Annotated in this window: 66 protein-coding genes and 1 pseudogene (1 of these 67 running past the window's edge); 11 read left to right on the forward strand and 56 right to left on the reverse strand. The window is 36.9% G+C overall.

All coding sequences use genetic code 11. The features are described 5' to 3' along the window. Positions 1-134: 134 nt before the first annotated feature. From FZ940_RS08320 to FZ940_RS08345, 6 genes are all read right to left on the reverse strand, one after another. Positions 135-773, reverse strand: a complete 639-nt coding sequence (locus FZ940_RS08320) for an HAD family hydrolase (protein WP_148822219.1) — start codon at positions 771-773, stop codon at positions 135-137. A 74-nt stretch (positions 774-847) separates the two neighbouring features. After that, positions 848-1,867 carry an OmpA family protein gene (locus FZ940_RS08325; RefSeq protein WP_148822220.1) on the reverse strand — a complete coding sequence of 340 codons (1,020 nt, stop codon included), beginning with the start codon at positions 1,865-1,867 and terminating at the stop codon, positions 848-850. A gap of 153 nt (positions 1,868-2,020) precedes the next feature. Continuing rightward, positions 2,021-2,410: a 30S ribosomal protein S9 gene (gene rpsI / locus FZ940_RS08330; RefSeq protein ID WP_021084780.1), complete on the reverse strand. Its 390-nt coding sequence runs from the start codon at positions 2,408-2,410 to the stop codon at positions 2,021-2,023. Positions 2,411-2,412: 2 nt separating this feature from the next. Beyond that, entirely contained in the window at positions 2,413-2,841 is a 429-nt protein-coding gene (gene rplM / locus FZ940_RS08335) for a 50S ribosomal protein L13 (RefSeq protein ID WP_087581740.1), read from the reverse strand. Positions 2,842-2,921: 80 nt separating this feature from the next. Then, entirely contained in the window at positions 2,922-5,741 is a 2,820-nt protein-coding gene (locus FZ940_RS08340) for a RecB-like helicase (RefSeq protein WP_148822221.1), read from the reverse strand. Beyond that, positions 5,738-8,083 (reverse strand): PD-(D/E)XK nuclease family protein, encoded by a 2,346-nt coding sequence (locus tag FZ940_RS08345; RefSeq protein WP_148822222.1) that lies wholly within the window; start codon positions 8,081-8,083, stop codon positions 5,738-5,740. Before FZ940_RS08345 ends, FZ940_RS08340 begins: the two co-directional genes overlap by 4 nt. 150 nt (positions 8,084-8,233) lie before the next feature. On the opposite strand from FZ940_RS08345, the gene FZ940_RS08350 reads away from it, so the two are divergent. After that, the gene (locus FZ940_RS08350) at positions 8,234-8,821 is read left to right on the forward strand and encodes a flavin reductase (RefSeq protein ID WP_148822223.1); all 588 of its coding nucleotides are present in this window, start codon (positions 8,234-8,236) and stop codon (positions 8,819-8,821) included. A gap of 117 nt (positions 8,822-8,938) precedes the next feature. Here the strand turns inward: FZ940_RS08350 and FZ940_RS08355 are convergent, their stop codons facing one another. The 15 genes and pseudogenes from FZ940_RS08355 to FZ940_RS08420 all read right to left on the reverse strand — a co-directional run. After that, positions 8,939-9,409, reverse strand: coding sequence for a FixH family protein (locus FZ940_RS08355; protein ID WP_107858451.1), 471 nt, complete (start codon positions 9,407-9,409; stop codon positions 8,939-8,941). Continuing rightward, entirely contained in the window at positions 9,402-9,971 is a 570-nt protein-coding gene (locus FZ940_RS08360) for a hypothetical protein (RefSeq protein WP_107858450.1), read from the reverse strand. The genes FZ940_RS08355 and FZ940_RS08360 overlap by 8 nt, the downstream gene beginning before the upstream one ends. Positions 9,972-10,077: 106 nt before the next feature. Next, entirely contained in the window at positions 10,078-10,290 is a 213-nt protein-coding gene (locus FZ940_RS08365; protein WP_021090794.1) for a DUF4006 family protein, read from the reverse strand. Beyond that, positions 10,290-11,153 (reverse strand): cbb3-type cytochrome c oxidase N-terminal domain-containing protein, encoded by an 864-nt coding sequence (locus tag FZ940_RS08370; RefSeq protein WP_087578301.1) that lies wholly within the window; start codon positions 11,151-11,153, stop codon positions 10,290-10,292. The genes FZ940_RS08365 and FZ940_RS08370 overlap by 1 nt, the downstream gene beginning before the upstream one ends. Then, positions 11,141-11,350: a cytochrome c oxidase, cbb3-type, CcoQ subunit gene (locus FZ940_RS08375; protein ID WP_054196093.1), complete on the reverse strand. Its 210-nt coding sequence runs from the start codon at positions 11,348-11,350 to the stop codon at positions 11,141-11,143. Before FZ940_RS08375 ends, FZ940_RS08370 begins: the two co-directional genes overlap by 13 nt. 9 nt (positions 11,351-11,359) lie before the next feature. Then, complete coding sequence (gene ccoO / locus FZ940_RS08380; protein ID WP_107769777.1) at positions 11,360-12,025, reverse strand: cytochrome-c oxidase, cbb3-type subunit II; 666 nt, start codon at positions 12,023-12,025, stop codon at positions 11,360-11,362. Further along, positions 12,025-13,512, reverse strand: coding sequence for a cytochrome-c oxidase, cbb3-type subunit I (gene ccoN, locus FZ940_RS08385; RefSeq protein ID WP_148822224.1), 1,488 nt, complete (start codon positions 13,510-13,512; stop codon positions 12,025-12,027). Before ccoN ends, ccoO begins: the two co-directional genes overlap by 1 nt. A 92-nt stretch (positions 13,513-13,604) precedes the next feature. Then, positions 13,605-14,288, reverse strand: a complete 684-nt coding sequence (locus FZ940_RS08390) for a response regulator transcription factor (protein ID WP_021090989.1) — start codon at positions 14,286-14,288, stop codon at positions 13,605-13,607. An 80-nt stretch (positions 14,289-14,368) separates the two neighbouring features. Continuing rightward, positions 14,369-15,034 carry a sulfite exporter TauE/SafE family protein gene (locus FZ940_RS08395; RefSeq protein WP_262367629.1) on the reverse strand — a complete coding sequence of 222 codons (666 nt, stop codon included), beginning with the start codon at positions 15,032-15,034 and terminating at the stop codon, positions 14,369-14,371. A gap of 1 nt (position 15,035) precedes the next feature. Next, positions 15,036-16,154, reverse strand: coding sequence for a glutamine-hydrolyzing carbamoyl-phosphate synthase small subunit (carA, locus tag FZ940_RS08400; RefSeq protein ID WP_148822225.1), 1,119 nt, complete (start codon positions 16,152-16,154; stop codon positions 15,036-15,038). Further along, on the reverse strand, positions 16,154-16,705 hold the full coding sequence (locus FZ940_RS08405) for a DUF507 family protein (RefSeq protein WP_087578297.1): 552 nt from the start codon (positions 16,703-16,705) through the stop codon (positions 16,154-16,156). The genes carA and FZ940_RS08405 overlap by 1 nt, the downstream gene beginning before the upstream one ends. 49 nt (positions 16,706-16,754) lie before the next feature. Then, positions 16,755-17,195, reverse strand: coding sequence for an isoleucyl-tRNA synthetase (locus FZ940_RS08410; RefSeq protein WP_148822226.1), 441 nt, complete (start codon positions 17,193-17,195; stop codon positions 16,755-16,757). Between the two features lie 163 nt (positions 17,196-17,358). Then, a complete protein-coding gene (locus tag FZ940_RS09710; RefSeq protein ID WP_262367630.1) occupies positions 17,359-17,490 on the reverse strand; it encodes a hypothetical protein in 132 nt (43 codons plus the stop codon). Beyond that, complete coding sequence (locus FZ940_RS08415) at positions 17,483-18,286, reverse strand: DNA-methyltransferase (protein ID WP_262367631.1); 804 nt, start codon at positions 18,284-18,286, stop codon at positions 17,483-17,485. Before FZ940_RS08415 ends, FZ940_RS09710 begins: the two co-directional genes overlap by 8 nt. Further along, a pseudogene (locus tag FZ940_RS08420) lies at positions 18,279-18,620 on the reverse strand (DpnII family type II restriction endonuclease); the annotation flags it as partial. The gene FZ940_RS08415 and the pseudogene FZ940_RS08420, both read right to left, overlap by 8 nt. Between FZ940_RS08420 and FZ940_RS08425 the strand changes: the two are divergent. After that, complete coding sequence (locus tag FZ940_RS08425; protein WP_107811577.1) at positions 18,603-18,950, forward strand: DpnII family type II restriction endonuclease; 348 nt, start codon at positions 18,603-18,605, stop codon at positions 18,948-18,950. The pseudogene FZ940_RS08420 and the gene FZ940_RS08425 sit on opposite strands and share 18 nt — an antisense overlap. Here the strand turns inward: FZ940_RS08425 and FZ940_RS08430 are convergent. The 15 genes from FZ940_RS08430 to FZ940_RS08500 all read right to left on the reverse strand — a co-directional run bounded on the left by FZ940_RS08430 (position 18,906) and on the right by FZ940_RS08500 (position 33,495). Then, on the reverse strand, positions 18,906-19,097 hold the full coding sequence (locus FZ940_RS08430) for a DpnII family type II restriction endonuclease (RefSeq protein ID WP_107811576.1): 192 nt from the start codon (positions 19,095-19,097) through the stop codon (positions 18,906-18,908). The two genes, FZ940_RS08425 and FZ940_RS08430, sit on opposite strands and share 45 nt — an antisense overlap. Further along, positions 19,090-19,290 carry a DpnD/PcfM family protein gene (locus FZ940_RS08435; RefSeq protein WP_148822229.1) on the reverse strand — a complete coding sequence of 67 codons (201 nt, stop codon included), beginning with the start codon at positions 19,288-19,290 and terminating at the stop codon, positions 19,090-19,092. Before FZ940_RS08435 ends, FZ940_RS08430 begins: the two co-directional genes overlap by 8 nt. Next, positions 19,290-20,003, reverse strand: coding sequence for a type II restriction enzyme NmeDI-related protein (locus FZ940_RS08440; protein WP_107811575.1), 714 nt, complete (start codon positions 20,001-20,003; stop codon positions 19,290-19,292). Before FZ940_RS08440 ends, FZ940_RS08435 begins: the two co-directional genes overlap by 1 nt. Then, positions 20,000-23,260 carry a carbamoyl-phosphate synthase large subunit gene (gene carB, locus FZ940_RS08445; protein ID WP_148822230.1) on the reverse strand — a complete coding sequence of 1,087 codons (3,261 nt, stop codon included), beginning with the start codon at positions 23,258-23,260 and terminating at the stop codon, positions 20,000-20,002. The genes FZ940_RS08440 and carB overlap by 4 nt, the downstream gene beginning before the upstream one ends. Beyond that, positions 23,260-24,015 carry a rod shape-determining protein MreC gene (gene mreC, locus FZ940_RS08450; protein ID WP_148822231.1) on the reverse strand — a complete coding sequence of 252 codons (756 nt, stop codon included), beginning with the start codon at positions 24,013-24,015 and terminating at the stop codon, positions 23,260-23,262. Before mreC ends, carB begins: the two co-directional genes overlap by 1 nt. After that, entirely contained in the window at positions 24,005-25,042 is a 1,038-nt protein-coding gene (locus FZ940_RS08455) for a rod shape-determining protein (RefSeq protein WP_021090637.1), read from the reverse strand. Before FZ940_RS08455 ends, mreC begins: the two co-directional genes overlap by 11 nt. A 9-nt stretch (positions 25,043-25,051) precedes the next feature. After that, positions 25,052-26,284 carry an ATP-dependent Clp protease ATP-binding subunit ClpX gene (gene clpX / locus FZ940_RS08460; RefSeq protein ID WP_021090629.1) on the reverse strand — a complete coding sequence of 411 codons (1,233 nt, stop codon included), beginning with the start codon at positions 26,282-26,284 and terminating at the stop codon, positions 25,052-25,054. Then, a complete protein-coding gene (gene lpxA / locus FZ940_RS08465; protein WP_103592797.1) occupies positions 26,284-27,072 on the reverse strand; it encodes an acyl-ACP--UDP-N-acetylglucosamine O-acyltransferase in 789 nt (262 codons plus the stop codon). The genes clpX and lpxA overlap by 1 nt, the downstream gene beginning before the upstream one ends. 20 nt (positions 27,073-27,092) lie before the next feature. After that, positions 27,093-27,539, reverse strand: a complete 447-nt coding sequence (fabZ, locus tag FZ940_RS08470) for a 3-hydroxyacyl-ACP dehydratase FabZ (protein WP_021091063.1) — start codon at positions 27,537-27,539, stop codon at positions 27,093-27,095. A 150-nt stretch (positions 27,540-27,689) separates the two neighbouring features. Next, positions 27,690-28,763 carry an epoxyqueuosine reductase QueH gene (locus FZ940_RS08475; protein ID WP_148822232.1) on the reverse strand — a complete coding sequence of 358 codons (1,074 nt, stop codon included), beginning with the start codon at positions 28,761-28,763 and terminating at the stop codon, positions 27,690-27,692. Positions 28,764-28,791: 28 nt separating this feature from the next. After that, positions 28,792-29,541: an ATP-binding cassette domain-containing protein gene (locus tag FZ940_RS08480; protein ID WP_148822233.1), complete on the reverse strand. Its 750-nt coding sequence runs from the start codon at positions 29,539-29,541 to the stop codon at positions 28,792-28,794. Beyond that, positions 29,538-30,218, reverse strand: a complete 681-nt coding sequence (locus FZ940_RS08485) for an ATP-binding cassette domain-containing protein (protein WP_107698251.1) — start codon at positions 30,216-30,218, stop codon at positions 29,538-29,540. The genes FZ940_RS08480 and FZ940_RS08485 overlap by 4 nt, the downstream gene beginning before the upstream one ends. Then, positions 30,215-31,015: an ABC transporter permease gene (locus tag FZ940_RS08490; RefSeq protein WP_107698252.1), complete on the reverse strand. Its 801-nt coding sequence runs from the start codon at positions 31,013-31,015 to the stop codon at positions 30,215-30,217. Before FZ940_RS08490 ends, FZ940_RS08485 begins: the two co-directional genes overlap by 4 nt. After that, positions 31,012-31,935 (reverse strand): ABC transporter permease, encoded by a 924-nt coding sequence (locus tag FZ940_RS08495; protein WP_262367632.1) that lies wholly within the window; start codon positions 31,933-31,935, stop codon positions 31,012-31,014. Before FZ940_RS08495 ends, FZ940_RS08490 begins: the two co-directional genes overlap by 4 nt. Before the next feature lie 27 nt (positions 31,936-31,962). After that, complete coding sequence (locus FZ940_RS08500; protein ID WP_148822235.1) at positions 31,963-33,495, reverse strand: ABC transporter substrate-binding protein; 1,533 nt, start codon at positions 33,493-33,495, stop codon at positions 31,963-31,965. A 172-nt stretch (positions 33,496-33,667) separates the two neighbouring features. Between FZ940_RS08500 and FZ940_RS08505 the strand changes: the two genes are divergently transcribed. Then, positions 33,668-36,976 carry a DUF748 domain-containing protein gene (locus tag FZ940_RS08505; protein ID WP_148822236.1) on the forward strand — a complete coding sequence of 1,103 codons (3,309 nt, stop codon included), beginning with the start codon at positions 33,668-33,670 and terminating at the stop codon, positions 36,974-36,976. Here the strand turns inward: FZ940_RS08505 and FZ940_RS08510 are convergent. Continuing rightward, entirely contained in the window at positions 36,973-37,377 is a 405-nt protein-coding gene (locus FZ940_RS08510; protein ID WP_148822237.1) for a hypothetical protein, read from the reverse strand. The two genes, FZ940_RS08505 and FZ940_RS08510, sit on opposite strands and share 4 nt — an antisense overlap. Before the next feature lie 115 nt (positions 37,378-37,492). On the opposite strand from FZ940_RS08510, the gene FZ940_RS08515 reads away from it, so the two are divergent. The 8 genes from FZ940_RS08515 to FZ940_RS08550 all read left to right on the forward strand — a co-directional run bounded on the left by FZ940_RS08515 (position 37,493) and on the right by FZ940_RS08550 (position 42,805). Beyond that, the gene (locus tag FZ940_RS08515; RefSeq protein ID WP_085657868.1) at positions 37,493-37,696 is read left to right on the forward strand and encodes a tautomerase family protein; all 204 of its coding nucleotides are present in this window, start codon (positions 37,493-37,495) and stop codon (positions 37,694-37,696) included. Beyond that, positions 37,693-38,190: a thioredoxin-dependent thiol peroxidase gene (gene bcp, locus FZ940_RS08520; protein WP_107792837.1), complete on the forward strand. Its 498-nt coding sequence runs from the start codon at positions 37,693-37,695 to the stop codon at positions 38,188-38,190. Before FZ940_RS08515 ends, bcp begins: the two co-directional genes overlap by 4 nt. A gap of 9 nt (positions 38,191-38,199) precedes the next feature. Beyond that, positions 38,200-38,841, forward strand: a complete 642-nt coding sequence (locus FZ940_RS08525) for a thiol:disulfide interchange protein DsbA/DsbL (protein ID WP_148822238.1) — start codon at positions 38,200-38,202, stop codon at positions 38,839-38,841. Between the two features lie 105 nt (positions 38,842-38,946). Further along, positions 38,947-39,861 (forward strand): branched-chain amino acid transaminase, encoded by a 915-nt coding sequence (locus tag FZ940_RS08530; RefSeq protein ID WP_103579740.1) that lies wholly within the window; start codon positions 38,947-38,949, stop codon positions 39,859-39,861. A 17-nt stretch (positions 39,862-39,878) separates the two neighbouring features. Next, entirely contained in the window at positions 39,879-40,997 is a 1,119-nt protein-coding gene (locus FZ940_RS08535; RefSeq protein ID WP_103579741.1) for a prohibitin family protein, read from the forward strand. Positions 40,998-40,999: 2 nt separating this feature from the next. Continuing rightward, positions 41,000-41,734 carry a bifunctional phosphoribosyl-AMP cyclohydrolase/phosphoribosyl-ATP diphosphatase HisIE gene (hisIE, locus tag FZ940_RS08540; protein ID WP_148822239.1) on the forward strand — a complete coding sequence of 245 codons (735 nt, stop codon included), beginning with the start codon at positions 41,000-41,002 and terminating at the stop codon, positions 41,732-41,734. Continuing rightward, positions 41,724-42,254 carry a DUF2393 family protein gene (locus FZ940_RS08545; RefSeq protein ID WP_148822240.1) on the forward strand — a complete coding sequence of 177 codons (531 nt, stop codon included), beginning with the start codon at positions 41,724-41,726 and terminating at the stop codon, positions 42,252-42,254. The genes hisIE and FZ940_RS08545 overlap by 11 nt, the downstream gene beginning before the upstream one ends. Further along, positions 42,254-42,805 (forward strand): DUF2393 family protein, encoded by a 552-nt coding sequence (locus FZ940_RS08550; protein ID WP_021090969.1) that lies wholly within the window; start codon positions 42,254-42,256, stop codon positions 42,803-42,805. Before FZ940_RS08545 ends, FZ940_RS08550 begins: the two co-directional genes overlap by 1 nt. A gap of 122 nt (positions 42,806-42,927) precedes the next feature. Here FZ940_RS08550 and FZ940_RS08555 read toward each other — a convergent pair whose 3' ends face one another. From FZ940_RS08555 to FZ940_RS08645, 19 genes are all read right to left on the reverse strand, one after another. After that, positions 42,928-43,569 carry a DUF8095 domain-containing protein gene (locus tag FZ940_RS08555; protein WP_187422159.1) on the reverse strand — a complete coding sequence of 214 codons (642 nt, stop codon included), beginning with the start codon at positions 43,567-43,569 and terminating at the stop codon, positions 42,928-42,930. A gap of 17 nt (positions 43,570-43,586) precedes the next feature. Continuing rightward, positions 43,587-44,924, reverse strand: a complete 1,338-nt coding sequence (gene purF, locus FZ940_RS08560; RefSeq protein WP_148822242.1) for an amidophosphoribosyltransferase — start codon at positions 44,922-44,924, stop codon at positions 43,587-43,589. Positions 44,925-44,933: 9 nt separating this feature from the next. Beyond that, positions 44,934-45,242 (reverse strand): DUF2314 domain-containing protein, encoded by a 309-nt coding sequence (locus FZ940_RS08565; RefSeq protein WP_148822243.1) that lies wholly within the window; start codon positions 45,240-45,242, stop codon positions 44,934-44,936. After that, the gene (dapB, locus tag FZ940_RS08570; protein ID WP_087576538.1) at positions 45,235-46,005 is read right to left on the reverse strand and encodes a 4-hydroxy-tetrahydrodipicolinate reductase; all 771 of its coding nucleotides are present in this window, start codon (positions 46,003-46,005) and stop codon (positions 45,235-45,237) included. Before dapB ends, FZ940_RS08565 begins: the two co-directional genes overlap by 8 nt. 146 nt (positions 46,006-46,151) lie before the next feature. Beyond that, positions 46,152-47,090 carry an NAD(P)/FAD-dependent oxidoreductase gene (locus FZ940_RS08575; RefSeq protein ID WP_148822244.1) on the reverse strand — a complete coding sequence of 313 codons (939 nt, stop codon included), beginning with the start codon at positions 47,088-47,090 and terminating at the stop codon, positions 46,152-46,154. A 9-nt stretch (positions 47,091-47,099) separates the two neighbouring features. Next, positions 47,100-47,546, reverse strand: coding sequence for a hypothetical protein (locus tag FZ940_RS08580; protein WP_148822245.1), 447 nt, complete (start codon positions 47,544-47,546; stop codon positions 47,100-47,102). After that, positions 47,546-47,860, reverse strand: coding sequence for a thioredoxin (trxA, locus tag FZ940_RS08585; protein ID WP_012001054.1), 315 nt, complete (start codon positions 47,858-47,860; stop codon positions 47,546-47,548). Before trxA ends, FZ940_RS08580 begins: the two co-directional genes overlap by 1 nt. Before the next feature lie 72 nt (positions 47,861-47,932). Next, the gene (locus FZ940_RS08590) at positions 47,933-48,274 is read right to left on the reverse strand and encodes a YraN family protein (RefSeq protein ID WP_148822246.1); all 342 of its coding nucleotides are present in this window, start codon (positions 48,272-48,274) and stop codon (positions 47,933-47,935) included. 1 nt (position 48,275) lies between these two features. Further along, complete coding sequence (locus tag FZ940_RS08595; RefSeq protein WP_148822247.1) at positions 48,276-49,538, reverse strand: homoserine dehydrogenase; 1,263 nt, start codon at positions 49,536-49,538, stop codon at positions 48,276-48,278. Then, on the reverse strand, positions 49,535-50,743 hold the full coding sequence (locus FZ940_RS08600; protein ID WP_107792849.1) for an LL-diaminopimelate aminotransferase: 1,209 nt from the start codon (positions 50,741-50,743) through the stop codon (positions 49,535-49,537). Before FZ940_RS08600 ends, FZ940_RS08595 begins: the two co-directional genes overlap by 4 nt. 9 nt (positions 50,744-50,752) lie before the next feature. Next, a complete protein-coding gene (locus FZ940_RS08605) occupies positions 50,753-51,535 on the reverse strand; it encodes a hypothetical protein (RefSeq protein ID WP_148822248.1) in 783 nt (260 codons plus the stop codon). After that, positions 51,529-52,470, reverse strand: a complete 942-nt coding sequence (locus FZ940_RS08610; RefSeq protein ID WP_148822249.1) for a phosphatidylglycerophosphate synthase — start codon at positions 52,468-52,470, stop codon at positions 51,529-51,531. Before FZ940_RS08610 ends, FZ940_RS08605 begins: the two co-directional genes overlap by 7 nt. Then, complete coding sequence (gene rlmB, locus FZ940_RS08615) at positions 52,463-53,143, reverse strand: 23S rRNA (guanosine(2251)-2'-O)-methyltransferase RlmB (RefSeq protein ID WP_107792852.1); 681 nt, start codon at positions 53,141-53,143, stop codon at positions 52,463-52,465. Before rlmB ends, FZ940_RS08610 begins: the two co-directional genes overlap by 8 nt. Before the next feature lie 111 nt (positions 53,144-53,254). Further along, positions 53,255-54,070 (reverse strand): 16S rRNA (cytidine(1402)-2'-O)-methyltransferase, encoded by an 816-nt coding sequence (gene rsmI / locus FZ940_RS08620; protein WP_107792853.1) that lies wholly within the window; start codon positions 54,068-54,070, stop codon positions 53,255-53,257. A gap of 3 nt (positions 54,071-54,073) precedes the next feature. Further along, entirely contained in the window at positions 54,074-54,274 is a 201-nt protein-coding gene (gene rpmE / locus FZ940_RS08625; protein ID WP_002942443.1) for a 50S ribosomal protein L31, read from the reverse strand. An 83-nt stretch (positions 54,275-54,357) separates the two neighbouring features. After that, positions 54,358-55,014 carry a 16S rRNA (uracil(1498)-N(3))-methyltransferase gene (locus tag FZ940_RS08630; protein ID WP_148822250.1) on the reverse strand — a complete coding sequence of 219 codons (657 nt, stop codon included), beginning with the start codon at positions 55,012-55,014 and terminating at the stop codon, positions 54,358-54,360. Continuing rightward, on the reverse strand, positions 55,015-55,416 hold the full coding sequence (locus FZ940_RS08635) for a hypothetical protein (protein WP_103649566.1): 402 nt from the start codon (positions 55,414-55,416) through the stop codon (positions 55,015-55,017). Beyond that, positions 55,413-55,616, reverse strand: coding sequence for a hypothetical protein (locus FZ940_RS08640; RefSeq protein WP_103649567.1), 204 nt, complete (start codon positions 55,614-55,616; stop codon positions 55,413-55,415). The genes FZ940_RS08635 and FZ940_RS08640 overlap by 4 nt, the downstream gene beginning before the upstream one ends. Then, on the reverse strand, positions 55,616-55,767 hold the 3' portion of the coding sequence (locus FZ940_RS08645; protein ID WP_103649568.1) for a 6-pyruvoyl trahydropterin synthase family protein. The gene runs 430 nt beyond the window's last position; only the last 152 of its 582 coding nucleotides appear in the window; its start codon lies beyond the right edge, outside the window; it ends in the stop codon at positions 55,616-55,618. Before FZ940_RS08645 ends, FZ940_RS08640 begins: the two co-directional genes overlap by 1 nt.

The following is a 55,767-nucleotide window of genomic DNA, read 5'->3' on the forward strand; positions in this document are numbered from 1 at the left end:
TTTAGAGTAATTTAGATGTTAAAAATTCATAATAAATACTTTAAAAAGATTTTGGAGCAAATTTTATAGCCAAGCAAGCTAAACATTAGGTTGAATTTAATTTAAAGTATAAGTAGTTTAGGAGTATTAGATTATTAAACCTCTTTTATAAAGTCAACGGCTTCAAATGGGTTTGAGAAAATATGTTTACTAAATTTCTCCAAATCACTCTTTTGACCATATCCACAAGTTAGACCTACGCCTGTAATAAAAGCAGCTTGTGCAGCCATTAGATCCATAATGGTGTCACCTATCATAAATGCATTATTTTTATCTTTATTAAGTCTATATAAAGCCAAATTTATAGGCTCTGGATTTGGTTTTGGATTAGTAACATCATCTCTTCCAATAACAGTTTTTATATATTTCATAACCCCTAAATGCTCAAGCAAGATAATAGAAAATTTTGAAGTTTTCGTAGTAACTATACCCACATCAGCAAAGCTACCTGCCTCCTTCAATGCTTCACTTGCATAATCTAAGAGTACCGTCTCATCAAGATAAATTTTTTCGTAGCAAGCTTTATACTCTTTTATATAGTTATCAATTAAATTTTTACTTGCACCAAGTCTTTCAAACATTATTTCAAGCGGATGACCAACCAAAGACTTTAATACATTATGGTCTGGCTCTTTTTTGCCATGAGATAAAAAAGCTCTATCAAATCCTTTTAAAATAGCAGAAGTCGAATCAATAAGCGTACCGTCCAAATCAAAAAGTATAGTTTTTTTCATCATTTTCTCCGTAGAAATAAAAAAGGGCCTAGCCGAAGCTAAGCCCCTAAAAGAAGTAACCTTAAACAATAAGATTATTTATTGAAAGTAGCTTCAACACGTCTATTTTGAGCGCGACCTTCTTTAGTTTTATTTGTAGCAATTGGTTTAAGCTCACCGTAGCCAACTGTTGAAATTTTATCCTCGCTTACGCCATAGCCAGCAAGAACATCAGCTACTGCCTTTGCTCTTTTTTCAGATAGTTTTTGGTTATAAGCTTCTGCGCCTACACTATCAGTGTGACCAGCAAGTACAACTTTATAATCTGGGTGTTCGCCCATAAAGTCAGCTACTTTTTTGATCTCAGCTGCATATTTTGGTCCGACTTTATAGCTATCAAATGCAAAGTTAACATCTAGGTCTCTAAGAACGATAACTTTCTCGCATCCTCTTTCGTCAACAACCACGCCAGCTGGAGTGTTAGGGCATTGATCTATATCATTTGGCACGCCATCATTATCATCATCAAGAACTGGAGTTGCTGCTGCAACTGGAGCTGCTGCAACTGGAGCTGCTGCCACAACTGGAGCTGCTTTTGAGTCAAGACCGATACCAAAGCCTAGTGAATAGAATAGGTTATGATCAGCGTGCTCAAATTTGATAGCGTCTCTTGCTTCTGCTTTAAGAGCAAATCTATCAGTTACTTGATATCTTAAACCAAAACCATATTGGCCAAAACCGCCATCTTCATTTTTAACAAAAATAGCTGGAACATCTTCATATCCAGCACCAACTAAGCCATATAGACTAACTGGTCCAAAATCAACTATATCTTTTACAAGATTTGCATGATATCTAAGAACTCTTCCTTCTCTTGTTAAGCTACCTGTTTTTTCTTTTGCTTTTTGAGTGTAATCAACACCAAGCTCTACTTGATCAAAGAAAAAATCTTCAAGATTTCTAGCAGCTCTAACACCAACGAAGTTGTGGTCTTTTACACGTAAATTTCCCTCTGGGTGAACGCCACCAATAGTTGGAGTAACTTCATAATTATATGCTGCGTTAGACGCAAAAACCGCTGTTGCGGCAACCATAGCTAAAGCAATCTTTTTCATATTTAGAATTCCTTTCTTAGGATTTATTTTAAAGTGGTTACATTTTAACTGAATAAAATTTAACCGACTCTAAATCATAATTTAATTAACAATGTAAATTTGAAATTTACACAACTTAAATTTTGCAAATGCAAAAGCACTTGCAAAAATTCATTAACGTTTAGAGAATTGTGGGCTTCTTCTAGCCTTTCTTCTACCAAATTTCTTACGTTCAACAACACGAGAATCTCTAGTTAGCAAGCCTTTTGGTTTAAGTGCTGCTCTAAAATCAGCATCCATATCAGCTAAAGCACGTGAAATACCGTGTCTTAAAGCCTCTGCTTGTGCTGAATAACCACCACCTAAAGTTGTAGCTACTACATCTATTAAACTCTCTTGTTTAGTAACTAGAAGTGGCTGAATTACTTTAAGCTTTATAGCTTCATGTCCACCAAGCCAAGTATTAAGATCCATACCATTTACTACGATTTTACCGCTTCCAGCTTTTATCCAAACCTTTGCTACGGCAGTTTTTCTTTTACCAGTTGCATAAACTTTTGCCATAATTATTTTCCTTCTTTTTTAGCTATTTGTGCCGTATGAGGATGCTCACTGCCAGCATAAACTTTTAGTTTTTTTATCATCTCTCTTCCAAGTTTAGTTTTTGGAAGCATTCCACGAACAGCTAATTTAAATAGTTTTTCTGGCTTATTTGCTATCAAATCGCCAAATTTTTCACTCTTTACACTACCAAAGTATCCTGAGTGTCTGTGATAAAGTTTATCTTCAGCTTTGTTATTACCAGTAAATTCTACTTTTGAAGCATTTATGATGATAACATAGTCGCCACAATCTATGTTTGGCGTGAAGCATGGTTTGTTTTTGCCACGAAGTATAGTTGCTACCTCAGTTAGCAATCTACCAAAACGTTTACCAGCTGCATCAACAACGATCCAGTCTCGCTTAACTTCGTTTGGCTTTGTTATTTTTGTCATTTTCTTACCTTTGCCAAGTTAATTTTTGAGTTGTGATTGTATTTAAACAATGCTTTTATAAAGCTTAAATTAAGTAGCATTTAAACTTCAATATATGAAATTTTTCCATCAAGAGCGTAGAAGATGACGGCGATTATACTATGCTTTGGATAAAATTTACTTATTGCCTCTTTGTATTCTCTAACTTGTCTTTTATTTTCCTCGATATTTTTATCGGTCGTTTTATAGTCAATCACACAAATTTCGCTCTCTCCAATACAAAATAAGTCCATCTGTTTTAGTTCATTTTTTACTTTAAATGGCTGTTCTTTGTAAATTTCTTTATCTTTTACGCACTCTAGAAATTTTGGCTCATTTATTAGCATTTTTGCCCGTTTAAAGGCATCTTCAAGTCTATCAGGTGAGAGAAATTTATAAAATTTATTTAGCATTAAACTCTTAGCTTTTAAAAGCGAATTTTCATCAAATTTTTCACTCATCTCGAGCAAATAGTGAAACGCTAAACCAAAATAGATTGCCTCTAAATTTTTACCGCTCGTTTTTTGCTCTCTTGCTTCTACATCTTGCCTTTCTATCTTTAAAATTTCAGGCATTTTTTCATCTCTTGTAGCATCTTTTTGCTCACCATTGCTAGGTAAAATTTTACCAAAGCTAAACTCTTTTAGATCAAGATAGTCGTTTACTTCGCTTTTATCGCTTCTAGTATAAAAAGAAAAAAAGCTAGGACTATTTCCACTTGGGGCAGCTTGTTTAATGATAATAAGCGACTTTGTGGCTCTTGTAAAGGCGACATAAATTTTATTGATATTTTCTTGCTTCTCAAGCTCTCTCATTTGCTCTAACACACCAGCATACTCAGGGTCAAAATTTTCTCTACCAGAAATTCTACTTTTTACTATCCACTCGCCTTTTTCGCTATATTCTGTTATAAAGTTTGAGTCATCGCCCCTGCCCTTACTCATCATATCGCAAACTATCACGTGAGCAAACTCTAGCCCTTTTGACTTATGAACAGTCATTATCTTTACGCCATCAGCATTTTTAGGACTGATTTTAGAACTGAAATTTTCAAGGTTAAAGATAAAATCGCTTAAATTTTTATAGCCACTGCTTAGCTCAAAAAGCCTTAGAATGTCAACATCAGCCATATTTATATATAAATTTTTAGCTAGATAAAATAGGCTTTTTGCCGCACTATCTTCAGCTTTTATTTTTAGCCTTTTAGGATTTGTATTTACAAGTGCTTTTACATTTTTTTCATAAATTTCTTCACCAAAAAGACAAAATTTCGCATACTCGATGATCGCTGCAACAAACGGCGTTCGCTTTAGCTCCAAGGTGCCTTCATTTACGCTTTTTATCCCCTCACTGCTAAGCACTTCTGAAATAAGGCTGATGTCACTATTTTTCCAGCAAAGCACAGTTATCTCACTTGCATTTACGCCAGCAGCGATCAGCTCTTTTACTTGCGAAACTGCTGCACCCGCGATATCTTCGTTGCTTAGCACACGCAAGTAGCCATAGTCATCTTCCTCGGCTTCAAAATAAGGACACTCGCCACTTACTTTGTAGCTTAGCTCCTTATCTTTTTTAGCTGGTTTTTGCGGCTCAAAGCTAAGCCCATATCTATGATAAATTTCTTCAAAAACAGCGTTATTAAATTTCACCAAAGCCTTTAAGCTGCGGTAGTTGCTAGGTAAATTTTCTACCAAAATTTGCTCAAATTTCTCTCCCAGCTTATCAAAAAGCTCTTTTTTGCCGCCCCTAAATTTATAGATACTCTGCTTCGTATCTCCAACGTAAAAGAAGCTTCCAAGCCCGTTTTGTCCGTATCCTGAAACGATTTCATTGATAATTGGCAAGATGATCTCATATTGGATCACATTTGTATCTTGAAACTCATCTATCAAAAGGTGATTTATGCGACCATCAAGCCTGAAATAAAGCACATCTTTATCAAAATTTTCAACCAAAAGCTTAAAGACCAGCTTATTTATATCAGCAAAACTTAAAGCGTTTATCTCTTTGTTTAGCTCTAAATTTGACGCCTTATAAAGCTTTAATAGCTTGCTAAAGCCACTTAGCCTATACTTTTCGACCTCTAAAATGTAGTTTTTTGCCGCCTCTTTTAGCTCGTTAAAGAGCCTATCAAGCTCACTTGTATAAATTTTACTAAAAGTGCGGTAATCTAGGCTCTCTCTTTCAAAGACCTTATTTTTAAAAAGCTCAAATAAATTTTGCTCTTTAAATGTCTTTTTGGCTGTATCGCTAGCACCATTTTGCAAGGCTATATGCTCATTTATCTCCTTTTGCGCTGCTCTTACCTTGCTATCATCTGGATAGCTTGCACCACTATCTTTTAGCTCACCACCAAAGCTCTCATAAAATTTAGCCAAAGTCTGCGAAAAACTCGCCTCTTTTTGGCTTGAGATTATCATCATGAGTGCAAGCTCACTAAGAAGCTTTTGATCTTTACTTGCCTCTTTTACAAATTTTTTCCACGCCAGATCTTGCAAGCTATCTTGCACGCTGTAATCAGGACTAAGCCCTAAATTTTGACTAAATTTCTTTAGGATTCCAGAGAAAAATGCATCAAATGTATAAATTTTTAGCTCACTTTGCAAAAACCTATCAAGCTTCTCATCGCGTCTTTTTATGACCTCATCTTGGCTCAAACTAAGCTCTTTGCAAAGCTTTTCAAGCTCGTCCTTTTTGTTTTGCAAGTCCAAAAAGGTTGTGATTATGCGCTCTTTCATCTCATTGGCCGCTTTTTTGGTAAAGGTTAGAGCGATGATCTCGTTTATATTTTCGCCTTTAAGCACCAAAGCGATATAACGAACGCTTAAAGCGAATGTTTTTCCGCTTCCAGCACTTGCTTTTAGGGCTAAAAAATCTTTCATAACTCTCTCCTACAAAGTATGGCATACTCGCAAAATTTACAAGCTCCGCTTTTTCTTTCAAAATTTATCTTAGTGTTATTTATGCTCTTTAGATTTTCTATCTCAGCCTTTAGATCATCCACGCTTTTTTTTGAGCTAATAAGCACAAGTTCATTCTTTAGAGCAAAGTAAGCACTTTTTACCTCACTACCATAAAGTGCTTCATAAAATGCAAGCTGAAGCGAGTTCGCATTTGCATCACCAGTTTTATAATCAAGTATAAAAGGTTCGCCATCAGGGCTAGCATCGATCCTATCGATAATGCCTTTTATCTTTACATCACAAAAACTGCTCTCTATGTCTTTTTCGCACTCAAGCACTCTAAAGCCATCACTTAAACGTTCATTTTCAAACTCTGCGTATTCTTTAAATTTCTGCGACCAAATCTCAAGCTCAAGCGAAGAAAAATCTTGCTTTGCAAGTATTTCTTTAAAAATAGCCAAATCAAATATATTTTTTTGTCTATAAAAATCACTTGTGTAGTATTCATAAAGCGCCTTATGCACGCTATTTCCTTGCTTAGATCCTGGCTCAGTTGCTATGGCTTTTGCTCCTTTTATACCAGCTATCTTTGCGTAATAATACTTTCTTGGGCAAGTTAAAAATAAATTTAGTGTCGAAAATGATAGCGGTTTAGTGAAAAAATCATGCTCCAAAATGATCTCATCATCGCTTAAATTTAGGCTTGTATTTCCTTTTAAAAATAGTTTTAAATACGCCTCGTCACTAAATTTCTCATCTTTTATTGTTTTGAAATTTTTTAAAAATCTTGAAGGAATACTCTCTTCGTTTAAAACACAGCTTATGGCGACCTTTTTGGCATTGTTTATAAGACTTTCGTAGTAAAATCTCTGCAAATTTTCACGCTCAAGGTAGCTTATAAGTCCTGCTTTTTGCCTCACTTTTGAATTTAAAAACATCTCATTTGTGCTTCTTGCTGGGATGAAGTTATCATTAAAATCAACTATGATCACGCCATCAAATTTCATTCCACGGCTCTCTAGCATGCCCATGACACTGATCTTTCCACCACCCACATCATCGATACTAAGACGCGAGATATTTAGCAAAAAAATTTCAATTAACTGCTTTAAGCTAAAGCTAAAATACCTACATAAATTCTCAATCCTAAAAAGCTCAAGCGCGAGCTTTTCTTCGCATCTTGGCTCATTTTCAAGCATTAAAAGCTCATCTATTAGCTCTTTAAATTTAGCAAAATCGCAAAGATCAAAGTAGCTTGATTTAAATTTATTAAAAAGCTCTTCACTTACGCCAAGCGTGCTCAAGATAAAGCCAAGCTCCTCGTAGCTCTCACACTTGCTTTGATCAAAAACCGGCCTTGCCTCTTCATTGATCGCTCTTGAGATGTAGTAAAGCGTCTCATAAAATTTTGTATCTTTAAAGCTCTCGCCCATAGCGTAGTTAAAAATTTTATTGCTATCATGAAGCCTTAAAATTTCACTAAAACTCTCATCTGGCAATATAACAGCGATGTTTTCAGGCTTTATGCCCTCACGCACAAACTCGCTCGCCTTTGCCATAGCGTAGGCACATTGCAGGCTTCTAGTGGCAAATCGCTTCTCTAAAACTGGCTCAAATTTTTTGATATTTTCTAAGCAAATTAGCTCATTTGTCTTTAAATCTAGCTCATATTTTTTGTAATTTTCAATCTCGCTAATAGCTGAAATTTGCTTTATTTTATTGATTAGCTTTGTATTGAAAACACTAGTTTGAAAGATAATTTTTAGCGTAGTTAGCTTTGATATTTTCTCTAAAATTTCCCACTCAAATTCGCTTAAAATTCCATCTATGTGTAGTGAAATTTTACTAAAGCTTCTGATATAGCCTTCATTAATGGAGTAAATTTTTGGCAAGGTTATATCATCGTAGAGATTTTCTCTATCAAGCAAGCTCTCATACTCTTTTAAAACCTCTTCAAGTATGTTTAAATGCTCCTCAAAGTTAGCGTAAATATCGTTAAATTTGATCTCAGCAATACTCTTTTTACTAATAGCTAGCTCTTTAAAAAATGAAAAAAGATAGTCATTATTTTTCAAAAATTCAAAAAACTCAGTTGGAATTTTAAGAACCGAGTTTGCCTTTTTGACGCTAGCACAGGCTCTATTCATAAGCACTAAAGCATAGGTGCTATCAATCTCAAACCTACCATCTACATAAACTATCTTTTTATAAAACTCAGCAATACTTAGGCTTTTTGGGATTAGCTCATCATTAAAACTTGCATTAAATTCACGAATCTTACGCGAGTTCGTAAAGACAAAAAGTTGGTTTAGGTTATGCATTTTTCTCTCTTAAATTTTTAAGCAATGATAGCTAAATGCTTATAAAAGAGCGCTTTTTACGCTTAGCCAAAGCTTTAAATTTTCATCTAAATACATTAAAATTTTAAGCCTTAAAGAGCCAAAAGCTACAATCACAAAAAAGGAGCAAAAATGCATAAAGAGTTAAACAGACAAGGTTTTTACTACGGCTTTCCGGTTTTGCTAGCCACCACAAAAGATAAAAATGCAAACGATGATATCACGGTGCTTTCATCTTCTTGGACATTGGGGAACACAGTAGTGCTTGGCATAGGTATTGAAAATCAAGGCTTTAAAAATATCAAAAATGGTTCAGATATCACGCTAAATTTGTGTGATGAAAGCCTACTAGAAGCTGTGCAAAAAATGGAAAAACTAACTGGCGATAGTAACGTACCAGAAGAAAAAAAGAATCTTGGCTACACCTACGAGCACGACAATTTTAAGGTGGCAAATCTCAGCAAAGAGCCTGGCATAAATGCAAAAACCGTCAGGATAAAAGAGTGCAAGATACAGATAGAAACGGTTGTAGAAAAGATAGAGTTAAAAGAGTGGTTTAGCATCGTTACTTGTAAGATTACAGGCATTTTTGTAGATGAAAATTTACTAAAAGATGAAAAGATAGACACGCAAAAATGGCATCCATTAATCTATAAATTTAAAGAATATGTCGGCACTTGCGAGCGTTTGGGATTAAATTTTGGATTTAAAGAGATTTGATTTATAGTTTTATTTGATAAAAACTTAGTATTTTAGTTTTAGCCAAAAAGATTAGTTTGTTAAAATTTAAGCCCAGCTTTGAGATCTTTCTCAGATGCCAAAGCTGCGATTTTAAGATCATTTTGTGACATTAAGATCAAATTTATAATACCTTGTATCATTGGTGTCACTTAGCCTTAAAAGTAGCTGCCACCTGCCTTCTTTTAGACTTGTTTCTTCGCTTACTAGATCATTTTCTTGCCATGAAGCTCTTAAAATTTTATTTTCTTTATTTGTCTGTGGGCGAGTAAGTAAAATTTCATATTTTAAAGCTGAAATTTCTCCTTTTTTTGGAGTTAGATGAAATTTAAGCTTAGCATTTAAGGCGTTAAAATTTGGCTCAAATTTTAGATCAAATTTCTCATCGAAGCGTTTTTCACTCTCTTTGATAAAGGTTATATTTTCATCGACATTTTGGTAGCTTTGCATATAGGAGCTATCCATCTCGACTGGATGTTTTAGTGCTATAATGATCGTTACTGCACAAGCGATAATGATAGCAATGAAGCTAAGCACAATAGCATAAGGCCAAAAGGTTTTTTTATCCATTTTTTACCTTTTTATAAAAGACAACAATTACAAAAAATGCAACCAAACCATAGATGAAAAATCTTAAAAAATTTAATGTAGTTTTGTTTGAATTTCCAACACTACTTTCAAGCTGTAAATTTAAGCTAGATGCGATTTGCTCGGCAATATCAGCGTAGCCATTTAATATAGCAGCATTATAGACATCTTTGCCATTTTTAGAAACCAAAATAGGAATTATCGTTCCTGATTCTGGATTTACGCTTAAAATTTGTTCTTTATTAAAAAGCTTTGAAGTATTAGCATCGGCAAAAATTTCTACTTTCTTTTTATCCTTTATAAGCAGCAAAAAAGCATAAGGTGAGCTAAGGTTTTGCTCTTTAAAAAGAGCTTCTAGCTCACCATCTTTATATATACCGACTGCTAAATTTATACCGCTTTTTGCGTAAAGCTCACTGCCGATCTCATTTAGCTTTACACTTACTTTTTGGCTTAGGATTTCATCATTATTTATCACAAAATTTGCTCCCAAAGCCAAACTTTGTGAGAGCAAAAATATAAAAATGAGTATAAATTTTCTCACACCTAGCCTACAAAAAGGTGGTTTGATGTAAGCACTGACCACGCACAAATAGCTCCTGCAACAACTATCAGCAAGATTATGGCTTTTTCTATTATGCCTAGCATCACTACTCCTTTATAATGACATGTTTAGCGTTGTCAACGCTCTTCATCTCAATGCTACTTGCGTCTTTTAATGAGTAAGGCTTGGTTGCTACATCTTTTTGCAAGCCAATACCAATATAAGTAAGTACGCCAAGGATAGATAGCAAAAGCAAAACTGCCACCAAATAACCGCTAATGCCATTTAAAGCAAAGATATTTCTATTTTTATTTTCCATTATTCGCCCTTTGATAGCGATATGACATATTCGCCAACTGCTTTTTGTTGTATCTCGTTTAATCTGCCATCATTAAATTTAGGCATAACACCAATGTTGCCGTTTTTACCACGATTTAGTACATCTACGATGAACTCACTTGAACCATATTTACTAAGATCAGCCGACATACCATCCATGCCTTTGCCATCATCTCCGTGACAAGCTGCACAAGCTACGTAAAGCTCTTTTCCCATAGCTACTAAATTTTCATTTTTTGTACTTTTTATAGCACTTATCTCTTTTGCTACATAAGCTGCGATAGCCTTTGCTCCATCAGCATCAGCTAGCCCTGCTGGCATCTCGCCCATAGGATAATCAAGCCCTTTTGAGCCATTTAGTATCGTATCAACTATTCCTTGTTCGCTACCCCAAATTTGTAAATTTGCAGCTTTGCCACCAATACCATCGCCTGTGATACCATGACATGCTGAGCATTGCACTAAAAATACGCTCTCTCCCATAGCATGAAGCGTTTCTTTGCTTGGGTTTGCATACTCTTTTTCAAATTTAGCGTTTGCCTCTTTTACCTCTTTATTATATTCACCGATTTGTGAGTAAGAATTTAGTGGATAACCAAGTAAATAATACCAAATCGCCCAAACAAGCGTTAGTAAAAAAACTACTGCCCAACCAAATGGAACTGGATTTTTATACTCGCCTATCCCATCCCAGTTGTGCTCGCTAAGCTCTACGCTTTCATCTTTTTTAACTTTCATTTGACCAACATACTTGCCAGCTACAACGACAGTTAGTACGATAATTAAGATGGCACCTATTAACGCAAGTAAATTTATATTATCTTCTAAATTTAGCCATTGCATACGCTCTCCTTTGTAGCCTTTTGCTCTAAAATTTTACTACCGATCTCATCATCTAGGGCTAATTTCGAATACTTCTCATAATTTCTTCTACCTTGCTTTTCACTTTTGTAAAGATGAAAAAAATAAGCGTACAAAGTGATAGCTAAGAATGCTGTCAAAATAAAATAGCCATAAGCTTGAAGTTCTCTAATATCCATTACTAACTCCTATTTTAGACTATTTAGATAGGCGATAAGTGCTACGATCTGGCGAATTTCACCTTTTTCAAAAGCTTGTTTAACCTGCTCATCTTTCATATTTTCAACGATACTTGCAGCCTGCTCTTTCACGTTAGCATTTGCTTGCTCAAAAGTACCAAGAGCTGGCATATCTTTCTCATCATAAGGCGTGTTAAAGACCTTTTTAACAGTTAGTGCTTCAGCGTAAGCAGTCTCGATATCAGCATTTTTCTTAAATAAAAATGGATATGCTGGCATGATCGAGCCTGGCACTACAGAGGCTGGATTTAGCATGTGATTTTCATGCCAATCTGTCGTTCTATAATTACCCACACGCATAAGATCTGGACCAGTTCTTTTTGAACCCCAAAGATGCGGACGATCATAAGCAAATTCGCCGCTTAACGAGTACATGCCATATCTATCAGTCTCAGCTTTAAACGGGCGTATCATCTGTGAGTGACAAGTATTGCAACCATTTTGTATATATATATTTTTTCCAGCAAGCTCTAAAACTGTATAAGGCTTTGTACCCTCAAGTGGTCTAGCTCTATTTGCAAAATCAGGTAAAATTTCTACCACGCCAGCGTAAGCTATGACAATAAAGACGCAAACTGCAAAAAAGAATGGATTTTTTTCTAACCAAGCAAACATCACATCACCTCCGCATTGGCTTTAGTACCGCCCATAGGCGTTGCACTTTTTGGCTCTGCCAAAATAGCTTTAGCAGAAGTTGATTTGTAGATATTGTAAGCAAACATCAAAAAGCCAATCAAATACAAAAGTCCGCCAATAGCTCTAATGTAATAATAAGGTATAAGCACTACAACAGTATCAATAAATGAGTAGAGTAAATTTCCATAGCTGTCAGTCGCTCTCCACATCATACCTTGTGTGATACCGGCGATCCACATCGAAGCAAAGTATAAAACGATACCTGTTGTTTGTATCCAAAATTGAGCTTCCATTAAGGATTTTGAATAAATTTCGCGCTTAAAGACACGTGGCGTCATGTGATAAAGTGCTGCCATAGTCATAAAACCAACCCAGCCAAGTGCGCCATCATGTACGTGTCCTGGCACCCAGTCAGTATAGTGAGCTAGTGCATTTACAGATTTAATAGCTAAGATAGGGCCTTCAAGAGTTGAAAACATATAAAAAGTTGAAGCTAGAATCATAAATTTAATAAGCGGACTCTCGCGAAGTTGTGTCCATTCGCCTTTCATTGTAAGAAGCATATTAATAGCTGAACCCCAAGAAGGTAAAATCAAAACAATAGAAAAAACCGAACCCATAGTCTGCATCCAATCAGGCACAGCAGTATATATTAGGTGGTGACCGCCAGCCCAAAGATAGATAAACATAAGGCCCCAGAATGAAAATAACGAAAGCTTATAAGAAAATATTGGCTGTCCGCTCTCTTTTGGTAAGAAATAATAAATTTGAGCGATGATCGCTACCGTAAACACAAATGCAACTGCGTTGTGACCGTACCACCACTGAACCAAGGCATCATTTGAGCCAGCATACATTGAAACTGAGTGTAGCCATGAGCCATATCCACTAACTAGTCTTGTTGGAATTTCCATGTTATTAAATAGATAAAGCATAGCAACACCAAGAAATGTAGCAATGTAATACCAAACTGAAATGTAAAGTGTCTTCTCACGGCGTATACCAATAAGTCCAAATATACTTACGCCCCAAAGCACCCAGACTATTACTACTGCAATATCTAGTGGCCACTCAAGCTCGGCATACTCCTTAGATGTACTCTCGCCCATAAAAAGTGTCACAACAGCTAGAATCATAACAAGTATATAAAGCCAAAAATGAAGCTTACCAATGAACATCAAAAACGGAGATTCACTCATTGACACTTTTAGAACACGCTGTCCTATGTAATACCAAGTGGCAAATATACCAGAGAGCATAAAACCAAAAATGATACCATTAGTATGAAGAGGACGCAATCTACCAAATGCCGAATACTCACCAGCTATATAGTTTAGATCAGGACAGGCAAGCTGAAAAGCTACCAAAACACCAATAGCCATGCCAACAATACCAAAAAATATCGTGGAGAACATAAAGAGTTTTGCCACACTATAATCATAATGTAGCAACTGGGATGGTCTCATAAATTTTCCTCCTAGTTAAATTTATATTAATTTTCGGTTATTTTAGAGTAGAAAAACTATAAAAAGACTTAATTAATATAAATTCTCTTTTACTAGGAGAGTCTTCTATCTATTTTGTAACCAAGTCCAGGAACATTTTTTATAAAATTACTACCGACTTTATCTCTGACACGTTTAACAAAGGTCCTAATAGCAGCCTCTGTCACGCTCTCGCCAACCCAAACAACATTTTTTATTTCATCGTGAAGTACAAGCGTACCAAGTCTTTTTATGAGTAAAGATATAAAAGCAAGTTCTTTTTTCGTAAGAGAAATTTCAACACCATCTCTGATAAGCACACGTTTTATTTTATTAAAACTATATCCATTTGTAACCTGAATAATATTTGCTGTTTCTATCTTATTTTTAGCGACATTTTCTAAAGTAACCAAAAAATCATCAAGATCAATCGGCTTTAAAACGTATTTATCAATACCAACATCTATCGCTTTTAGAAGTGTTTCTTTTTCACTATTTGTGCTAAAAACTATAATAGGTGTATCTTTTGAAATTTCTTTAATGCTTTTAGCCATATCAAGACCATTCATTATAGGCATAAAAACGTCTGTTATAACCATATTTGGATTATATTTTTTAAATTTCTTAAGTCCTTCATCGCCATTTTGAGCAGTGATAACTTTTTCGAATTTATCTCGCATAACTTCTTGTACTATTTTTTTACCATCTCCCTCATTCTCAACGATAAGAACAGTTAGATTATTAAGAATCTTGCTCATTTATTCTTCCTTTTTGGTTATATTTATCAAACATCATAAATTTTGACGTAATTAACAATTATTTCTCTCGCTTTGCCATCTTAGGCATTTGCTCTATACCCTAAAAATGATAGATAAATTCCATTTATTATCATTATGCTAGCCGAAATCTTAAACATTATATCTTTAAATTTTTCATTTAAAATCCCAAATACAAAGCTAGCTAAAAGCATGGCTGGCAATGTACAAAGACCAAATACAAGCATTATAAAAGCCGAATCAATAAAATTTGCACTTAAAATCCCAAGTGCCAAAAAATAATAAACCACACCACAAGGCAAAAAGCCATTTAGAAAACCAAGTAATAAAAAATTTGCTAAATTTTTCTTTTGAATCCTTGTTTTTGCAATTCTTACTACAAAATTAAGCGCCTTTTGATTCTCTACAAATTTTAAAAGCTCACCCCTAAAAAGCAAGGCAATACCGATAAACGCGATCATTAAGCCAATTATGAAAAATATCACACCTCTTACTTGCATGCTAAAGCTAATAACAGCTCCAAAGGCGCCAAACAAAGCTCCTAAAACTACATAAGCAAAAATTCTAGCTAAACTATAAAGTGTGCTTAGCATTAAAATTTCTCTCTTGCTTTTGCCTTTAAAAAATAGAGTCTGTAAGCTCAAAAATCCGCTACACATACCTACACAATGACTAAAGCTACCTAAAAATGCAACTGAGATAATCATGTAAAGGTTTATATTTTGCATCTTATAAAATTTCTAAAAACTGCTTAAATATATATTTGCTCTCGCTTGGGCCACCACTTGCTTCTGGGTGGTGCTGGACCGAAAAGATCGGATAGTCTTTGTATCTCACGCCCTCGATCGTGTTGTCAAATAAATTTCTATGCGTCACAACAGCTACTTCTGCGATACTCTCTGGCACGTTGTAGTTGTGATTTTGTGTTGTTATCTCGATCGCTTTTGTCTCTAAATTTAGCACTGGGTGATTTGCTCCATGCTGACCAAATTTAAGCTTATATGTCTCGTATCCAAAGGCGTTTGAGAGTAACTGATGTCCAAGACAGATACCAAATATAGGTATCTTAGCCTCAATCATCTTTTTGATCTCGCCTATTTCGGCCTTTAAATTTTTTGGCTCACCAGGACCATTTGATAAAAATACCCCATTTATCTCACCATTTTTAAATTTTTCTATTAAAATTTCAGCCTTAGTGTCGTGTGGCACGACGATAACTTCAAGACCAGTTTCACATAGCTCGTTTAAGATATTTCTCTTTACGCCAAAGTCAAAAACAGCTATCTTTTTACCAATACTTTTTAACGGCTTATATGACTTTAAATTTCTATCCCAAGCACCTTTTTTATGCTCATATTCATCCATCGCACTAACTGTTTTTACGTAGTTTATATTTTCGATACGCCCGCTACTTTCAAGCCTGCGTTTTAGCTCGTCTTTATCGCTTATTTGTGTTGAGATATAAGCCATCAAGGCACCTTCATCACGTAGCATCTTTGTAAGGTATCTAGTATCAATGTCATAAACGCCAAATTTACCTTGCTCTTCGAAAAATTTTCCCAAAGATTTTTGCGAGCGGTAGTTTGACGGAGTCTCGTTGTAGCTTCTCATTATAACGCCACTTGCATGAATTCTAAGACTCTCCATATCGTCTTCGTTTATACCTACTATGCCTATTTCTGGCATAGTAAAGACGATAAACTGACCAGCATAGCTTGGATCGCTCATGATCTCTTCATAGCCAGTCATCGAGGTATTAAAGACGAGCTCACCTGCACACTCGCCGTGAGCACCAAAAGCTTTTGCTTCTAAAAAAATACCATTTTCAATATAGATGTAAGCTTTCATTAAAGCATGCCTCTTTTTTTAAGCTCATCTTGATATAAACGCTCAAAGACAAGATCATATTCATCAGTTCCTGGGATTAGCTTATGTTTATAGTTTTGTATCATTTCATAGACATCATCTTCTATCTTCTCATAGCTTTTTAAGTACTCGTCTATTGAGTTATAAATCACATTTTTTACGCGATTTTCAGATACATTATAATCAACAAGGCCGCTCTTCCAAATAGTTTCAAGCACTTTGTGAGCGATATTACTAAATCTATCTTCGTGGGTTAAGATTACATCAAATTCACCTGCAAGCTTCTTTTTAACGAGCCAAAACATATTTTTGCGGTCAATTTGCATAGTTTGCATCTCGTCTTCATTTTTCTCCAAAAGCTCATTTACTCGTTCATCTAAAGCTCTTTCTTTTTGAATATCGACTGTTAAAATTTCACTTGTTTTTGCTACGATTGGCTCAATGCCTTTATTTAGTCTTACGAAACCACAATTTAGAAGATCTATTGCTATTTTATGTGAAATATACGGAACGTGTGGGAGTTTTAAACGCATTTTAAACCTTTAAATTTTTATGCCATTTTAACTAAATAAAGGTAAAACTTTACTTTGAAATTTTAACGACTTTATTATTATCGCTTCTTAAAAAATAAATTTCTCTTCGTCCTTCATAAAGTATCTTTCCATCAGTCTTTTGCTCATTTTCTAAATTTGATGAAATATCTAAAGATAGCGATTTGCTCATAAAATAATTCTCTCCTAAAGTGCGTCCAAAGTCAGGATACCAACTAAAAGCACAAACTATCAGCAAAACCAAATAAAAGGCTCTAAAAATTTTTCTAAAAGGCGCGTAAAAAAAGCAATATCCAAATATAAAAAATACAGGCAAAAGCCATAAGAAAGGCACGTTATCAACAAAAATAACATTAAAATACTCGCTTATGCCATAGTAAGAAAAGTAGTTGTTGTAAATTCCAACAAATAGCGTAAAAATAGGAGCAAGGACAAATATAATACCCGTAAATAAAGCATTTAAAATTTTCATAATCTCTCCTTTTGAGTGAGATTATATTAAACATAAGCTTTAATATTACTAGATTTATGAAAGCTAGACTAAAATTCAAGGCAAAATACCATACATAGACATATACTGCTTCCAGCAATACTTTAAAAACAGTTTAGCTATAAGCTAAACTGCCTTAAATTTATTATTTTTTAGATAAATACTCTTGCAAGCTTTTTACCTCAAGTGCTTTGCCGGTTTGTACCGAGCTTAGCGACTTAGCAGCTGCAAGTGCTGCGCGGATCGTTGTAAAGTAAGGTATCTTGAATCTAGACAAATTTTAAGCTCTCAAGCATTTTTATATCACTAAATTTATCTCTAAAATTTATAAAATTTGCTTCTAGCTCAGCCTTTCGCTTAAGTGCAATATCTATAAATTCTGGTTCTTTTTCAATACCAACAAAATCTCTACCCAACAAATTTGCAGCTATGCCGGTTGTTGCAGAGCCTGCAAATGGATCACAAATGACACTATTTTCATTACTTGCCATCAAAATAAGCCTTATCAAAAGCGAAAGTGGTTTTTGTGTAGGGTGCTTACCGCATACTTTGTCCCAAGGAGAAATCGCAGCAAAACTCCACACATCTTTCATCTGTTTATCTCCATTTATCCGCTTCATAAGCTCATAGTTAAAGATGTGTTTATGTCTCTCATCTTTTCTAGCCCAAATGATCTGCTCAGTACTATGCGTTAGATACCTACAGCTAAAATTTGGCGGAGGATTAGTCTTTTGCCATGTAATGATATTTAAAATTTTATAATCAAGCTTTTGAAGCGCCCTACCGATAGAAAAGATATTGTGATATGTCCCACTTATCATTATACTGCCATTATCACTAAGTGATCGCTTAGCAAGCTTGAGCCATTTTAGGTTAAATTCATCAATTTCATCGATATTTGTGCCCTCATCCCACTTACCTTTATTTACGCTAACTATCTGCCCGCTTTGGATGCTAAGTCCGCCATTTGAAAGAAAATATGGTGGATCCGCAAAGATAAGATCAAACTCGCCTTTAAATTTAGCTAGTTCGCTAAAGCAGTCGCCATTTATGAGCCTAAAACCGTTATGCATTTTTAAGCTCATTTATAAAAAGGTGCAAATTTGCAAGATTATAAATCCTTACACTCTTATAGGCTTCTTGTAGCTTATTTCTAGCATCGTGCCAACCCCAGCCATCAGTGATCCAGATAAATTTATACTCTGGCAAATATGAGATCTTTTTGGCTATTTCGATGTAGGCTCTTGCTACTTCGTTTAATTTCGAGCCACCGCCACTATAAAAATTTGCTTCGATTAGATAAGTGATATTTTGTATGCGAGTCGAAAAATCAAATATCTTCACATCACTACCTAAATTTAATGAAAAATTTGAGCTTGATACTTCAGCTTGAAAGCAGATATTTTCACACTTTTTAGAGAATATCGAAGCTGCTTTGAGGTACTAAATTTACTAATTGCCGTTCGAGAAAGTGGTAGAAAAGTTGTGAGCTCAAGCGGCAGTTTACTTGAGCTAAAGAGTTATTTTGATGAGCCAGAGAAAATTTACAGCTTTCTTTTAGAGACTGGGCTTGATGAAGTTTTCAAGGATAGAAAAATTAAAAATTTATGTGATTATGTATTTGGCGTGGAAGTTGGACTTGATACAAACGCTAGAAAAAACCGCAGTGGAACAAATTTTGCGAATTTAATTTCAGAAAGGTTTCATTCTGAAAATATCTGTTTTCAAATCTTTTGAACCAAGCAAAGAATTTAAAGCATTAAGTTTGATAGCGACCTTCGCAAGGTTCTTAGAACATTTTTCAAAATCACAAAAGTAGCCAAGTGTAGCATTTGTCTCTTTTAAACTTGCCATAAATTCATCAAAAGGAGTTATATTATTCATTTTTTACCTTGATCTTTTGGCTTACTTGTGGACAAGATTTAAATTTCACCTCAGTAAGATCATCAGCTCCAAGCACGATCTCGCTCTTTTCATAAGCCTTTTTGGCGATCTTACATGCCTCATGCTGATCTTTTGCTTTAAACTTTATTTTTTTACTTAAAATTTCAGTTATCTCAACTTCAAATTCACTCATTAAATCCCCATTTTTATAAATGCTTGCTCACTCTCTCTTTCAAGCTGCCTTGATATATCTTCGTAACTAGCAAATTTTACCTTTTGAGCTATCTGCTCGTAGATGCTAGCTCTCAAAACGCTTTCATACTCTCTTTCCCTCTTTTTGTCTGCGACTATAAACATCCTAGCATTAAAGTCTTGAAGCTCAAAAAATTTATTTAGTGAATTTTTAAAGTCTGTACTATGTTCAACTTCGTAAAACGAGTTTGGCAAATTTCTTTCGTTAAACCATATTGCATCTATTGTTTTTGCTCTTTTAACGATATCTTCATAACTAAATTTATATATCTCACTCAAGCTCGCAAGCTCGCAAAGTTTCTTATCTGATTTATAAATTTTGTTCTTATCTTGAGCTGGGATGAATGTTTGAAAATGTCTTAAATTTCCTATCTCAACGATAACGCCTTGAAAATAAGAATGTGTAAATTTCTCATTTTGCTCACTCTTACTATCGCCTGTTTTGGCTAAATTTTTATCTCTGAACTCACAAAGCCCCCAAAGTCCGGCTCTGATCTTATAAAATTCTTTATTAGTCTGTACTATCCGTCTTATGCTAGCAAATGGAGTTTTACTACCCCAAGTGCTAACATCAGTTTTATGATAAAGATCAAAAAGCGTTGCCATGCCACCAAGGCTAGCTAACGCTTCTACTACGCACTCTTTTTGGTTCATTTCTCGCTTAGATACTCTTGCAAGCTTTTTACTTCAAGTGCTTTTCCAGTTTGAACTGCACTTAGCGACTTAGCGGCCGCAAGTGCTGCACGGATCGTTGTAAAATATGGAATTTTAAATCTAAGCACGTTTTGGCGGATCTTTTTGCCATCATCCACGCTTGATTTTGTATCACTTGTATTTATAACAAGTGCGATGTCGCCGTTTTTTAGCCTATCTTCGACGTTTGGTCTGCCTTCGCTTATCTTATAGACAAACTCAGCCTCAACGCCAGCTTCACTTAAAATTTTATGCGTACCGCCAGTTGCGATGATGCTAAAACCAAGTGCTATTAGTTCTCTTGCAAGATCAGGCGCGTAAGATTTATCAGCGTCGGCTAGCGTTAAAAAGACCCTACCTTTGCTTGGCAAAGTGTTGCTCGCAGCGATCTGACTCTTTGCAAATGAGCTTGCAAAATCGTGGCTTATGCCCATTACTTCGCCCGTACTCTTCATCTCAGGACCAAGGATGAGATCAGCGCCGCTTAGCTTGTTAAACGGCAATACACACTCTTTTACACAAATATGCGAACTTACGCGAGGTTTTAGGATGTCGCCGTCCTCATAAACAACTCTATAATCATCATAAAATTTAAGCGCCTCACGTAAATTTCCCTGCCACATAACTCTTGTTGCTACCTTTGCCATAGGCACGCCAGTAGCCTTGCTCACAAACGGCACAGTCCTACTTGCACGAGGATTTACTTCTATCATATAAAGCTCATTTTCATAGATGGCAAACTGGATATTCATAAGGCCGACAACGCCTAAATTTAGCGCAATATCCCTAGTTTGCTTCTCTACTTTTTTTATCATTTCATCACTTAAACTCATCGGTGGCAATATGCAAGCTGAGTCGCCAGAGTGAATTCCAGCCTCCTCTATGTGCTCCATTATAGCACCTATATAGACCTCTTTGCCGTCACATATTGCGTCTACATCAAGCTCTTTTGCGTCTTGTAAAAATTTATCAAGTAGCACTGGCGAGTGGTTGCTAACCTTTACTGCCTCATTCATATACTCTTTTAGTTCGCTCTCGCTATGCACTCTTCTCATTGCCCTACCGCCTAAAACGTAGCTTGGGCGAACGAGTACTGGATAGCCGATAGTTGCGGCTTTTTGCAAGGCTTCTTCTAGGCTCGTAGCGGTGTCATTTTTAGGCTGAAGGACGCCAATTTTATTTATAAATTCGCTAAATTTCTTTCTATCCTCGGCCACATCGATCACTCTTGCAGTTGTACCGATGATCTTAGCGCCGATCACGCTTAGGCGCTTTGCAAATTTAAGCGGAGTTTGGCCGCCAAAATGCACGATCACGCCGTCTGGCTTTTCACGCTCGATGACTGATCTAACGTGCTCAAAATCAATCGGCTCAAAGTACAAAATATCGCTCGTATCGTAGTCGGTTGAGACGGTTTCTGGGTTGCAGTTATACATTATCGTTTTTACACCAAGGTCTCTTAGGGCGTAGCTTGCGTGCACGCAGCAGTAGTCAAACTCTATTCCCTGGCCGATCCTATTTGGACCGCCGCCTATTATCATCACCTTTTTAGCATCTTTTGCCAGCTCTTTTTTAGGAAATTTAGTGATATTTGTAGATGAGTAAAGATACGGCGTTAGTGCCTTAAATTCGCCTGCACAAGTATCGACCTCGTTGTATTCAAGCTCGATACCAAGCTTCTGCCTAGCAAAATAGATATCATTTTGACTAAGCTCAAGATCGTCTTTTTCATTTATAAGCACAGCTATCATTTTGTCTGAAAAGCCCATGCTTTTGACCTCTCGTAGCAGCTCTTCGTTGTTTAATATATCCATGTCGATCTTATCTTCAAATTTAACTATCTCATAAATTTGTTCTAAAAACCAAGGATCGATCTTGCTAAACTCATGCACCTCAGCCACACTAAAGCCATCCCTAAATGCCTGCGCAATATATAAAATTCTCTGCTCGTTTGCATTTCTGATGCCATAAACCAAGGCATTTTTTTCTAAATTTAAGCTATTAAATCCGCAAAGGTCGCGCTCTAGGCTGCAAAGCGCCTTTTGGATACTCTCTTTAAATGTCCTACCTATCGCCATGACCTCACCAACTGACTTCATCGCAGTGCCTAGATATGGGTTTGACCCTGGGAATTTCTCAAATGTAAAACGTGGAATTTTTGTCACGATGTAATCAATCACCGGCTCAAAGCTAGCAGGCGTGCCTGTGATGTCGTTTTTGATCTCATCTAGGCTAAAGCCAACTGCTAGTAGCGTCGCAACCTTTGCGATAGGATAGCCAGTAGCTTTACTAGCAAGGGCTGAGCTGCGGCTCACGCGTGGGTTCATCTCGATAACGATCATGCGGCCACTTTTTGGGTCTATGGCAAACTGCACGTTGCTGCCGCCCGTATCAACGCCGATCTCACGAAGTATGGCAAAGCTAGCGTCACGCATAGCCTGATACTCTTTATCTGTGAGTGTTAGTGCTGGTGCGACCGTGATGCTATCGCCTGTATGAACGCCCATTGGGTCAAAATTCTCGATCGAACAGACAATGATGCAGTTGTCATTTCTATCTCTGATGACCTCCATCTCGTACTCTTTCCAGCCAAGCAAACTCTCTTCTATTAAAATTTCATGTATTGGGCTTGCGTCAAGGCCAGTATTGGCTAGCTCTTTAAACTCATCCATATTATAAGCTACACCGCTTCCTGCACCACCAAGCGTATAGCTAGCTCTTATTATTAGTGGGAAGCCTATCTCATTTGCTGCATTTAGCGCATCGTCCATGTTATAAGCATATCTACTCTCAGGCAGGTCCATGCCAATCTTTTGCATAGTTGCTTTAAAAATTTGTCTATCTTCACCCTTTTTTATCGCTTCTGGGTTTGCACCAAGAAATTTCACATCCTTTAAAAGACCACTCTCAAAGACATCCATAGCGGCATTTAGCGCTACTTGACCGCCCATCGTTGGCAAGATGGCATCAATATTTTCTTTTTCGATAATCTTTAAAATACTATCTTTTGTGATCGGCTCAATATACGTTGCGTCGGCAAAATTTGGATCAGTCATGATGGTGGCTGGATTTGAGTTGATAAGCACTACGCGATATCCAAGCTCTTTTAGCGTCTTGGCTGCTTGCGTGCCTGAGTAGTCAAATTCGCACGCTTGACCGATGACGATAGGGCCAGAGCCTATTAGCAAAATGGTATTTATATCTGTTCTTTTTGGCATCATTTTTCCTTTGTAACAACGTATAGGTAGTTTGGTATGTTTAGTTTTACATAAGGCTCAACTATCACACTTTGATATGAGCTCTCTTTTAAAATTTTACTCACGCGCCCTACTGGCACCCCACTAAAAAATATCCCATCAAGCCCGCTTGTAAAGACCTCATCGCCCTCTTTTGGACTGAGCCATTGTGGGATAAATTTCACCATTATTTGACCTTGATTTCCATGGGCAACGCCTGGAATTTTATCATTTCCTATATAGACAGCAAAGATACTTTTAGGGTCATTTTGTAAGTAAGCTAGTGGCTTGCCGTCTTTTGATATGACGATACCAGCGCTACTTCCTTGATATATGAGCCCGTAAATTTTATTTGGATCGTATCCTTCAAATTTACTTATCCAAATTTTATTATAATCTCCAATATTTACGTAACTAAGCCCTTTTACTAACTTGACAGCTGGAGTATAGGCAGTCGAATTTTTATCTTTTAAAATCTGATTTAGCTCATTTGCAAATGTCGATAGAAGCGTAGCTGCGCGCTCTAGCTCTTGATTTTGCGCTCTTAGCTTCTCTATCTCACTAGCCTGCCTAAAATACTCATTTATGTAGTCTTTTATACTTTTAGCAAAATTGTCATATGAATTTATAGCGTAGTTGCTAAATTTAATAGAAACGTTGCTTAAAATTTCACCCTTAAATATCGAAGCTCCTGCAAGCAACGCTATAAAAACAAAAAGAACAATCTTACTCTTCATTTGTCAGCTGTTGTAAAAGTCCGATCTCTTCAAGTGCCTTGCCTGTTCCTCTAGCAACCGCAAGCAGTGGCTCGTCAGCTACAAAAACTGGAAGTTTAACGATATCAGATAAAAATTTATCAAGTCCTCTAATAAGCGCTCCACCACCAGTTAGTACGATACCAGTCTCCACGATATCGCCAGCAAGATCAGGTGGCATCATCTCAAGCACGGTTTTAAGCGCATCTGCGATCTCTTTTAGTGGCTCTCTCATCGCCTCTCTTACATCTTCGCTTGTTAGCTCGACTCTACTTAAAAGACCACTTACCTGGTCGCGACCTTTTACCACTACACTTAGCTCTTTTTCAAGCTGCACAGCAGAACCTACAGCGATCTTTATCTCCTCGCCTGTTCTCTCACCTATTAGTAGGTTATATTTTTCTTTTATGTAATTAACAATGCTAATATCAATCTTATCACCAGCTGTGCGGATTGATTTTGAAATAACTAGACCACCAAGCGAGACAACACCTATCTCAGTCGTACCACCACCGATATCAACTACCAGGTTACCCTGTGGCTCACGAACTGGTAAATTTGCGCCAATCGCTGCTGCCATAGGCTCTTCGATCAAAAATACCTCTCTTGCTCCAGCGCTTAAGGCACTTTCTCTAACAGCCTTTCTTTCAACCTGGGTTAGCCCATAAGGAACTGAGATGATGATCCTTGGGCGTAGAAAGCTCTTTCTTTTGTGAGTCTTTTCTATAAAATAGCGTATCATGCGCTCAGTCATATCAAAATCCGCAATAACGCCATCTCTCATCGGCCTTATCGCCTCGATATCGCCTGGAGTTTTTCCTACCATCTCTTTTGCAGCATGTCCGACCGCTAAAATTTTTTGTTTGCCATATTTCTCACGCCTTACCGCAACAACAGAAGGCTCATTTATTATTATGCCTTTATCCTTTACCAAAACAAGTGTATTTGCCGTACCTAGATCTATACCCATATCACTTGAGAAAAAACCTATAACCTGATCTAAAAACATCTATTTCCTTTACGCTATTTTCTTATCGTGCTTTATTAAAATTGGCTTTGCCTTATCTTTTACAGTCTCTTTTGAGATAACAATATCATACTCTTTTAACTCTGGTAGCTCATACATTATGTCTGTCATAAGCTCTTCCATTATACTTCTAAGCCCTCTGGCTCCAGTCTTTCGCTCGATAGCTAAACTTGCTATCTCTTCAAGTGCCTCATCATCAAATTTAAGCGTAGCACCATCAATCGCACAAAGCTTTTGGTATTGTTTTAATATCGCATTTTTTGGCTCGGTTAAAATTTTAACCATATCTTCTTTTGTTATCTCGTTCAAAGTAGCTACTACGTGAAGTCTGCCAATAAGCTCTGGGATGAGGCCATATCTTACAAGATCGTCTGGCTCAAGTAGGCTTAGTAAATTTTCTTTTTCGTTTTTGCCACGTTTTTCTTGATTAAATCCAAGTACGTTTTTACCAACTCTTCTCTCGATAATATCAAGAAGTCCGTCAAATGCACCGCCGCAAACAAATAAGATATTTGTCGTATCTATCTGGATGAAGTCTTGGTTTGGATGTTTTCTGCCGCCTTTTGGTGGGATGTTCACGACGCTACCTTCGATGATCTTTAAAAGTGCTTGCTGTACGCCTTCGCCCGAAACGTCTCTTGTGATGCTTCTATTTTCACTCATTCTAGCGATCTTATCGATCTCATCTACAAAGACAATGCCCTGCTCCGCCTTTTTAACATCGCCATTTGCAGCTTGCAAGAGCCTTGTTAGGATATTTTCAACATCCTCACCGACATATCCAGCCTCAGTTAGGCTTGTGGCGTCACAAATTGCGATAGGCACATCAAGAAATCTCGCTAAAGTCTGAGCCATCAACGTCTTACCACTTCCAGTTGGGCCAACAAGCAAGATGTTTGATTTTGAAATTTCAGTATCGTCTTTGATGTCGCTTTGTTTAAAAATTCTCTTATAGTGGTTATATACGCCGACGCTAAAGACCTTTTTAGCCCTATCTTGACCGATCACATAGTTATCAAGTACAGCTTTTAGCTCCTTTGGAGTGAGCTTTTGATACTCTATCGTTTCGTCATTTTTACTCTCTTCTACGCTAGTATCTCCATGTATCATATCGTATGCAGCAGCGATACAATACTCGCATATATAGGCATTTCCTTCGATATCTGCAAGTAATCTTCTCTCGGCAGACTCTGCCTCTCCACAAAAATTACACTTTCTAGCCATTAATCTCTTCCTTTTGCAAGCGGAATTCCTCTTGTCGTTTCTAATATAAATTTACACATTTTCTTTACGTTTTCGTCGCTGGTTTTAGCGATCAGCTCGTTTGCTTGATCTTTTAGGCTAATGCCTTGATTAAACAAAAATTTATAAGCGCGAACAAGCTCTTCAACCTGCTCTTTGTCAAATCTACGTCTAATGCCGACTAAATTTAAGCTTCTTATATATGCTCTATTGCCCTCAGCTAGGCAAAATGGCACAACATCCTGGCTAAGCGCGCTTGCACCTGCGATCATGCAGCTCTCACCCACTCTAACAAACTGATGAATAGGCGTAAGACCACCCACAACAGCGTAGTCACCAAGCTCGACGTGACCTGCCAGGGTTGCGTTATTTGCCAAAATGACGTTGTTACCAATGATGCAATCATGTGCGATGTGAGAGTAGGCCATGATAAAGGCATTATCACCGATCCTTGTTATACCATCGCCTTTGTGCGTGCCTGAGTTTATCGTGCAAAACTCACGTATAGTTGCGTGCTCTCCGATAATAACGCCGGTATCAATCTCATCTTTATAGCTGATATCTTGTGGGATGTCGCCTACGATCGCATAGCTAAATACACGAGAGTTATCGCCGATCCTCGTCTTACCAAGCACCCTTGCGCCTTGTTTTATCGTGACGTTGTTGCCAAGGACCGCATCTTTACTTACAAATGCATAAGCCTCGATATTTGCGTCATCTCCAATGATCGCTCCATCTTCTATAACGGCTGTTTGGTGGATATTTTTCATTGTCTCTCTTTTTTTAAAGCCTATTTATCTACTATCATCGCTTTTAGTTCAGCCTCAGCGCAAAGTGCGTCATCTACATATGCCTTACCTTCAAGCACCCAGATATTTCCCTTGTGCTTTAGCACATTTAGTCTATACTCTAGCCTATCTCCAGGACGGACTGGATGGCGAAATTTTGCTCCGTCTATGCTCATAAAATAGACTACTTTATTTTCAATGCCAGCTTGATGCTCGTCGCTCATACTCTTAAATGCTAGCACGCCGCCAGCTTGCGCCATGCCTTCGATTATCATTACGCCAGGATATATCGGATGGCCCGGGAAGTGCCCCTGAAATATCGGCTCGCCAATGGTTACATTTTTATAAGCGACAATGTTTTTTGCAGGCTCTAGCTCGACAACTCTATCTATAAGTAAAAATGGAAATCTATGTGGGAGAATTTTTTGAATTTCTACGACGTCTATCACGTTTTAGCCTTAGTAATGTAAATTTTGGCAGATTGTAACAAATTTATACTAAGAAAAAAATTATTAGCCTCTTTTAAAAATCTCTAAATTTCGCCTTATGTGGCAAAAATTTAATTCACTGCTTTAAGATAAATTTTATAAACTCACCTTTTAGTCTAAAACCAAAATTTCTTCGCTATCGTTATAAAAAACAGCCTTTGCGTAAATTTCGTAGCTACCCTTTTTGACCTCGTCTAGGATGATGATAGGATTTTGCGAAAACTCCCCGCTTATATCACGGCGAAATTTTAGCTCATCATCAAGCTCAAGCGGCCTTTTGCAAAGCTCATCAACACTTTTAAATTTGCTATTTGTAAATTTATTAAAGTGCTCTATGCTCATAAATATCGTGCCCTCTTTTAGCTCATCATCGATCTCGCAATCGCACTCCACGTTAAGCTTTAAGCTCTCTCTTTTAAAGCCAGAGTAGAGCACAAAGTAGCTTGGCACCACAACTGCTTCAAATTTAACACTAGCGCGCAAAAGCCTGTAGTTTAAAAATCGCCTTCTAAAAAGGTGAAATTTCTCTCCTCTCGCCTCGCAAAGGCGCACCTTTTTGTAAAGCTCAAGCCTAGCCTCAATGCTGCCATAAAGCGCCCTTGCGTGCAGCTCGCTCATTAGCTCACTTTGGGGTAAATTTTGCGAGTCGCGCTGTTTTTTTAAGGCAAAGACGCAGCCACAATAATTTTGGTGATAGAGCTTGTCTTTTTTAGCGAGGATAAACTGCTCGCTTGTGCCGCCATTTTTTCTATAATCAACCGCAACAGCTTCTAAATTTGAGCCAGCCACCGCCTCATCAAGCGCCTTTTTAAGCTGAGAAAAGTCCTTTTTTGGGCTCATCAAAAGCGTCGTCGTGATCTTACTAAGTCCTAGCTCAAGTGCCTTTTTAGCTGAGTCTTTCATACGAAAGTCAAAGCAGTATTCGCACCTTTTACCCTTTTCTGGCTCATCTTCAAGCCCCTTTGTACCACCAAGCCACGCTTCGTAGTCATACTCGCCACATATTAGCTTAATGCCAAGCTTCTCACAGCTTCGTTTCACGTCCTCAAAACGCAGTAAAAATTCGCTATATGGATGTATGTTTGGATCATAAAAATAGCCTACTATGCGCTCATTTGGATGATCTTTTCGTAGGCGCTGTAAAAAGTAGTGGCTATCGACCGAGCAGCAGATGTGAACTAGCAAAATTTAACCTTTTTTTGCTTGCATTATATCAAAGATTATTTTTATAAATTTTTGCAGCATCGAGGTATTTTTTAAGGACATTTTGGCTTGCAAGAGCATCAAATTTACCCCACGCCACCTGCTTGCCAGCCTCGATTATTAGCACTTTTTGTGCTATCTTCATCGCACTTAAAATATCGTGCGTGATAAAAATAATGCCGATCTTTTCATCTAAGCTTAAAAGCAAATTTATGATCTTTTGCTTCGTCTCATTATCAAGCCCGCTTGTTATCTCGTCGCAGATTAGGATTTTTGGCTTTGAAAGAAGCGCTAGCAGTATCCCAACCCTTGTCGCCTCGCCGCCACTTAGTTGAGATGGATATTTTTCTAAAATTTCATCTTTTAAATTTAAATTTACCAAAAGCTCTTTGAGCTCATTTTCGCTAAAGCTAAGCTTAAGATACGACCTCACGTGAGCGATGGCAGTTTTTACTTTTAGCGCTGGATTTAGGGCTTGTTTTTGGTTTTGCAAGATATATCTGATATCTTTTTTTAGCTCATTTTTGTCTGTGATCTCTTCACTGTTTATATAAATTTTGCCCCCGCTTTTTGGCTCGCTAGATGATATTAGCTTTGCAAGCGTGCTTTTGCCACTGCCACTTTGCCCCAAAATGGCTAAATTTTCGCCATCATCAAGCTCGCAACTTATCCCCTCTAAAAGGTGCAGCACTTCAGCTCTAGCGTTAAAATGCTCCTTAAAGCTTAAACTTTTTGATACATTTTCAAGCCTTATTTTCATGCATTTTCCTTTAAATTTAGCCGCCCATCTCTCATCTGCCAAATCTCATCACTAAGATAGTTCGTTAGCGCCTCATCGTGAGAGATAAAGACGACGCTCATCTTACCCTTTAAACTCTCCAAGATGCCCGCCACGTGGCTACCGCTAATGCTATCAAGCCCGCTTGTTATCTCGTCGCAGATTAAAATTTTTGGCTTTAAGCAAAGCGCAAGAGCGATCTGTACACGGCTCGCCTCGCCGCCACTTAGCTCGTATGAGTATTTGTGCCAGATGAGATTTGCATTACCCAGCCCAAACTCCCTAAAATAAGCAAATGCAAGCTCTTTATTTGATTTATTATCGCCGCCAAGATAGGCGTTAAAATGATCGCCCACGTTTAAGAGCGGATGAAGACTGGCAACTGAGTTTTGAAAGATGAGCGCAGCGACCTTTTTTCGGTGCTCTTTTAGCTCATTGTGGCTAAGTTTTAAGATATCTTTTTTATAAATGCTAAATTTATCTGCCCTCACTCTAAAATCATCATCAAAAAGCTTTATTAAGCTCTTTGCAAAGAGCGATTTACCACTGCCACTTGCACCCGTGATACCTATAAATTTACCCTCACTCATGGCAAAATCAAGCTCTCGCAAAAGCTTCTTATCCTTATAAAAAACGTTTAAATTTTTAATCTCTATCATATTTTTATATTGCCATTTTTTGAATTTGACGTGATGATCGAGGTTGCAAGGATGAGCAAAAAGAGTGTCACGCCAGGGAAAAGCACCATCCACCAAGAGCCGAGAAAAAGCGCCTCTTTGCTCTCATTTAGCATGATGCCAAGGCTTATTTTATTTGCGTCGCTACCCACGCCAAAAAAGCCAAGCGTGGCCTCCATGACGACAGCGTTTATCGCGTTTATGCCAAAGATACTAACTATTAGATGCTTTAAATTTGGCAAAATTTCAAAGCAGATAAGACTAAATTTACCAGCTCCATTTATTACGGCTTGCTCGGCGTAGTCGCACTTTTTACTAAGTCTTAAATTTTGCATAAAAACTTTTGCGCCCTGCATGAACGAGCAAATGGCGATGATAAACGAGGTGATAAGCAGATCTCCGCTACTAAATGAGCTAAAAAGCATGATAAAAACGATGTTTGGTATGCTTAAAAATGCATCAAGTCCCTTATCAAAAAGGCTCTCGCAAACTCTGCTCTTACTCGTGCCAAAATATGCATAGATGAGCGAAAAAAGCGTCGTTAAAAAGCCAGCTAAAAGCAAGATAAGAAGCGAGTTTTTAAGCGCGTAGGCAACTCTTATGAGATTGTCCCTGCCTAGGATGTCAGTGCCAAAGATATGCTCGCTACTTGGGGCTAAATTTACCGCCATAAAGTCAGTAAAATTTGGCTCAAATTTAGAGAAAAATGGCGTCACAAAGGCAAATGCAACAAGCGCTAAAAAGACAAAACAGGCTAGGAAAAATATGACTTTTCTCATAAATTTCTCTTATCTGCCAAGATAGCGAAAATTTTTGCTAGTAAATTTGCAAAAACGACAAAAATGGCTGTTAGCAAAATGGTTGCAAGTGCGACTGGATAGTCTTTGGCGATCACTGCATCAAGACTTAGTTTGCCTATGCCCGGAAATGAAAAAATACTCTCAATGACGTACGAGCCAGCAAAAACGCCAGCCACAAGTGTGGCGAAATAATAAACCATATCGGTGCTTGCGTGCTTTATGGCAAAGAGATAAATTTTGCCACGTCCCAAGCCTCTAGCGTGAGCCGTCTGGATAAAGTCAGTATTTAGGCTTTGATTTAGCCTGTCTCTTACAAATTTCACATTTGCACCAAGGTGTGGCAAGATGATGGCAAGCGTTGGCAAGATGATAAATTTAGCCCCAACGCCGCTAGATCCTAGCTTGTTTGCCCCAGAGCTTGGTAGCAAATTTAGATAGACGCTAAAGATCGCTATTAGCACAAGAGCGATGTAAAAATGCGGCAGTGATGCCAGCAAAAAGGAGCTAAAATTTATAAAGATATCGGCAAATTTATTTTTATAAATGGCGCTTAAAAGCCCCAAGAAAAAGGACAAAAAAACTATCAGAAAAAATGAGGCAAAAAACAAAATAAGCGAGTTTAAAAGCCTCTCTTTAATGAGTAAAAAAACACTTGCCCCACTTACAAAGCTAGTGCCAAAGTCCCCTGTGAGAAAGCGAGCTAGCCATCTAAAATACTGCACAAAAAAGCCATCTTTTAGCCCCAAATTTTCTAAAATTTGCTCTTTTATAGCCACGCTCATCGCCTCACTTCGCAAAAACATCGCGTCAGTGACATTTCCTGGCAAAAAGTATATGAGCAAAAATAGAAAAAATGAGATGAAAAACAGCAACCCAAGGCTTGAGATCGCTGTTTTCAAAATGGCTCTAAACAAAGTTTTTATCCACTATTTTACTTGCCACTCTCTTATGTTCCATAAAAATCCAGCCCCATGGTGACCTAAAATTTGCGTTTTTATGCCTGAAATTTTGTTGTTAAAAACGAGCGGATAGTCGAGATAGGCTATAAAAATGTAAGGTGGATTTTCAAAAAGTGCTTTTAGAAATTCTTTGTAGTATTTTTTCCTAAGCTCCACGTCCTTTGTATATCTCGCGTTTTTTAAGGCAAGATCGACGTTTGCGTCCTTGTAGTGGCTAAAATTCCAGCCATTTTCATTGACATCGATGTCTGCAAATCCACCAAAAATTCTATACGTGTGAAAATCTGGGTCAAACGGGCTTCCCCAGCCAATAATAAAGCTATCAACCTCGCTTATGCTAAAGGCTGTTCTTGGCTTTGCGTAGGCCTTGGCTCTCACGCCAAATTTATTTAGCTCACTGCTTAAAATTTTGGCTAGATTGACCCTTAAGATGTCGTTATTAAAAGCGTAGATGTCAAAGCCAAGTTCCTTGCCGTCCTTTTCAAAAAAGCCAGCCTTGTTTTTCTTAAAGCCGCTCTTTTCAAGCAGCTCCCTAGCCTTTTGCGGATCGTAGCTAAATTTAAACTCGCTGTCGTTTGCAAAGCTTTTTTCTATCGGATTGTTCGCTACGCTTGCATATCCGTGAAATAGTTTTTTAACGATCTCATCTTTATTGACCGCGTAGTTTAGGGCGATCCTTACATTTTTATCTTGAAAAAGAGGATCATTAAAGTTAAACATCAAAGCTCTATAGTCCGCACTTTTAAATTTAAGCAAGCTTAATTTTTTATCATCTTTTATGAAATTTACGCCAGTTGGAGAGATGAGCGCAACATCGATCTCGCCACTTTTAAGCCCAACGAGCCTTAAATTTTCATCACCAACAATTTTAAAAAATACCCTTTTTATCTTTGGCTCACCCTTGTAAAATTTATCATTTGCCACAAACTCCAAACTCTCATCTTTTTTCCACTTTACAAGCTTGTATGCGCCAGTGCCGATGGGTGCCTCGTTAAATTTATCAGTTGAGATATCTTTACCTTTTAAAATGTGCTCAGGCAAAACACCAAAACTAAGTGCGTCAAGAAATGGTGGAAAAGGCTCATTAAGCGTAATCTTTACTTTATAATCACCTAAAATTTCAACACTTTTTACCACTTCATAATTTGAGATAGCAGGCGCGTTTAGCTTCTTATCTTGAGCCGCTTCGATAGTAAATTTAATGTCTTTTGCGCTAAATTTCACCCCATCATGCCAAAAAGCATCATCTCTTAGCTCAAAAATATACTCCAACCCATCATTGCTTACTTGCCAAGACTTCGCAAGCTCTGGTACGATGTTGCTATTTTCATCATGGCTCGTAAGCCCCGAAAAAACGAGTGAAAGCGTAGGATCGTGATCCTCATCGTAGAGTGGATTTATACGAGGTGTTTGCTCCTCGATAGCGACCACGACTTTACTCTCATTTGCGTAAAGATAGGTGCTAAACAACAAGAAAAATACAAATAAAATTTTCTTCATCACAATCCCCTTTGTTTAAAAATATTTCTGCATAGTAATACGAATCGTATAAAAGTGTTATTAAGCTAAATGTAAATTTATAGTATAGAAGTTTTAAATTTCTAACTATCTTTTAACCTTTTTTGAAGTAAAATCTCTCCCTATTTTAGACAACAACAAGGCAAATTTTACAATGAAGAAAAATAAAAAAACAGCACTTATTTCAGCCATCTGCGTAGTTTCACTTTTAGTTATTTATACTATTCTTGGATTTTTTGGAGTACCTTATGGCATTAAAAATATCGCTCCAAAGTATCTAAAAGACTACAACGCAACACTTTTTGTAAAAGAGGCTAAATTTAATCCATTTACCTTTGAGCTAAATGCCACAAATACCGAGCTAAACACTACTTCGCCACTTTTTAGCACAAAGCAAATCGACATCAAGCTAAAGCCATTTTCTATCTTTAAAAAATTAGTTGAAGTTGATATTTTTAGGCTTCAAGAGCCAAATGTCAAAATTTTACGAGATAAAAATTCAAAATTTAACTTTAGCAATTTTATAAGCGACGATAACGCAACTACCGAAGATAACAGCACTAGCTCTATAAATTTTGCCTTAAATAACGCAAAAATCATCAAAGGCTCATTTTCATATAGCGATCAAAACCTCACAAATCCATTTAACGTAAGCTTTGATGATATAAACTACGAGCTAAACTCTCTAAATACGAAGAAAAATAGTGCAGGTAGCCACATCTTTGACTCAAACTCGAGCTTAGCTCACAAGATCGATCTAAATGGCGATATCAAGCTAAACCCCCTAAAAATCGAGGGCAATATCAGCATAAAGAACTTTAGTATCGATCCAGTGGCGATTAGCTTTATCGATAATGACACACTAAATCTTAAAAATGCGGTCATAAATTTAGGAATAAATTACGCTTTAATTGCCGACGAGAACGCTACAAATATAAATTTAAAGGATAGCTTTTTAAATGTAAAATCGCTAAACATAGATGAGGGCAAAAACGAACTAAGCCTTGGTGAGCTAGAGCTTCCAAAATTTGATCTATCAAGTAAAATAGCAGACAAGATAGATGCTAAATTAGAGTTAAATGCCATAAATTTAAGCGATGTTTCATTTAAAAATGCAATAACAGCAAGCTTAAAATCACTAAATTTAAACGATATTTCGCTTTTAGCAAATTTAAATGAAAAAAGTGAGCTAAATGCGACAGCTGCACTAAATAGCATAAATGCAAATGCCCTAAAAATAGACGAAATCAGTAAAAATTTAGTAAATCTAAAAGATATAAATGCCTCAAATTTAAATGCAAATTTAGCAAATAACAAAACAGCTCTCACGCTTGAAAAAATAGCGTTTGATGGTATCAATGCTCCACTTAGTAAAAATGCGAATGCAAATGTGACAGGGGCCAAATTCTCAAACATTAGCTTTATCCAAGATACTAATAAAAGCCTTGCAACTCTTGATGAGCTTAGTATAAATGGCATAAATTTAAAGGCAAAAAATAAAGAAATTTTAGATATCGCTGACGTGCTGACAAAAACGATCAAATTTGATATTTTAAATATGGCTTTGAGTGCTGAGAATATCGATGTAAATAGACCAAAATTTAACTCGGAGTTAAATGATAGCGGCTTAAGCGCGATAAACCAGCTTGGACTTGGTGAGCAAGAGCCAGCAAAAACAGCCAATCATCGCACTAAAACTAAAAAAGAGAATACATCAGCTTCAAAAAGCAAAGAGAGTGAGTTTAAATTTGACATAAAAAATATCAATGTAAATAACGCCAATATCGCTTTGACGCATCTTTTTGAAGGCGAGAAGATCGCTCATAAATTTGATAATTTGTTTGTAAAAATAGCAAATTTAAGTAGCGATTTTAGTAAGCCATTTGACGCAAAAGTGGATATGAAAAGCTCGCAAAAGCTAAATTTAGACCTAACCTCAAAGATCAAACTTGAACCACTTGATATAACTGCTAAAATCAAACTTGAAGATAAAAATTTGCCAAAATATTTTGCCTACGCAAAGCCATTTTTAGAGGCAGATCTTTCAAGTGGAGAGATGAACGCAGATGCCCAGCTTCACTATACAAAAGATATAAAAGCGGACGCAAAGCTTAGCGTAAAAGATATTAGATTAGATGATAAAAATAAAGAAAAGCTAATCGCGTTTAAAAGTTTAGATGTAGATAAAATTTCACTTTTTAAAGATAATCTTGAAATTACTGGAGTTGCTTTAAATTCACCATTTATCAAGGCTCATCTAAGCAAAGAGCGTGAATTTAATCTAAGCAAAATCGTAAAAGAAGATAAAAGCAAAGCCCAAAGTGAGCAAAAAACTGAGAGCAAAAAGGCAGCTATTAAAAAAGATGACGAGCTAAATTTTAGTATCAAAAATTTCTCACTTAACAACGGCGAGGTTGATTTTTCAGATGCGTCACTATTTATGCCATTTGCTACAAAGATTTCAAATCTAAATGGCAAGCTAACCGACATTGATAAAAAACGTCCAAGTTCTGGCGAGTTCAAAGGCACAGTTGGTAAAAACGGTTTTTCTCAGATTACAGCAAAACTATTTCCTTTTGAGCTAAAGCAAAATACCGATATTAAGCTTGATTTTAAAGATATCGATCTAATCGATATAACACCATATAGTGGGCAATTTTTGGGTTATAAAATAAAAAAAGGTAAGTTAAATTTAAATCTAAATTATAGCGTTGTTGATTCAAAACTAAACGGCTCAAATCTTATAAATTTTGACACACTCACACTTGGAGAAAAGGTTGATTCAAAAGATGCTGTAAATTTGCCACTTTCGCTTGCTATATCGATATTAAGCGATCAAAATAATCAAATAAATATCGACCTACCAGTTGAGGGGAATTTAGACGATCCTGACTTTAAATATGGCGGTGTCATTTGGGCTGCTGTTAAAAAACTCTTTGCAGACATTACGTTAGCTCCGTTTAGATTTTTGGGTAATGCTCTAGGGCTTGGCGGCAAGGATCTTAGCTCTATTGATTTTCTTGCTGGAAGTAGCGAGCTAATAAGCTCAGAAGCACCAAAAATAGCTGATTTTATAAAATTAACTACTGCAAAGCCTATGATGAAACTTAGCATCACGCCTACTTACTCCGAAATAGATGTGCTCTACTTTAAAGAAAAAAAGCTTGATCAAAAGATAAATCAAATAATCGCCTCAAGTGGCAAAGATTATATCACTGTGCTAAATTCTCTCGTTCCAAACGCTAAAGATAAAAGCGATAAAGCCTTAAGAGAAGAGGCAATAAAAGCTATCGAAGTGGATAAGGAAAAGCTGGTTGAGCTAGCAAATGAGCGTGCAAATGCAGTAAAAGAAGCACTCATAAAGGCTGGGCTTGAGACTGGTCGCATAAATGTAAATGATGCAACAAGCTCAGAACCTAAGCAAAACACCTATACAAGCGTGCTTATGGGAGTGGCGAACTAAATTTCATTTATTTCGCTGCTTCTTGCGTTGTAAACAAACCAGCTAAGAAGCATGAGCATCATAAATGCGCCAAAGACTAGGCTTGCGTAAAAATATAAGCTAAAGCCTTCACCTAGTAAATTTGCATTGTGAAGAGCGATCATAACGCCAGCAAGTGAAATTAAATATCCAATTAGCTTGATGATAAAAATTTTTGGATTTACAAGGATGAGTAAAAGCCCGCAAAGCATGACACTAAGGGCTATTTGTAAATTTAAAATGTCAGCTTGAGCATTTGAGCCAAATGTCAAAAAACCAAGCAAAAATATGACTAAAAACATCAAAACAGCATAAACTGCCCTGCTTCGTCCAAAGCTATACATAAAGCAAACAAAGCCTTTGTTATGTTTGTTGTAGTCCATTTTTCGCTCCTATGTAACAAGTTCTTGTATTTTAATGCCAAATTCTTAAATAAAGGCTTTAATCTGAAATTTCACTCATTTTGGCTAATATTTTACATCTTAAAAAGGAGCAACAATGCCTTATGTTAATATCAAAATAGCAGGCCCAGAGCCGACAAAAGAGCAAAAAGATCAAGTTTTTAAAGAAGTAACCGAGACACTTGTAAGAGTGCTTGGCAAGAAAAAAGAGGCGGTTATGATTTTCATAGAAACTCATGATGCTAGCAACATCGGCGTAGGTGGCGAAAGCGTAGAAGATAAGAGAAAGGTGATAAAATGAGCGAATTTAGCAAAGCAGACTTAGAAAGAAAGATAACGCTTGAGGTTGGCGATAAAGCGCCAGAGTTTGAAGCGCTAAATCAAGATGGCGTAAAGGTCGCACTAAAGGACTTTATAGGCAAAAACGTAGTGCTTTACTTCTACCCAAAGGATAACACCCCAGGCTGCACGACTGAGGCTTGCGAATTTAGCGCAAACTACGATCAGTTTATCAAAAATGACACAGTTATCATCGGCGTTAGCCCAGATAGTGTGAAATCTCACGTTGGCTTTATTGCAAAGCAAAATTTAAAGCACATTCTATTAAGCGATGAGGATAAAGAAATTTCAAAGCTTTATGGTGTTTGGCAAGTTAAGAAAAACTACGGCAAAGAGTATCTTGGTATCGCAAGAAGCACATTTGTGATCGGCAAAGACGGCAAGATAGCTAAAATTTACAAAAGCGTAAAAGCCAAAGACCACGCTGCAAAGGTGCTAGCTGATCTTGTAAAATAAGGAGCAAAGATGAAGCTTATAAAAATGCTAATTTTAAGTACATTTTTTGCACTAAATTTATCAGCACTAACTGAAGGCGTGGAGTATCAAACTCTAGCAAAGCCGCTTAATGTGCCTAAAAACTCGGTCGTTAAGGTCTTTAGCTACGACTGCCCACACTGCTATAAATTTGACCGGACTATCACAAAAAAGCTGATGTCAAAGCTTGAAGATGTGAAATTTATCCCATATCACCTAAGTACAAAAGGCAAGCTTGGCGAGACCGCGAGTAAAATTTTTGCCGCTCTTATATTGATAGATGAGGCAAATGGCACTGATCTACTAAGCGATGAGTCAAAATTTAAGCAAGCAAAATTTGCGATCTATAAAGCAAGACATGATGAGAAAGATGATTTTAATGATGGCAAAGATAAAGAAAAATTTATAAATTTAGCCCTTAAAGCAGCTCACGTGAGCAAGAACGACTACGAAAAAGCACTAAATAGCGAAAGAGTAAAAGAGCTTTTAGACGCATGGTTCGCCTCTTATGATGTTGCTAGCATTAGCGGCGTGCCAGCTTTTGTAGTAAGTGGCAAATACTTAATAAATTTAAGCGCAGCTTCATCAATCGATGAGATGGCAAAGATCATACAAGAGCTTTTAGATAAGTAGTTTTTAGCAGGCAATATCTGCAAATTTTGGTCTTAGAAATGTAAATTTAAAGCAATTTTAGATAAACTCAGACCAAAATTTCTAAGAAAAAAGAAAGGTTTAACAATGAATGCTTCAGAATTTATCTGGATGGATGGAAAATTAGTTAAATGGGACGATGCAAAAGTACACGTTCTAACTCACTCTTTGCACTACGCTAATGCCGTATTTGAAGGCACAAGAGCTTATAAAACAAAAAAAGGTCTAGCTATTTTTAGACTTCAAGATCACACAAAAAGGCTTTTAAGATCAGCAAAAATGACTGTTTTAAATGTACCTTACACCGAGGAAGAGCTTGAAAAAGCGCAAATAGAGCTTCTTCGCGCAAACAAATATGACGGCAATGTTTATATTCGCCCACTTATCTTTTTAGGATACGGCGTAATGGGCGTAGCTCACACAAAAGCACCAGTGCAAACTGCTATCGCCTCATGGGAATGGGGTGCATATCTTGGCGATGAAGGTCTAGAAAAAGGCATCAGAGTTAAAATTTCAAGCTTTGCCAAACTCGCACCTGCTGCTCAAATGAACAGAGCAAAAGCTAGCTCAAACTACCTAAGCTCACAAATGGCAAACTACGAGGCAAAAGAGGCCGGATACGACGAGGCACTACTTCTTGATAGTGAGGGCTTTGTGGCTGAAGGTCCAGGCGAGTGCTTCTTTATCGTTGAAAATGGCGTTTTAATCACTCCACCAAACGACAACAGCCTACTTAGCATCACTCAAGATACAGTCATAAGACTTGCTCATGATCTTGACATTGAAGTAAAAAGGGAGCGCATCACAAGAGATCAGGCATATACAGCTGACGAGGCATTTTTCACAGGTACTGCAGCCGAAGTAACGCCTATAAATAGCATAGATAACCGAATCATTGGTAATGGTGCTAGAGGCGAAGTGACAAAGAGACTACAAAAAGCTTATTTTGACGTAGTTTACGGTCTAAATAAAAAATATGAATCATTTTTAACATATATTTAAAAATTTAAAGGAATGAAATGCCCGCTGATTTAAACGATTATTTCAATAAAAAAAGGCCAGGTAATGACAACAGAGGTTCTAGTCAAAATAGCGACAAAGAGCCGCCTTTCAAAAAGGACTTTAAAATGCCAAATCTACCAAGTGGTTTTGGTAAATTTGGAGCACTTGCCTACATTGTAATTGCAATTATTGCTATTTTTGCTATTACTCAGCCATTTAAAGTGATTCACTCAGGTGAAGTTGGTATTAAGTCTACAGCAGGTAAATACGAGCCAAATCCTTTGCAACCAGGCTTTCACTTCTTTTTACCTTTTATCCAAGATATCATCATCGTGGACACCAGAGTTAGGATCATAAACTATACTTCTGGCGAGGATATGGGCGAATCAATGCAAAAATCATATCAAGGCGTTGGTGCTGGAATTTTACGTAAAAATTCTATTTCAGTGCTTGATGCTAGAAATTTGCCAGTTAGCATTGATATTACTGTACAATACCGTTTAAATCCAGAAAATGCCCCTCAAACTATTGCCTCTTGGGGTCTTAGCTGGGAGAGCAAGATAGTTGATCCTGTCGTTCGTGACGTGGTTCGCAGTATCGCTGGTAAATATACAGCAGAAGAGCTTCCAACAAAGAGAAACGATCTAGCAAGACAAATCGATGATGGCATAAGAAAAGACATCGACTCTCAGCCAAATAAGCCAGTTGAGCTTTTAACAGTCCAGCTTCGTGAAATCATCTTGCCTTCAAAGGTAAAAGAGCAGATCGAGCGCGTCCAAATCGCTAAACAAGAGGCTGAGAGAACAAAATACGAAGTAGAAAGAGCAAATCAAGAAGCCTTAAAACAAGCCGCACTTGCTGAAGGTACAGCTAAAGCTGCGATCATTGAAGCAAAAGGTAAGGCTGATGCCATTAAAATCGAGGCTGACGCAACTGCGTATGCAAACAAAGAGGTCGCAAAAAGTGTCGATCAAAATCTACTAAATTTAAAGCAGATCGAGACGCAAAACAAATTTAACGAGGCTCTAAAAGAAAACAAAGATGCTAAAATTTTCTTAACACCTGGCGGAGCTGTGCCAAATATCTGGCTAGACGCAAAAGATAAAGCAAGAGCTAGCTCAGTAAGCGAGAGATAAAAATGAATAGCGTAACAAAAAGTATAGACTGGCAAAAGGTTGGCGGATTGCTTCCAGTAGTTGTTTGCGATCATGCCACAAATGAAGTTTTAATGCTTGCTTACATGAACGAAGAAGCATTAAATTTAAGTCTATCTAGCCGTTACGCTCACTACTTTTCACGCACCAAAAATAGAATTTGGAAAAAAGGTGAAGAAAGTGGCAATACTCAGGAGATAAAAGCTGCTTTTTTAGACTGCGACAACGATACTTTGCTTTTAAAAGTGATTCAAAACGGAAGCGCTGCTTGTCACACTGGAGCAAGATCATGCTTTTTTAATGAGATAAATTTATATGACGGTAAAATTTTAGATACAAAAGTTGAAGTCAAAAAAATAAATTATGGCGTACTTGACGAGCTTTACCATGTGATAGAAGATAGAAAGCTAAATGCCAACCCTGAAACTTCATATGTGGCAAGTCTTTTTAAAAAAGGTGAAAATCAAATTTTAAAGAAAGTTGGCGAAGAGGCTGGCGAATTTATAATGGCCGCAAAAGATCTTAGTTTCGTGGAAAACTCAAAGCAAGATGAGCAAAAAGCAAAAGATGACCTAATCTACGAAGCAGCCGATCTTTGCTTTCATGCACTTGTAGCACTTTCAGCCCATAATATCCATCCAGATGCTGTAAAAAACGAACTTGCAAGGCGTTTTGGTATGAGCGGCATTGAAGAGAAAAGATCGCGAGATGTTAAATAGCATTAAGCACAACTTACTTTTTGTATTGCAAAATGCAAAGCTCATTGATTTTCTAACCTATGGCTGGATATTTTTAGCATTTATACTAATTGTGCTTTTAGGGATTTTTATAGCGATAAAGTCGTGGTGGCAGATAGGATTTTTATTTATTTTGGCTGCTTTTTTCGGACTTTTTGTAGGTAATTACTACGCAAACAAATATATAAATGAAAATTTAAGGCCAGTTAGCATAAGCAAAATAACCACCAAGCAGCTTCAATATGTTGATGCGCTAATGGTTGATTTTAATATTACAAATAATTCAAATAATACACTTAGTATCTGTAAAATCGAGCTTGACTTCTACCTAAGCTCAAGGCAAAATACGAAAGACTTTTTTAACTCACTTAATCCATTTGCTAGAAAAAGAATCATCTTAAACGAGGAATTTTTGCCAAAGCAAAGCATTGAGGTTAAAGAATTTGTCAATGATTTCGCATTTATAGACTACAATATCTCTAAAAAAGTGGAGTGTTTTTGATGAGCTCAGCATATTTTACGATCGTTCATATTATCGTTCTTTTTGCGATTGCTCTGCTTTCTATTTTATTTCTTGTTCTCTCACTTAGAGCTGAGCGAAAGTTATTTTTATCACTATTTTTTACAAACATTCTAGTCTCAACCACACTTGCTGTTTTTTTGATGCTAGTGCTTGACAAATATACAAAAAAAGGCATGCTTGAAAATGTAAAAAGTGAGCGAATTTTGCGAAACGAGAGTATCGTTTTTAAAGGGCAAGTGAGAAATATTGGTAAATTTACAATTAGCAACTGCACGCTGACAGTCAAACTAATCAATCAACCGCTAAATAAAAATGACCTTGGTGGGGAAGCATTTTTTAAGCCAAGTGGGCTTTCATTTTTCTCATGGGTTCTTGGCACAGATAAGGACGAGAGGCCAAATACAGTTGAATATAAATTTGATGTAGCCAAAAATTTACCAAAGCAAAAAAGCACACCATTTACCGTATATATGCCATATCCGCCTTACTTTAAAAACGGCATGAATATCACAAAACTAAATTGCTACTAAGTCAAATTTAAAGCAAATTTTTACAAATTTCATAGGATAAAACGCTAAGTCTTAGTTTGATTTTAGATTAAATTTTATCTTTTTTAGTATCTGTACTGAACACTAATTTCTAAGTTAAAGATTTAAAAAGTACAAAGTATATCAAGTAGCCTCCCCAATTTTTGTAGGTCATTTAAAAAGAGCTGCTTTGTTTTTTGTGTAAATTCTTTTGCTTCTTCTAGGATTTTGGCCTCAGCTATATTGTAAGCAAACTCTTTTTTTAGGATCTTTGCACCTTTTTTATAAAAGAAATTTGCCTCTATTAAGCTTGCAAAAAAACTATCATCTCTTAAATAGTAGTTTGTTGCTACATTTACATGCACTGGCTTTTGTAACAAAAAATCACCACAAACACTATTTTGTGAGCTAAATTTAACGCTCTCAAGCACATCAGGTCTTTTCTCATAAAATTTTATCTCATTAGCTTTTTTTAAAGTCAGAATATCACTTGATTTATTTAAATTTATAGAGCTATTATTTACCTCAAGTACGTTTATAGTGCCCTTTGCAAGCGAATAAGCATTTAAAATTTTATCTTCTGCTAAAAGATTTACTATACCAAAAAATGGCACACTAGCATTTTGTTCTACGAAATTTTGAACGGTTTTTATTTGCAGCCACTGTTTTGTGCCATTTATCTCATAGTAGCTTACGTAAATAGAAATTTCATCTTTTTTGCTTGGATTCTTTTGCGAGCAACCACTAAAAAATATTGCAACAAGCAAAAAAATGGCTAAATTTTTCACTTTATGAAATAGTCACCATCAAAGCTCACAAGCGAATATCTTCGCTCATTGCCGATACTTTCTTTAAGTTCGTCTATGTTTAAAAATTCTAAGCTATCTGCACCGATATATTCTCTTACTTCCTCTGTATTTTTTTTAGAGCTTATTAACTCTTCAAAGCTTGGCGTATCGATACCGTATCGCTCAGGGTATTTAAGCTCAGGGCATGCGACTCTAAAATGAATCTCTTTAGCACCCGCATGTCTTAAAAGATCAACCACCTTTTTTGAAGTAGTACCGCGAACGATACTATCATCTATGACAACGATACTTTTACCCTTTAGAACTGATGACATCGGGTTAAGTTTTAGCTTAACTTTTAAATTCCTCATCTCTTGGCTTGGCTCGATGAAGGTTCTACCCACATAGTGGTTTCTAGTGATAGCTAGCTCAAAAGGGATCTTGCTCTCATTTGCATACCCAAGTGCTGCTGGCACACCGCTATCTGGTACAGGTACGACGAAATCTGCTTTAATTTTGCTCTTTTTAGCTAGTACTTCACCCATTTTTTTTCTAACTTCATAGACACTTTTACCTTCTATCACGCTATCTGGGCGAGCAAAATAGATATATTCAAATGCACAAATTCTAGGATCTGGATCATAAATTTGGATACTTTGAAACTCACTTTTTCCATGTTCAAAAACTATCATCTCACCAGGCCTAATATCTCTTATAAAGCTAGCTCCCACAAGATCAAAAGCGCAAGTCTCGCTAGCTACGATATATCCACCATCTTTTAGCCTGCCAAGACTTAGCGGCCTAACACCCCAGCGATCTCTTATGGCAAAGGTTTTATGGCGTGACTGGATAAGCAGACAATAAGCACCTTTTATCTTATCAAGTGCCGCGATAATACGGTCCTGCAAGTGTTTGCTATGGTTTCTTGCGATTAGATGGATGATATTTTCAGTATCCATATTTGTCTGAAATATCGCGCCATCTTTAATAAGCTCATCTCTAACTTCATCTTTATTTACCAAATTTCCATTATGGACGATTGAAATTTGTCCCAAAGAGTAGTTAGCGGCTATTGGCTGGGCGTCACGACCCGAGTTTTTACCAGCCGTTGCGTAGCGGTTGTGACCGATCGCCATATCACCTTTTAGCGATCTTAAAATTTCTTCATTAAAGACCTCTGTAACCAGGCCATTACCCTTGTGAGTAGAAATTTCTCCGTCATCACAAACGCTAATACCACTCGCCTCTTGGCCACGATGCTGCATAGAAAATAACGCATAATAGGCAGTCTTTGCTGCATCTTTAGAATTTATAATACCAACTATTGCACACATTTTTTTCCTTTAGTTTTCATCATCTTTGTAAATTTCAAGAACATTTTTGTAGTTAAATTTGATCTCATCGCCAGCATTTAAACAGCCTTTTGTAAATGGTTCATTGTCTAAAATGCCGGTAAATTCGCCGTTATTTGTCTCGCTAAAGACCACCCACATGCGCTCAACCTGAGCAAACTCATCATATTCAAATCTAAATATAAGCTTTACTATATCGCCAGTTCTTAAATTTTGACGCTTTTCACGCTCTGGCAAGTAGAATTTATCACCAAATTCTAGCTTGTAGCTCTCTACATCATCAAGCTCAAATTTAATCATCAAGCCCTAAACTATCGTCTATCGAGTAAAGGCCACTATTTTGATCTTTAAGCCAAATGGCAGCCCTGATCGCACCTTTTGAAAAGGTTGCCCTACTCGTTGCAGTGTGATTTAGCTCAATAAACTCGCCGTCATTATAAAAGCCAACCGTGTGGCGACCTACCACATCTCCACCACGAAGTGCCATGACTGCGATCTCGTCTTTGCTCCTAGCCCCTACCATACCGGCTCTACCAGTTACTAAAACATCTTTTAAATTTAAATCTCTTGCCTCAGCTACACTTCCTGCAAGTGTCATCGCAGTGCCACTTGGAGCATCTTTTTTATGCCTGTGGTGTTGCTCTACGATCTCTATGTCAAATTCTCTTAATGTTTTTGAAGCAATCCTTGCAAGGCGGTTTAGTACAGCCACACCCAAACTCATATTTGTTGCGTAAAGAATAGGCATAGTTCCTGATGCTAGGTGGAGCAAATTTTTCTCGTCATCATCTAGCCCGGTCGTACCGATAACTAATGGTTTTGGATTGGTTCTAGCGTAGTTTAGCAGTGCCATGGTCGCCTCTTTTTGACTAAAGTCGATTATCACATCGCACGCTTCAAAAAATTTAGCAAGGTCATTTGTCAAAAGCTCGCTACTTAAATTTTCAACCTCATTTTTTTGGCTAAAAGCGATGCTTAAAGTGGCATCTTTCTCATCTTTTAAACAAGAAATGATACTTTGAGCCATCTTTCCACTAGCACCATAAAGGCCTATTTTTACCAAAATTTATCCTTTGATTTTTGATTGAAATTTAACATAAAATTTATTATAGATAGATTACAAATAGGCTTTAAAAATACGTATAAAATCAAAAATTTGATAGAAAAAAAGAAGAAAAATTTAGCCAAAAATTTGGCTAAATTTTAGTATTAATGCAAGCTTTCTATGTAGCTCATAGCGCTAAGTGCAGCCACTGCGCCATCACCTGCTGCTACTATAACTTGCTTTGGAGCGTCCTCTCTGATGTCACCTGCCACAAAGAGCCCTTTTAGGCTAGTTTGCATCTTAAGGTTTGTCTTAACCTGTCCGCCATCAGCCATTTCGCAGATAAATTTACCGTTTTCATCTTTTAAAATTTCGTTATTTACATTTAGTCCGACAAAGGTAAAAATTCCCGGCACATCAAGTACGCGCTCGCCATTTTTGGTATCAAGCACGATCTTTGTTAGACCCATTTTATCGCCAAGTGCCTCTTTTATCGTCGCACTTGTTATAAATTCGATCTTTTCATTTTTTCTAGCTTTTTCAACCGTAGTTGGCGCCGCTCTAAATTCGTCACGTCTATGGATAAGATAGACTTTTGAGCAGATATTTGCTAGATAAAGTGCCTCTTCAACAGCCGTATCTCCACCGCCAAGAACAGCCACTTCTTTATTTTTATAAAAGAAGCCATCGCATGTTGCGCATGTACTAACACCTTTGCCAAAGAACTCATCTTCGCCTTTAAAACCAGCACGTCTTGGGGTTGAGCCAGTTGCTACGATGACAGCCTTTGCCTGCTCACTTTTGCCACCTTCAAGTAAAATTTCAAAGCTGCCGTCGCTATTTTTTCTAACACCAACAACGTTTGCCCATTTATGAACTAGCCCAAATGCGCTGCACTGCTTCCACCAAGTGCTCATAAAGTCGAAGCCGCTCTCGCCAGGGGCTTTTTGGCCTGGGTAGTTTTCTATCTCTGAGCTCGAGGTGATCTGACCGCCAGGCTCGCCTTTTTCAAACATTACAACATTTTTTAATCCGCCTCTAGTGGCGTAAAGTCCGGCGCTTAGTCCTGCTGGACCGCCTCCGATGATCGCTAAATCAAGCATAAATTTCCTTTATTCTAAAACATTTATGGACGAATTTTGTTTGTAAATTTCGCCCCTTTGATGAACTATCTCAACACTGCTTGGCAGCTTTGTAATGCTCAAATTTCGCATCAGCTCCAAGACTGTATTTATATCTGAGCTTATATATTTTAGTGTTGAGTTTGACTCATATCTTTTTTGAAAGATATCAATTGCCACAACTGTTTCATTTTTGGTTGGTAAAATTTCGTCTAATTTTGATTGATTTGAACTGAAGATTAAAAGCGTGTATTTTGGCTCTTTTGGAGTAAAAATTTCGCTTTTTTCGTAGAAAACCAGCTTCGCAAAATCAACAAATTTATATTGTGAAAAACGATAGTTACTATACGCAAATGTAGCCGCTATCATAGCTGCACCAAAAAATGAACCAAATATATATGTAAGAGGAAGCAGGCTTCCTCTTCTTTTTTCGCTCATTAAAGAAGCGAATTTAGTTTGTCAGTCAAGGCTTGTTTTGACTGTGCACCGACCATTTGCTCAACTAGCTCGCCATTTTTGAAAAATAGCAATGTTGGGATCGATCTGATGCCAAACTCAACTGCAAGATCTTGTACTTCATCAGTATTTACCTTGCAAATTTTCGCTTTGCCGTCGAAGTCTTCAGCAAGCTCTTCGATAACTGGAGCTAGCATACGGCAAGGTCCGCACCATGGAGCCCAAAAATCTACTAAAGCAACGCCTTCTTTTGTAACATCAAAATTTTCTTTTGTAAGTTCGATGTATTTTCCCATTTTTTCTCCTTATTTTTAAAATGTGGCAATTATACAAATTAAATTTAAATTTTATCTAAATAATAAATTTTATTATAAACTAATATTTTCTATTAGTTCTAAATTTTCATTTTTTATGACGAGCAAATCGACTTGAAAATCTCTATTTGGCTCATTTTTCATCATATAAAAATTTATAGTTTTTAAAATTTTTATATATTTTGCCTTATTTAGCCGGTATTCTGCTTCGTATTCTCCGCTAGTTGCTTTTACCTCTATAAAGTGCAAAATTTTATCTCTACTTAGTGCGATAATGTCGATCTCGCCAAATTTAGAGTGAAAATTTCTCTCTAAAATGACAAAACCAAGCTTTTGTAAAAATTCGCACGCCCTATCTTCTGAGCTTTTGCCAAAGAGATACTCTTTTAGTCCCAAGCTACTCCTCGATCCTCATCATAAATGGCTCTTCTTTTATATACTCTTGCTCTTTTAAAATTTCAATTGTCCTTCTTACATCAGCCTCAAGACTCGTATGTGTCGTAAAGAACAATACCGCAAATTCGCTCTCATCTTTTGGTTTTTGAAGTATGCTATCAATCGATAAGTTATTTTCACTCATTAAATTTGTAATCTTTGCTAGTACACCCATTTTATCTTCGACTTTTAACCTAAAGTAGTACTTCGTCTTTATCCTGTCGCGGTCAAGTAGCTCAAGCGTATTTAATTCAAACGGTGCTTTATATCCTAGCATCGGCGACTTACTATCTCTTGCGATGTCGATGAGATCGCTGATCACCGCACTTGCTGTTGCATCGCCACCAGCTCCAGGTCCATAGTACATCGTCTCGCCAACGACCTCACCAACGACACTGATCGCATTTGTCACACCACTTGCCTTTGCTATCATTTTATTTTGCGGCACAAGTGCTGGATGTACGCGTAGCTCGATTTTACCCTCGCTTTTTTTGGCAATTGCTAGAAGTTTTATTGAGTATTCGAAATCTTTTGCGAAAAATATATCTTCAGGTGTAATACCTTGTATTCCTTCGATCAAAATATCCTCTGGATCGCCATGCACACCGTATGCGATGCTTGCTAAGATAAGAAGCTTATGAGCCGTATCAAAGCCACCCACATCAAAAGTAGGATCAGCCTCAGCGTATCCAAGCTCTTGCGCCTTTTTAAGAGCGTCTTTAAAATTTGATCCCTCGTTCATCATTGAAGTTAGGATGTAGTTGCTCGTGCCATTTAGTATGCCATTTATGCTAACGATGTGATTTGCGCTCAAGCCTTCCCTTAAGGCTCTAATGATCGGCACGCCCCCAGCCACACTTGCTTCAAAGCCAAATGGCGTGTTTTTGGCTAAATTTTGCAAAGCATATCTGTGATAGGCAAGGAGTGCTTTGTTCGCTGTTACGACTGCTTTTTTTCGCTTTAAAATTTCACTCACAACCCTAAAAGGCTCTTCCACACCACCCATAAGTTCGACAAAAACATCGATATCATCGCGGTTTATAACGCTATTTATATCATCAGTCAAAGGGATGCCAGCATCTCTTTTTTTATTTAAATTTCTAACCACTCCGATGACTGGCACTATTTCCTCGCCACTTCTTGCTGCGATTATCTTTTTGTTTTTTAGCAAAATTTTAGCAACTGACTCGCCAACGGTTCCAACGCCCAATATCGCTACATTCATTCAAATTCTTTCAAATATTTTTTTATATTTCTTGCTGCTTGTCTTATCCTATTTTCATTTTCGATAAGAGCTAGACGCACATAGTCGTTTCCGCCCTCGCCAAAACCAATACCCGGGCTAACGGCAACCGATGCTTTTGTAAGAAGCTGCTTTGAAAACTCAAGGCTGCCCAGATGACTAACCTTTGGCGGAAGTTTCGCCCAGATAAACATACTTGAGCTTGGCTTTTTAAGCTCCCAACCAGCCTGAACAAAGGCCTCTATCATCACATCTCTTCTTTTTTCATAAATTTGGCGTATCTCTTCAACGCAGCTTTGATCGCCGTCAAGTGCGACTGTGGCAGCCACCTGTATCGGCGTAAACATGCCGTAATCAACCCATGATTTTATCTTTTTAAGTGCTGCGCAAAGTCTTTTATTTCCGCACATAAAGCCAACTCTCCAGCCAGCCATATTGTAGCTTTTTGAAAGTGTATAGCACTCGACCGCAACGTCTTTTGCACCATCGACCTCAAAGATACTTGGCGTTTTGTAGCCATCAAATGTAAGATCCGCGTAGGCAATGTCAGATATGACGTAAAATCTCTCTTGTTTTGCGATGCTTACAAGGCGCTCGTAAAAGCTCTTTTGCACGGTTACGGTCGTTGGATTGTGAGGAAAATTTACGACTACGTATTTTGGCTTTGGTGAGCTTGCGTGTATCGTTTGGATCAAATTTTCAAAAAATTTATTCTCATCTAGCTCAAATTTATCATTATAGTGAAGCGGCATCTTTGCGACACTTCCGCCAGCAAATAAAAACGCTTGCGTGTGTATCGGATAAGCAGGATCAGGCACGATAGCAACATCGCCTGGGTTTATCACGGCTTGAGCTAGGTGAACAAAACCCTCTTTACTACCCATTGTGGCGACTGCTTCAGTGTCTGGGTCTAAATTTACGCCATATTTTCTTTTGTACCAGTTACAAATGGCAAGGCGAAGCTTATAAATTCCAGCACTGGCTGAGTAGCCGTGAGTCTTGTCCTTTTGCGCGCTTTCGCATAGTTTATCGACAATGTGCTGTGGCGTTCTGCCCTCAGGATTACCCATAGAAAAGTCAATGATGTCTTCTCCGGCTCTTCGCGCAGCCATTTTTATTGCATTCACTTCAGCAAAAACGTAGTTTGGCAAACGCTCAATCGTATTAAATCTTATCTCATCAAACACTGCTTACTCCTATTTTATAAGCTTGATAATTATCTCATTTTTTATATTATTTATATCAACATTATCGCTAATTAATGCGTATTTTGCACCTATTGCTAAATTTATAGAAACGGTAGTTTTTGCTTGCTCCTCTTTTATAGAGTCGATCTGATTTAAATTTTTATCATAAATCCTAACAAGTGGCATCCATCTATTTGACTCTTTTGACGCGATATCCAGACTACTTGCACCCTCAACATCAACAAAATAAGTACCACCGCTTTTTAAAAGTGGTGTCTCTTCGTCAAAATTTACCTTTGCAGCCTTAAGAATCATATTCTGAGCATCTAAAAATATCTCTAAATTACCATCAACTCTATCAAATCCTAAAATTTTAAAACCGCTTTGACTAAGTGCTAAGCTTAATAAGCTTGGATCTATTCCGCCATTTTTTATGGCTGAAATTCCATAAGAAATTTGATCTCCATTTTTTAGGGAATTTATCCTTGAAATACTTATGTTGGCATCATCCAGAGTTGAATTTATTGATTTTACAAATAATGTAGAAGGAACTTTTTGCTCGCTTATAAATTTTAAATTCAAACTATTTGAACCAAATGAAATGCTATCGTAACTTGAGCTTTGCTTTAATCTTGATACTAGCTCATTAACATCGAGTGAGCCATTTTGGTCTAAATTTTCTAAAGAAATTTGCACATTTTTAACATTGCTTAAAGCACTTGCACTAGTTTGTAAGCTAAAAGCATAGGCAAATACACTAAAAGTGGTGAAAATCGCTATTTTTCTTACCAAGATTTACCCTTGTTAAGTTCTACAAACTCGTCATAACTCACAAATTTCATCTCTCCATTTTCTACTAAAAACCTAGCCGGGCGACTTGGATTATATTTTGTCACCTTATCGCCGATCTTTAGCTCAATGTTGCCATTTCCACAAACTACGAGCTGTCTTTGGTCTAAATTTATATTTATGCTTTTACTTGTGTCGTTTGATACTTTTTGACCATTTTCAAGATTAATGATGCCTATCCAGACACGTTGTTTTGGTGTAATGACCGCCTCATTTAGTGGCTTTGTAATGTTTTGCTCTATCTTAGGAGCTGGCTGAGCTGCCATGCTTGGCTTTACAGCATTTTGCTCCATGTTTGCAGGACTTGTTGTCACATTTTGCTCAACTGGAGCTGAAATTTTTACGCTTGATATGTTTGCTTCTATTTTAGGGCTATTTTGAGAGATGGTGATATTTGTATCGATGATATTTTTCTTCACCTCATTTACTATGCTTGATTGCGAATAGTTCACGCTTTTATTCTCATCATTTAAAAACGATAAAAAATTCTCGATATATTTGTAAGCATCAAAATGATATGCCCCACCAGCGATAATAGCTAAAATGATGAGCCAAAATAAAAATCCAGCACCGCCACTACCGCTTTGTTTTTGTATGGTAATATCTTTTGGAGTGTAAGAAGAAATTTTTGGAGTAACTTTAGTTTTGTGACTCTCATCAGGGGTGTTTTCTTGCATAAAGGCATCATATTCAGCTAGCAACTCGCTCAAATCAACGTCATATTCACGTTGTAAAATTTTGGCATAACCTCTAATATTTAAACGTGATAATTTTTCAAAATTTTTATCAAAAATATATTGTAAAAATGTAGGCTCAATATGCGTTTTACGTGAAATTTCCTTTATGCCTATCTCTTTTAAATTCTCTAATTCATTCATCTATCATCCTGTCACAAATTATTGCAAAAGCTGCACTTACATTTAAGGAGTCCCAGCCTTCTTTTAACTTTATACCAATACACTCATCACACTTTGCTAGAGCCTTTTGCGGTATGCCTTCGCCCTCTGAGCCCATCACCAAAGCTCTTTTACCGGCAAACTTCATCTCTTTTACGTTTTTGCCATTACTTGCTGTTGCATAAATTTTAAAGCCAAATTGCTTTAGTTCATTTAGCAAACTAAGCCCATCTTCAAAAATCGCTATTGGTATCTCATAGGCAGCGCCGCTACTTGATCTTAAAACGCCTTGCATATTTATACTTTTTGCCACTATCACAAAACCTTCGCAGCCTAGAGCATAAGCACTTCTAGCGATAGCACCGATATTGCCAACATCGCTTATGCCATAAAGAATAGCGATAAAATTTAGCTTTTTAAGCTCGGCAATGTCTGAAAATTCAAACTCACTAACATTCGCTAAAAAACCTTGATGATTCCCACCGCGAGCCAAAGACTGTGCTTTTTGATTATCCACGCGAATGATCTTTTTGCCTGTGCCACAAATTTTAGAGAAGAGTTTTTTGTCACACTCTTTTGAGAGATATATCTCTTCTAATATCTGTGGTCGCTTGTTCAAAATATGTAAAAATAGTTGTTTTCCGTATATTATCATGGTAACTTATGGTAGCTAAAGTCAATTAAAATTTAACTTATTTTTGTATGTAGCTAGAGTAAATTTTACACTTTCGTTTTAGTATCGCTTAGTAGTTTTGTAGCCTATAATTTAAGCTTTCGTAAGTTCATCATATATCTTTTTTACATCTTCTCCAGTTATTTTGTTAAGCAATTTTGCTTTTACTTTTGGAGCAAGATCAAGCGAAAGTATCTCATCTTTTGTGATATTTTGAGTGGCTGTTCTGTCACTTTTTGAGATGACAACCGCCCACTCTCCACTTAAATTTGCTTTTTCTAAAATTCGAGCTAAATTTTGAGCCTTTTCTTTAAATTTAGTCTCAAATTTTTTAGTGGCCTCTTTTATGGCAAAAATTTCTCTCTCAGGTTCTAGATTTGCGATGCTTTGTACTAAGCCTAGTATGCGTTTTGGACTTTCGTAAATAACGGCTGGATAAGCTAAATTTAGAGCATTTTGGATAGCCAAAGACCTATCTCTGCCAGTATTTGGCAAAAAGCCTAAAAAGACAAATTCCTTATCGCAAAGTCCGCTTGCAACTACACTTAAAAGTGCAGCATTTGCTCCACTTAAAATTTCATATTCAATGTTATTTTTTTGAGCGTATCTTACTAGACTTACTCCAGGATCGCTGATACCTGGCATACCAGCATCGCTCATGTAGGCTACATTTTTACTAAAAAAATCATCACTTAAATTTGTGAAAAAGTCATCTTCATTATGAGTGTGAAATGGAATAAATTTTGATATATTTATACTTGCGTCAAAGCGTTCGTTTAGCAGATTTATAAGGCTTTTGCAAACTCTTGTATCTTCGCAGATAGCTATCTCGCATTCACGCAAAATTCTAATCGCACGAAGCGAGATATCTTCTAAATTTCCTATTGGAGTAGGAATAAAGTAGAGCAAGGCTTATTTTTGAGCGTATTTTTTCTTAAATTTCTCAACACGGCCAGCACTGTCAACTATCTTTTCGCTGCCTGTGAAAAATGGGTGGCACTTGTCGCAAATGTCAATTCTGATTTCGCTTTTGTTTGACTTTGTCTTAAAAGTGTTGCCACACGCACAAGTTACAGTGCAATCTACGTATTCTGGATGGATATCTTTTTTCATCATTTTTCCTTTATTATTTTTGGGCTAATTATCTACATTAAAAGTTGCTGATTATATAAAAAGAAATCTAAAAATCAAATAAATTAAGCTATGAATTTTGCCGCTACTGAGATAACCGCAGTCTGTGATCTTAAGATATTTTTAGTATTTAGGCAGTAGCTATTTTTAAATTTAGCCGTCTCATCCTCGCTAAATCCACCCTCTGGACCAATTATTAAAAGCTCATCATCTTTTTTCCCATTTAAGCTTTTGCCACCAAAATTTATAGCTGAGACATTTTTATAAACGCTCATTAGCTCGTCCAAATTTTTATAAATTTCAAACTCCATTAGTGAAGTTCGTCCACACTGCTCACATGAAAGTGCATTTATATAGTTTAGCCTTTCAATATCTATCTTAAAATTTGCTTGAGAAAATTTAGTATAGACAAAAGCTATTTTACCAACGCCAAGTTCATTTAAAAATGGCAATGTCTTTTCTATCGTCTTTGGATCGACGATAGCCCAAGCGATCGTAAAGTCGAATTTTTGCTCGCCATTTGAGCTGGCAAAGACAAGACTTAAGCTCGCACTTCGCCTATCAATCTCATCAATTTCATAAATATACTCTTTAAAGTCTCGTAAATTTCTAACACTTATTCGCTCACCAGCTTGCATTCTTCTAGCTTTTAGGTGCAAAAAAGCTTCATTTACTATCTTTAAGCTTTCATTACCTGCATTTTTATCATATAAAAATTTCATCTAAATCCCTGCAACTACAACTAAAACAAGATCACAAAATCCCTTAATAAGGGCGAATTTTTTAAATTTTTCTAAGTCACCATTAGCTGCATAAATTTTTAGCCTTTTAAACCCTATGGCACTAAGCGCGATTAAAATTATTAAGACAATTAACATTTTTATGACATTAAATTTAAGCTCATATCCATAATACGTCCATAAAATAAGTCCGGTTAGCACAAGAAAACTAAGTAGCATATGATAAATTGGTAAAAAATATCTTATACGAAGCACATAGTTTTTACTATTGCTACCAAACTGAGTAAGTATTAAATAAAGTATATTACAGGCAACTAGTGCATAAAAAAATATCACATGAAAAGGCAAAGTATATGCAAAAAGTGAGGAGAGATGTTCGTTCATTTCTTATCTTTAGAAGGCTCGTTCTCTTCTACAACTGGCTCAGGTGGAAGTTGTTCATCGATTGTGACATTTGCGTCTGGTTGAGCTATGGTCACATCACTAGGTATAGGCTCGCTAATATCGTTTTTAGCCTCATCTTTATCTCCACAACCCGCAAATAGACCAGCTATAAATAAAAAAGAAGTTATAATTTTTTTCATCAAACGTCCTTTGGAATTTCTATTTTTAACCTATTTTTCATTTTCTCGAATAAATTTTTATCTTCCCACTCTTCTATGATAGCATCTGAAAATTTGATATCATCTAGCCTTATCTCGCCCATTTGCTCATTTACGGCGTCCTCTTTAAAGC

The organism is Campylobacter concisus (assembly GCF_902460415.1).
GTDB lineage: Bacteria > Campylobacterota > Campylobacteria > Campylobacterales > Campylobacteraceae > Campylobacter_A > Campylobacter_A concisus_Y.

Bases quoted from the DNA above. Each gene is read 5' to 3' on its own strand.
- FZ940_RS08440 (WP_107811575.1), bottom strand. From the start codon at position 20,003: ATGAACCAAAAAGAGTGCGTAGTAGAAGCGTTAGCTAGCCTTGGTGGC.
- carB (WP_148822230.1), bottom strand. From the start codon at position 23,260: ATGCCAAAAAGAACAGATATAAATACCATTTTGCTAATAGGCTCTGGC.
- FZ940_RS08405 (WP_087578297.1), bottom strand. From the start codon at position 16,705: ATGCGTTTAAAACTCCCACACGTTCCGTATATTTCACATAAAATAGCA.
- FZ940_RS08370 (WP_087578301.1), bottom strand. From the start codon at position 11,153: ATGCAATGGCTAAATTTAGAAGATAATATAAATTTACTTGCGTTAATA.
- FZ940_RS08545 (WP_148822240.1), top strand. From the start codon at position 41,724: ATGTTAAATAGCATTAAGCACAACTTACTTTTTGTATTGCAAAATGCA.
- mreC (WP_148822231.1), bottom strand. From the start codon at position 24,015: ATGAAGAGTAAGATTGTTCTTTTTGTTTTTATAGCGTTGCTTGCAGGA.
- FZ940_RS08635 (WP_103649566.1), bottom strand. From the start codon at position 55,416: ATGAACGAACATCTCTCCTCACTTTTTGCATATACTTTGCCTTTTCAT.
- FZ940_RS08510 (WP_148822237.1), bottom strand. From the start codon at position 37,377: ATGGACTACAACAAACATAACAAAGGCTTTGTTTGCTTTATGTATAGC.
- bcp (WP_107792837.1), top strand. From the start codon at position 37,693: ATGAGCGAATTTAGCAAAGCAGACTTAGAAAGAAAGATAACGCTTGAG.
- FZ940_RS08630 (WP_148822250.1), bottom strand. From the start codon at position 55,014: ATGAAATTTTTATATGATAAAAATGCAGGTAATGAAAGCTTAAAGATA.
- FZ940_RS08325 (WP_148822220.1), bottom strand. From the start codon at position 1,867: ATGAAAAAGATTGCTTTAGCTATGGTTGCCGCAACAGCGGTTTTTGCG.
- FZ940_RS08415 (WP_262367631.1), bottom strand. From the start codon at position 18,286: ATGCATAACGGTTTTAGGCTCATAAATGGCGACTGCTTTAGCGAACTA.
- FZ940_RS08575 (WP_148822244.1), bottom strand. From the start codon at position 47,090: ATGCTTGATTTAGCGATCATCGGAGGCGGTCCAGCAGGACTAAGCGCC.
- FZ940_RS08515 (WP_085657868.1), top strand. From the start codon at position 37,493: ATGCCTTATGTTAATATCAAAATAGCAGGCCCAGAGCCGACAAAAGAG.
- FZ940_RS08525 (WP_148822238.1), top strand. From the start codon at position 38,200: ATGAAGCTTATAAAAATGCTAATTTTAAGTACATTTTTTGCACTAAAT.
- purF (WP_148822242.1), bottom strand. From the start codon at position 44,924: ATGTGTGCAATAGTTGGTATTATAAATTCTAAAGATGCAGCAAAGACT.
- rplM (WP_087581740.1), bottom strand. From the start codon at position 2,841: ATGACAAAAATAACAAAGCCAAACGAAGTTAAGCGAGACTGGATCGTT.
- FZ940_RS08550 (WP_021090969.1), top strand. From the start codon at position 42,254: ATGAGCTCAGCATATTTTACGATCGTTCATATTATCGTTCTTTTTGCG.
- hisIE (WP_148822239.1), top strand. From the start codon at position 41,000: ATGAATAGCGTAACAAAAAGTATAGACTGGCAAAAGGTTGGCGGATTG.
- FZ940_RS08500 (WP_148822235.1), bottom strand. From the start codon at position 33,495: ATGAAGAAAATTTTATTTGTATTTTTCTTGTTGTTTAGCACCTATCTT.
- FZ940_RS08435 (WP_148822229.1), bottom strand. From the start codon at position 19,290: ATGAGTGAATTTGAAGTTGAGATAACTGAAATTTTAAGTAAAAAAATA.
- clpX (WP_021090629.1), bottom strand. From the start codon at position 26,284: ATGGCTAGAAAGTGTAATTTTTGTGGAGAGGCAGAGTCTGCCGAGAGA.
- FZ940_RS08490 (WP_107698252.1), bottom strand. From the start codon at position 31,015: ATGAGAAAAGTCATATTTTTCCTAGCCTGTTTTGTCTTTTTAGCGCTT.
- FZ940_RS08595 (WP_148822247.1), bottom strand. From the start codon at position 49,538: ATGAATGTAGCGATATTGGGCGTTGGAACCGTTGGCGAGTCAGTTGCT.
- rpmE (WP_002942443.1), bottom strand. From the start codon at position 54,274: ATGAAAAAAGATATCCATCCAGAATACGTAGATTGCACTGTAACTTGT.
- FZ940_RS08340 (WP_148822221.1), bottom strand. From the start codon at position 5,741: ATGAAAGATTTTTTAGCCCTAAAAGCAAGTGCTGGAAGCGGAAAAACA.
- FZ940_RS08530 (WP_103579740.1), top strand. From the start codon at position 38,947: ATGAATGCTTCAGAATTTATCTGGATGGATGGAAAATTAGTTAAATGG.
- rpsI (WP_021084780.1), bottom strand. From the start codon at position 2,410: ATGGCAAAAGTTTATGCAACTGGTAAAAGAAAAACTGCCGTAGCAAAG.
- FZ940_RS08320 (WP_148822219.1), bottom strand. From the start codon at position 773: ATGAAAAAAACTATACTTTTTGATTTGGACGGTACGCTTATTGATTCG.
- FZ940_RS08640 (WP_103649567.1), bottom strand. From the start codon at position 55,616: ATGAAAAAAATTATAACTTCTTTTTTATTTATAGCTGGTCTATTTGCG.
- FZ940_RS08430 (WP_107811576.1), bottom strand. From the start codon at position 19,097: ATGAATAATATAACTCCTTTTGATGAATTTATGGCAAGTTTAAAAGAG.
- rlmB (WP_107792852.1), bottom strand. From the start codon at position 53,143: ATGATAATATACGGAAAACAACTATTTTTACATATTTTGAACAAGCGA.
- FZ940_RS08610 (WP_148822249.1), bottom strand. From the start codon at position 52,470: ATGAATGAATTAGAGAATTTAAAAGAGATAGGCATAAAGGAAATTTCA.
- FZ940_RS08535 (WP_103579741.1), top strand. From the start codon at position 39,879: ATGCCCGCTGATTTAAACGATTATTTCAATAAAAAAAGGCCAGGTAAT.
- lpxA (WP_103592797.1), bottom strand. From the start codon at position 27,072: ATGAAAAATATCCACCAAACAGCCGTTATAGAAGATGGAGCGATCATT.
- FZ940_RS08350 (WP_148822223.1), top strand. From the start codon at position 8,234: ATGCATAAAGAGTTAAACAGACAAGGTTTTTACTACGGCTTTCCGGTT.
- carA (WP_148822225.1), bottom strand. From the start codon at position 16,154: ATGAAAGCTTACATCTATATTGAAAATGGTATTTTTTTAGAAGCAAAA.
- FZ940_RS08565 (WP_148822243.1), bottom strand. From the start codon at position 45,242: ATGATTAAATTTGAGCTTGATGATGTAGAGAGCTACAAGCTAGAATTT.
- FZ940_RS08455 (WP_021090637.1), bottom strand. From the start codon at position 25,042: ATGTTTTTAGATCAGGTTATAGGTTTTTTCTCAAGTGATATGGGTATA.
- FZ940_RS08365 (WP_021090794.1), bottom strand. From the start codon at position 10,290: ATGGAAAATAAAAATAGAAATATCTTTGCTTTAAATGGCATTAGCGGT.
- FZ940_RS08410 (WP_148822226.1), bottom strand. From the start codon at position 17,195: ATGAAAATTTTAAATGCTTTATTTACGGGTATTATATTTGTCCTTGCT.
- FZ940_RS08480 (WP_148822233.1), bottom strand. From the start codon at position 29,541: ATGAAAATAAGGCTTGAAAATGTATCAAAAAGTTTAAGCTTTAAGGAG.
- ccoO (WP_107769777.1), bottom strand. From the start codon at position 12,025: ATGTTTGCTTGGTTAGAAAAAAATCCATTCTTTTTTGCAGTTTGCGTC.
- FZ940_RS08505 (WP_148822236.1), top strand. From the start codon at position 33,668: ATGAAGAAAAATAAAAAAACAGCACTTATTTCAGCCATCTGCGTAGTT.
- FZ940_RS08355 (WP_107858451.1), bottom strand. From the start codon at position 9,409: ATGGATAAAAAAACCTTTTGGCCTTATGCTATTGTGCTTAGCTTCATT.
- FZ940_RS08395 (WP_262367629.1), bottom strand. From the start codon at position 15,034: ATGCAAAATATAAACCTTTACATGATTATCTCAGTTGCATTTTTAGGT.
- FZ940_RS08345 (WP_148822222.1), bottom strand. From the start codon at position 8,083: ATGCATAACCTAAACCAACTTTTTGTCTTTACGAACTCGCGTAAGATT.
- trxA (WP_012001054.1), bottom strand. From the start codon at position 47,860: ATGGGAAAATACATCGAACTTACAAAAGAAAATTTTGATGTTACAAAA.
- FZ940_RS08485 (WP_107698251.1), bottom strand. From the start codon at position 30,218: ATGATAGAGATTAAAAATTTAAACGTTTTTTATAAGGATAAGAAGCTT.
- ccoN (WP_148822224.1), bottom strand. From the start codon at position 13,512: ATGAGACCATCCCAGTTGCTACATTATGATTATAGTGTGGCAAAACTC.
- FZ940_RS08390 (WP_021090989.1), bottom strand. From the start codon at position 14,288: ATGAGCAAGATTCTTAATAATCTAACTGTTCTTATCGTTGAGAATGAG.
- FZ940_RS08580 (WP_148822245.1), bottom strand. From the start codon at position 47,546: ATGAGCGAAAAAAGAAGAGGAAGCCTGCTTCCTCTTACATATATATTT.
- FZ940_RS08375 (WP_054196093.1), bottom strand. From the start codon at position 11,350: ATGGATATTAGAGAACTTCAAGCTTATGGCTATTTTATTTTGACAGCA.